Source organism: Gordonibacter sp. RACS_AR49, from assembly GCF_030418435.1.
Lineage (GTDB): Bacteria > Actinomycetota > Coriobacteriia > Coriobacteriales > Eggerthellaceae > Gordonibacter > Gordonibacter urolithinfaciens.
Genome location: NZ_JAIUDM010000009.1, coordinates 57,297 through 114,411 on the forward strand (window position 1 = coordinate 57,297; position 57,115 = coordinate 114,411).

The window sequence follows — 57,115 nt, forward strand, 5'->3', positions numbered from 1 at the left end:
CGCGTCGGCGTCGGCGGCTGCCGGGGAGCCGGGCCCTCGGGCGGGCGCTGCGGGCGCGTCGTCCGGGGTGGGCGCGGAGGCGGACCCGGAGAGCCTGCCGGGCGGAGGCACGGCGACCGCGCCCGGCGCCGACAGCATCGCGACGCTCATCGAGCGGCGCATGGATGCGCTTGATTTGGACGAGCCGTTCAGCCCCCGCGAGCGCGAGGTCGTGGCCCTCGTGCTGCGCGGCAACAACGTGCCCGCCATCGCCCGCAAGCTCTACATCTCCGAGAACACGGCCCGCGACCACATGAAGAGCATCTACCGCAAGGCCGACGTCCACTCCCGCCAGGAGCTCATCGACCTGTTCGATTGAGGTGCGACGGGAGACCGCCTCGCGAACCAAATACTCGATATCACCGCAATCATCTGCGGAAACGTTAAAACAACCCAAAGTATGGGATGGTGTGGGGCGCCCTTCGCGCGCTAAGCTGGCCCTGTTGGCGGGCGGGGGAAGCCGCCCGCGCAAGCGATGGAACGATCCAAGGAGGGAACATGAGCGAAGAGAACAAGGGCATCTCGCGCCGCAGCCTGCTCAAGGGGGCGGCCCTGAGCGCAGCGAGCGTGGCCGCGCTCGGCATGATCGGCTGCGCCCCGAAGGAGGCCGGCTCGGCCGACGACGCCAAGGCGGGGGCTGCGGGCGGTGCCGACGGCAAGCACACGTGGGAGGTCAAGCCCGAGCCTATCCCGGCCGACAAGATCAAGGAGACGGTGGACACCGAGGTGCTCGTCATCGGCGGCGGCTACTCGGGCACGTGCTGCGCGCTGGCCGCGGCGGAGGGCGGCGCCAAGGTGACGCTCGTGGAGAAGGATGCCATGCTCAACGGCCACGGCGTGGGCGGCACGGGCGCCATCGCCTCGCGCGAGCTGGACAAGCTGGGCATCAGCTTCGACAAGGCCGTGGAGATGGAGCGCTGGGTGTCCACGTGCGGCAACCGCTGCCGCGAGTCGCTCGTGGCCAAGTGGTTCCGCGAGTCCGAGCGCTGCATGAACTGGTTCCTCGACCTGGCCGAGAAGAACGGTGCGAAGTGCATGGTCACGGTGGGCTCGCGCTCGGTCGTGCACCCCGAGATCGACTGCTACCACATGATCTCCGGCGGCGAGATCTTCGAGCAGCACACCATGGCCGACTTCGTGGAGTACCTGTTCGAGAGCGAGGCCAAGCAGCACGGCGCCGAGTTCGTGTACGAGATGCCGGCCGTGCAGCTCGTGCAGGACGACGCCGGCAAGGTCACGGGCGCCATCTGCCAGAACAAGGACGGCGACTACGTGCAGTACAACGCGCCGAAGGGCGTGGTGCTGGCCACGGGCGACGTGAGCTACAACGACGAGTACCTCGACGAGTTCGCCCCCATTGCGAAGAAGGTCATGACCCGCCTGTGCTCCGACCAGGGCAACGTGGGCGACGGCCACAATATGGCCGCCTGGGCCGGCGGCGCGTTCCAGGACGGCCCGTGGCCCACGATGATGCATCCGCAGGCGGCCGCCACGTTCCACGGCCCCTTCATGTTCGTGAACCCGGCCGGCAAGCGCTTCATGAACGAGGCCACGTGGGTGCAGGGCAAGTGCGTGGGCGTCATGGTGAACGGCGGCTCGGACCACGCGTGGTCGGTGTTCGACGCGAACTGGCAGACGGACCTGCTGGACAGCCTGCAGTACGGCGGCGGCATGTTCTGGGACTCGTTCCGAGCCTACGGCACGGACTACCAGGTGGCGGTGGACTCGCATACGAAGACGGTCGAGGGCGGCCTGGAGAAGGTGCCCGACTACTACAAGCGCGCCGACACGCTGGAGGAGCTGGCGGAGATGCTCGACGTGGACAAGGACGAGTTCCTGAAGTCGGTCGAGCGCTACAATAAGATGTGCGAGCAGGGCGAGGATACCGACTTCTACAAGGAGAGCCACTTCCTCTATCCCATCAAGGAAGGCCCCTTCACGGCCTGCATGGTGGCGCCGGGCCTCTTGGGCGTGTGCGGCGGCATCCACATCTCGGACAACTTCGAGGTGCTGGACGCCGAGGACCAGCCGGTCGAGGGCCTGTACGCCATCGGCAACTGCGCCGGCGACATCTACGCCTACGACTATCCCATCAACGTGCAGGGTAACAGCCACGGCCGCTGCCTCATCGAGGGCAAGTGCCTGGGCGAGCAGCTGGCGGGCGTGTACCAGGAGATCTAGCAGGATGACGGCAGGCCGGGCGGCGGCGTGCCGGCGGCACCGGGCGCGGCGCCCGGTGGCCGGAGCCGGCCCCGCCGGCCCGGACTGCCGTTCCGGGCGAGCCATGGAAGGACTGAGGGCAGTGGACGAAGCGAAGGATGCACGGACGGGTGCCGGCGCGGCCGTAACGGGCGCCTGCGCGACGGAGGCCGAAGGAAGCGCGGAGGCCCCGGGCGCGGACGTCGCCGAGGAGGCGTTCGCCCTGCTGCAGCGGCTTTACGACCGGCTTCCCGCCATGGAGGAGCGCGGCGCGCTGCTGGCACGTGCGAAGGCTGCGGCTGCGGCGGTGCTTCTCGAGGACGAGCTGCGCACGGCCCGTATCCTCCTGGACGAGGCCGAGAAGCGCGAGGCTGCGGCCCGCGCCGCGTTCGAGCGGGCGGAGGAGGGAGGCGATGCGGCGCTCGCCGACGAGTGCCGCCGGGCCCTGCTGCATGCCGGCTCGCTGCGAGGGTTCCGCGTCGGTCCCGCGCGCAACGCCGAGGCTGCCCTGGCCCGCGCGCTCGAGGAAGGGTGCTTCGCCGATGCGGCGGAAGCGCATGCCGCCCTCTTGGAGCCGGCCGAGCTAGCGTCTGTCCAGTCGGAGGTCGAAGCCTACCGGAGCGCCTACGCCGAGGCCCTTGCCCGGTGCGAGGCGCTGGAGGCGTCTTGTCCCGAAGACTGATGGCGTGGCGCCGGCCGTATCTTACGAAACGGTAAAAAACGGGCTAAACCGAGAATCCCGAGCCTTTTTCTCTCCGGATAGCGTATAGTATTCTCGTGCTCTCGAGGTGAGGGCGAGTGCTGCCGCCATGCAGCATGCAGTGTTGCCTCCTTGAAGGGTCAAGGAGAGGAAAGAGGATTTAAAATGGCAGAAGGTACCGTGAAGTGGTTCAACCCCGAAAAAGGCTATGGGTTCATCTCTCAGAACGATGGCGAAGACCTCTTCGTCCACTTCTCTGAGATCAAGATGGACGGCTTCAAGACCCTCGATGAAGGCCAGGCTGTGCAGTTCGACGTGACGACCGGCCAGAATGGCAAGCTCCAGGCTAGCAACGTGACGAAGGCGTAAAGCAACCTCACATAAACAAGCCGAAATGGCCCCGCAGTGCGGGGCCATTTTTTATGCCGGAAGGTGCAGGCCGGCCGGGTTGGGGCGGCTGCGGCTAGCAGATGAACATGGCGTCGCCGAAGGAGAGCATGCGGTAGCGCTCGGCGATGGCATGCCGGTAGGCGGCCATGATGTGCTCGCGCGTGGAGAAGGCGCTCACCAGCATCATGAGGGTGGAGCGGGGCACGTGGAAGTTCGTGACCAGGGCGTCCACCACGTGGAACTCGCTGCCGGGCAGCAGGTAGAGCGACGTGGCCTCGCGTTCGCGGGGCGTCACAATGCCCGCTTCCGCGTCCCAGGCGCTCTCGAGGCTGCGCACGCTCGTGGTGCCCACGGCCACCACGCGGCCGCCGCGCTCGCGCGTCGCGGCGATGGCGTCCACGGTGCGGGCGGGCACGCTGTAGCGCTCGGTGTGGATGACGTGCTTCTCGGGGTCGTCCTCGTCCACGATGCGGAACGTGTCCAAGCCCACTTCCAGCTCCACGGTCTCCCAGCCCACGCCCTGCTTGTGCAGGCGCTCGATGAGCTCGGGCGTGAAGTGCAGGCCGGCCGTGGGCGCCGCCGCCGAGCTCTCGCGACGCGAGTACACCGTCTGGTACAGCTCTTCGTCGCCGGCGTAGTCCTTGATGTAGGGCGGCAGCGGCGTGTGGCCCACCGCGTGCAGCGCCTCGTCGAGGGAGGGGAGCGGCGTGATGAGGCGTGCCAGGCGCTCGCCCTTCTGCGCGTCAGCGATCCAATCCACGATCTCGGCGGAAAGCGCCACCTGGCCTGCGGCGTCCGTGAAGTCCACGATGGCGCCCGTGCCGGGCTTGAGGCGCTTGCCAGGGCGCACGAGCACCTCCCAGAGCGCGCTCTTGTTGTCGAGGGGCGTGCCGTGCTGGCGCAGCAGGAACACCTCGGCCGCCCCGCCGGTGCCGCGCTTTGCGCCCAAAAGGCGTGCCGGCATGACGCGCGTCTCGTTGGCCACCAGAAGATCGCCGGGGCGCAGGTACTCCGCGATGTCTCGGAATACGCGGTCCTCCAGCGCGCCGGTCGCGCGGTCCATGACCAGCAAGCGGCAGCCGTCGCGTTCCGCGGCGGGCTCCTGGGCGATGAGCTCTTCGGGCAGGTCGTAGTCGAAATCGGAGGTTTTCATGCGGGCGGGTCCTTCGTGCGGTTCGCGGTCGGTTCGTCGAAGAGCCTATTATAGGCGTTCCGGCTCCGCCAAGGGCCCCATTCCCAATTCCTCCCACGTCATCTCATACCACGACTCGATGGAAAGCCCCAGCACGCGCTTGAACTCGTCCACGTTGCCCGTGACGAGCACGGCGTTGTTCGCGAGCGCCGTGGCGGCTATGAGGAGGTCGTTAGGCCCGATGACCTTACCGGCCATTTCCAGCTCCCCCCTTATGCGCGCGTAGATATGCGCGCATTCGGAATCGAACGGAAGGACTTCGAAGGGAAGCATGAATTCATCGACGAGCCATCGCGTTTTTTTCGATTGCTTGCTTTTCACTATGCCGAGCCTCAGCTCTCCTTCCACGATAGCGGGGATCTTGAACAGGCGCGGATCGCTGTCGCGCATTAGATTGAAAGCGTAGGGAAGGTGCCCGTGCATGAAGTCGATGCAGATGTTGGCGTCAAGGAGGTACATGCGCACCGCCTGCTACAACGTCTTGCGGGGCGCATCAAGCTCCCAGGGGATCTCCGGCGGCACGACGAACGTGTCGTCGTCGCATGCGCCGTACAGGTTGAAGAACCCGGGGGGCCACCCGTTGCGCTCCTTGCGCTCGCGCAGCACACCCGCCGCGTACTTCGAGAGCGTCTTCCCCTCGCGCGCGGCATCGCGCCGCAGATCCTCCATCATGGAATCGTCCACGTACAACGAAAGCTGGGCCATGTCACCCTCCCTTCGGTAGCAAATATACTTGTGAGTATACTTGCTAAAACCTTGGAAAGCAAGCCCATGCTTTGGCGCGCGACGGCAGGGCTTGCGAGGCGCTTTGGCCGAAGGCCGGGCTACCGCTCGCCGCGCCCCTGCTCGCGCAGCGCGCGCAGGGCGGCGCGCTTGCGGGCCTGCTTCTCGGCGTAGGCCGCTCGTTCGGCTCGCTTGGCGGCGCGGGCGGCTTCCTGGGCGGCGCGCTCGTCGGCATGCGCGGCGGCCTCGGCCTCGCGCTCGGAAGCGCGCGCCCGTTTGCGCTCGGCGCGCTCGGCCGCCGCCTCGGCCTCGGAGAAGCGGCAGCCGCAGAAGTTCTGCCGGTACATGCCCGCCGCGCGGCTGCGGCGGGTGGCCTCGTCGTAGAAGGGGCGGTAGTCCTCGAAGAGCGCGCGCACGCCCGCGCCCGCGGCGGCGCGCTCCAGCTCCTCGCGGATGACATCGGTGAACTGGTAGGGGCTCACCGAGAGCGTGGTGCCCACGGCGTCGAAGCCCCGCTCGGCGGCGGCGCGCGCGGCCTCCTCGAAGCGCAGGCGGTAGCAGGCGCGGCAGCGGGCCTCGCGCAAAGCCGGTTCGGCCGCCACCTGCAGCACGTCGCCGCCTGCCGCCGCGAGCGCGGCCTCGCCGACGCGGCCGGCCGTCGCCTCCCAGGCGTCCGGCGCGTAGGGGCCCTCCACCACGGGCAGCCCCTCTCCACCGGCCCAGGCACGCAGCGTGTCCAGCCGGCGCGCGTACTCGCTCGCCGGCGCGATGTTGGAGTTCGCATAGTATATGGCCAGGTCGTGCCCGGCCGCGCGCAGGATGCGCGCCGGCTCGAGCGAGCACGGTCCGCAGCAGGCATGAAGTAGCAATTTCATCGGGTTTCGCACGCTCCTTCGCATCGTCGCCTATACTACCATGTCGGACGAAACGCACGCCGACGAACAGAAGGACGACGCAATGGGCGAATGCACCGCACCGGCCTACCGGGCCATCTTCTTCGACTTGGACGGGACCTTGCTCCCCATGGAGATCGACGAGTTCATGCGCACGTACTTCGAAGCGCTCGGCGCGTACGTCGCCCGCTTCGGCGTGGCGCCCGAGACGTTCATGGCCGGCATGAAGGCCGGCATCAAGAACATGGCCGCCCACGACGACGGCCGCCCGAACAGCGACGCGTTCTGGGAAGGCTGGTTCGCGCACGTCGATGCCGATGCGTGCGACTGGACGGCGGAGCTCGACCGTTTCTACGAAGTCGAGTTCGGCGCGATCGGCGCGGGTGTGGCGCCGAACCCGGCGGCGGCGCGTGCGGTGGACGCGCTCGCGTCCAAGGGCTACCCGCTCGTGCTGGCCACGATGCCCATGTTCCCCGAGCGTGCCGTGCGGTGGCGCCTCGAGTGGGCGGGCATCGACCCGGACAAGTTCTCGCGCCTCACGAACTTCGCGAACTCCACGAGCGTGAAGCCCAAGCCCTCCTACTACGCCGAGAACCTGGCTGCGGCCGGCCTGTGCGGCGCCGACGTGCTCATGGTGGGGAACAACACGGTGGAGGACCTGGGCATCCAGGCGCTCGGGGCCGACGCGTTCCTCGTGACCGACCACCTGCTCGACCCGACGGACGGGGGCTTCGATCTCGCAACCGTGAAGCACGGCACGATGGAGGAGTTCGCCGCGTGGGCCGAGGCGCTGCCTGCCTGCGCAGATCACGCAACCGGCATCGACGCCGGCCTGGTGGATGTCGCCGCGTGCGAGCGCGTGCTCGCGGAGAACCTCGCGGGCGACGCCCCCGCGGCTCCTGGCGCGGGCTTCACCATCAACGGGATCGAGGGCTAGCCGTGGCCCTTTTCGATTGCGCCTGCGAGGCGACGAGCGGCCACGCCCGCGCGCTTTCCTACGAAACGGCCCACGGGACGTTCCATACGCCCATGTTCATGCCCGTGGGCACGAGCGCCACAGTGAAGGGCGTCACCGCAGGCCAGCTGCGCGATCTGAACTCCCAGGTGGTGCTCGCGAACACCTACCACCTGTCGCTGCGCCCCGGCGCCGACGTGGTGGCCGAGGCCGGCGGGGTGCACCGCTTCATGAACTACGACGGTCCCATGCTCACCGACTCGGGCGGGTTCCAGGTGTTCAGCCTGGCCGACACGCTCAAGCTCGACGACGACGGCCTCACGTTCCGCTCCATCTACGACGGCTCGAAGATCCGCTGGACGCCCGAGTCCAACATGGCCATCCAGGAGCAGCTCGGCGCCGATATCGCCATGCAGCTCGACCAGTGCACGCCGTACCCGGCCGAGCGCGCGTTCGTGGCGAAGGCCGTGGACCTGTCGGCCAACTGGGCGCGCCGCTGCCTGGCCGCGCACGTCCGGCCCGACCAGACGCTCTTCGGCATCGTGCAGGGCGGCATGGAGCTGGACCTGCGGCTGGAATCCATCCGCCGCCTGCGCGAGATCGAGGACGAGAGCCTGGCGCGCGGCGGGCGGCGCTTCGGTGGCTTCGGCATCGGGGGCTACTCGGTGGGCGAGGACCACGAGGTGATGTTCGAGACGCTGGGCCACGTGGCGCGCGCGTGCCCGGAGGACCGCCCGCGCTACCTCATGGGGGTGGGCAACCCTACCACGCTCGTGCGCGCGGTGCGCGAGGGCGTGGACATGTTCGACTGCGTGCTGCCCACGCGCACGGCCCGCATGGGAACGGCGTTCTCGTCCACGGGCCGCATGAACATGCGCAACGCGAAGTTCACGCGCGACTTCGGCCCGCTCGACGCCGCCTGCACGTGCCCGACGTGCCAGAACCACAGCCGCGCCTACATCCGCCACCTCGTGAAGCAGAACGAGATGCTCGGCGGCATCCTCTTGTCCATCCACAACCTGTACTACCTCATTGACCTCATGCGCCGCGCCCGCGAGGCGGTGTTGGCCGATGCCTACGAGGAGTTCTACGCGGCGTGGATGGCGAGCCCGGCGGCGAAGGACTACTAGGCAGGGCCCTCGAGCTGCTCTTTTTCGGAAATCGTCGAATATTTCCGGACAAGCATAGTTTAACCGCAGGGGAGTGTTCCCGGCGGTCGATTTGTGGCACAATAGGACAGTTGACGTGGCGGAGCCGTTCCGCGCGCCTTTGAATGGAAAGAATCAACGAGGGAGAGCTCTCCATGGCGACAGCCCAGAAATCGAAGAAGAAGCCCGGCCGTTCGGTCGACCGGCGCAACGTCTGGCTCCTCATAGCCACCACCTTGCTGGTGGTGGGTTCGATCTTCATGTTCGTGCCCCCGCAGGAGAAGATCAACCAGGGCCTGGACATCCAGGGCGGCCTGTCGGTCGTGCTCACGGCGAAAGGCGAGAACGGCCAGGCCGTGTCGACCGAGGACATGGAGAAGAGCCGCGCCATCATCGAGAGTCGCGTGAACGCGCTCGGCGCCTCGGAGGCCGTGGTGCAGGTGCAGGGCACCGACCAGATCCTCGTGCAGATCCCCGGCCTCACGAACACCGAGGATGCGCTCGACACCATCGGCAAGACCGGCAAGCTGGAGTTCGCGCGCCTCGACTCGTTCACCGACCAGGACGTGAAGACCAAGATAGAGAACGGCCAGTACGGCAACGAGGCCACCATCACCGACGAGCTGGGCAACTCGCTGCCCTCGGGCAAGACCGAGCACCTCAAGGTGGAGGACGGCACCTACACGCCCCTCGTTTCCGGCGCAAACATCACGAACGTTTCCATCGGCAAGGAGAAAGAGGCCTCCGCCGACTATGCGGTGAACGTGAAGCTGGACGGCGAGGGCACGAAGGCGTTCGCCGAGGCTACGAAAGAGCTTGCGCCGACGAAAGGCAAGATAGTCATCATATTGGACAACGAGGTGCAGTCCGCGCCGGCAGTGCAGTCCGAGATCCCGAACGGCGACGTGTCCATCACGGGCGGTTACTCGCTCGACGAAGCCAAGTCGCTGCAGACCGTGCTGGAGAGCGGCTCGCTGCCCGTGAGCTTCGAGTACGCGCAGAGCCAGGTGGTGGGCCCGACGCTCGGCCAGGACGCGCTGGCGTCCGGCGTGCTGGTGGCGCTCATCGGCCTGGCCGTGGTCATGCTGTACCTGCTGTTCTTCTACCGCGGCCTCGGCCTCGTCACGGCGGCGGCCATGGGCATCTTCGCCGTGCTGTACCTGGGCATCCTGGCCACGCTCTCGGCGTTCGGCCTGTTCAGCCTCTCGCTCGCCGGCATCGCGGGCATCGTGCTGACCATCGGCATGGCGGCCGACTCGTCCATCCTCACCATGGAGCGCTTCCGCGAGGAGATCCGCATGGGCCGCAGCGTGCGCGCCGCGTCCATCACGGGCGTGCGGCACGCCATCGTCACGTCGGTGGACGCCGACCTGGTGACGCTCGTGTCGGCGCTGTCGCTGTTCTTCCTGGCCACGGCGTCCGTCAAGGGCTTCGGCCTGACGCTGGCGCTGGGCATTGTGTGCGACATCGTCATGATGCTGCTGTTCAAGGCCCCGCTCATCCGCCTGCTGGCGCCGAAGGTCATCGCGAGGCACCCCGGCTTCTGGGGCGTGAAGGACGCCGAGGCGGCCGCCAAGGACTACGAGGCGCTGGCCCTGGCCGAGGGCACGAGCACGGCTGCGGCCGAGGCGGGCGAGGCTTTGAACGCCGCCGAGAGCGAGCGCGTGGCCGAGAAGCGCGCGGGCGCCGCCGGCGAGGCTGCCGCGGAGGCGGCGCGCAAGCCGCGCGGGCGCTTCATCAAGCACGACATCAACTTCCTGGGCCATCGCCGCATCTTCCTCACGGTAGCGGCCGTGCTCGTGTGCGCGTCGTTCGCCGTCGTGGGCGTGAAGGGGCTGAACTTCGGCATCGAGTTCGTGGGCGGCACCTCGGTGGCGTTCCACAACACGGGCGACGTGACCACCGAGCAGCTGCGCACCTCGTTCGACCAGGCCGGCGAGCCCGACGCCGTCATCCAGACGACGAACGCGGACGGCCAGGAGGGCTTCCTCGTGCGCACCACCACCACGAGCGCCGAGGATGCCACGGCGCGCGCGAACCAGGTGGCCGGCGACCTGGGGCTGTCCACCGACAGCTTCGAGGTGACCACCATCGGGCCGGACTGGGGCGCGAGCGTCATCCAGTCGTCGCTCATCGCGTTCCTCGTGTCCATCGTGCTCATCATCATCTACATCGCCATCCGCTTCGACTATAAGATGGGCATCACCGCCATCGTGGCGCTCCTGCACGACCTGGTGCTGGTCATGGGCATCTACGCGCTGGTGGGACGCGAGGTGAACCCGAACACCATCGCCGCGCTGCTCACCATCCTGGGCTACTCGCTCTACGACACGGTGGTCGTGTTCCACCGTATCAACGACAACATGCGGGGAGACGACATCAAGTGCACGTTCATGACGATGGCGAACCACTCCATCAACCAGGTGCTCGTGCGCACCATCAACACCACGCTCACGTCGCTCATTCCGGTGCTGGCCATGCTGTTCTTCGGCGGCGAGACGCTGAAGGACTTCGCGTTCGCCATGGCCATCGGCCTGATCTGCGGTTCGTACTCGTCGGTGGCCGTGGCCACGCCGCTGTACGCCATGTGGAAGACGCGCGAGCCGAGGAACGCGAAGCTCGTGAAGAAGTACGGCGCGGAGGTGGGCCGCTTCGAGTTCGCGAACCCGGGCGCCATGGCGGTCACGTCAGCGAAGCCGGCGAAGGGAGCATCTGCCGCGAAGGCGACAGCAAAGGCGTCCGCCGCGAAGGCCGAATCGACCGAGAGCGCGCCGAAGGGCTCGGGCGAGGGCGCGGCTGCCGTGCAGCCGCACGGCGCGAACACCCCGAAGCCGGCAGCGAAACCGCCGAAGGCCAAGCGCAAGAAGCGTCCGGACAAGAAGTAGGAAGCAGGGGCGCAACACCGCTCCTGCGGAAGGAAGTCCCCGGTAGGGGGCTTCCTTGTTCTCGCGGAGAGGGGAGGGAGGAGAGTTGCTGCTTCACTCCCTCCCAATAAGGCAGCAGCCTCCGAACGTTCTCCATGCGGTTTCCCAGCAAGGCGGCGGCCCTCGTAAAAGCCCCGAGTCCCAAGGCTGCGGCCCCCCCGTAAAACCCCCGTGCACCCGCTGCGTGGCGGGTGCAGGTCCGTTCGCTTGCGGCCCAGTTCTTTGTCGAGGCTCAGCAGTCAATGCTGCCACCCGGCGATCTGCCGCATCGCGTGAAAGCCCGCTTGCGGCCTGAAATTTTGCGATGGAAGTTGCTTTGGCGGACCGTCTCCCGAGGGTTCCCGCGCCGCGCCGCTACCGAAGCTTCCTGCGCGCGGCGACCGCGCCCACGGCGCCCAGCGAGGCGAGGGCTGCGAGGACGCCCAACGTGGTGAGCGAGGTGGCGTCGCCGGTGCGCGGTGCGGTCTTCGACGCCGGGTAGAACGCCGTGCGCGCGCCGGTTGCCGGAGATGCGGGCTGGCCGGGGTTCGTAGGGCCTGTCGGGTTCGCAGGGTCGACGGGGTTGACCGACCGGGCCTTGACGGTGAAGTCGCGCGACAGTGTTTCGACGGAGCCTGTGCGCTGCCAGCCAGCGCCTGCCGTGTAGGTTTCCTGGGCGTACGTTGCCGTGAGCGTGTAGGAACCAGCTGCTTCGAGCGTCGCGGTGGAGCGGTACGGGGACGTGTCGGGGAAGTTGCCCTGCAGGTTGGGCGCGATGCTCCAGGCTACGGGGACGTAGCGCGTCTCGCCGTCGACCGAGCCGACCTCGTCCTGGCGGTGGCCGGTTGCCAGGAACGAGAGCGTATCACCCTCGTACAGGTTGTCGTTTTCCAACTCGAGCTCGTTCTCGTGTGCGTCGGCCCGCGGTATCCAGCGCGCAATGAGGCGCGTGCCGCCAGCGGGCATGGGGAACGTCTCGCCTGCGCGGTACACGGCACCGTCGGCCTCGTTCGTCCAGCCGCCGAATGCGTAGCCAGTCCTCGTGGGCTCGTCGGGAGCCACCGTCACCGCATCTCCCTCGGCGTACGCCTGGGGGTCGACGGGCACCGTGCCGCCGTCGGCTCCGTTGCCGTCGTACTCGATGGCGTACATGGCTGCCCAGATAGCGTACAGCGACGAGGGGCCGTACGGCATGGTGTAGTCCATGAAGCCCCAGCCGGCGGAGGCATCGGTGTTCCAACCCCTGAACTGGTAGCCCACGCGCGTCCAGTTGGCGCCCGAGGTGCCAACTGAGGTAATGTCGCTCAACGTTACGGATTGGAAGGGCCCGAACTCGCCGCCGTTCGCCGTAACGGCGTCGCTCGCCTCGTAATTGCGGTGGTAAGTGAGTGGGAAGAGCTGTGCGGGCGTTGTGGCATGGGCGGTGTTCGACCAGTCGCTCGTTTGTCCGCCTCCCGTTGCCATGAGGCGGTAGTAGTAGGTCGTGTCCGGCGAGAGGCCCGTGTCCAGATACTGTGTCTCCGAGCCCGGCACTATGCCCACGAGTACGTACCCGCCCGACTCGAAGGTGCTGCGGTACACCTGGCAGTTCTCGGCGCCGACGGACGCTTCCCAGTTCAAATGGATCTGGTCGGGCGAAATGGCGTCGGCAGTAAGCTGCTGTGGCGGGTCGATGGCGTCAACCGTGGGCGCGGGCTCGCCCAATGCGGGCGATGCGAATGCGGTCGGCATGAGGGCGGAAAGCGTGAGTAGCAGCGCAAGTGCGATCGATAGCGCGCAACGCGACGGCAGGGCGGAGGAACGGTGCATGGCAGGCTCCTTACGGAAGGGAAGAGGGTCGAAGCCATTATCCAGACCCTCTTAACCTCGCTCGAGAACCGTTGCCGCCGCGTCACGGCGCCATCTGAACTGCTGCCCGGGTGTTACCTTCATGTCGGAAAGGGGCGCGCTTGCACAAAGGAAGCGCGTGCTCGAATCTGCCGTAAGGAACCGCCTTCCGAAGGATTGCGAGTGGAAAACCCGTCTCCTGCCTTGCAATGAATTGCGAGGCAGGAGACCGCGTGCTTATTCGGTAAGCCGATGCGCTGTGCGCGCCGAGTGGGCGAAGTGGAGGTCGTGCAGCACGATAACCTAGCCGTCGAATGAGAAGATTACCGTGTAGGGAACGGAGCGGTACTCGAAGGTGAAGTGCCGCCGCGCCTTGCCCGTGCGTGGATATGCCTCGGGGAACAGCCGTACCGTGGCAAGAGCGGCTACTAAGCTCGTTTTTAGGCCCTCATCGGGGTCTTCGATGCCGTCGAAGTAGAGCCGCTGTGATATTCTGCGCACGTTGACAGAAAAGCGATCGGAGGCTACTACTGCGAACATGGCCGCCCCAAATCTTCGCGGGGGTACTCGCGCTTGAGACGCTCAATTTCCGCATGGGCCTGCTCGAACACCTCATCAAGCGTATACGTGACCCCCGTGCGCGCGATCTCCGCCTCGGATGCGTCCACGACCGCGTCGCAGTACGCGTCGTAGGCGCGTTGCTCGTCGACGGACAGGCGAGGGAGGTCAGGAACGGGTCCGGCTGAAACTCTGCCATGCTCTCACCTCCTTTGCTGGCGACGATGCGGGTGTGCTCGAACGCGATGTTGCCCATGCATCCTCCTACCATGCGGGCGCAGCCCAACGCGGACTACTCCACTGTTCCCTGGTTTCGAGGATCCTGCAAGCGTTGCGTCAGGCAGAAGGGGAACGCCTTCGTATCTTCGCACTGCGCATCAGCGCAGCGCATGCACTGGCTCGTTTCGATGGGACCATAGTAGTATAGGGAACATATGTTTGTGAAGAGGGAATGGCAAGTTTATGTCGCTTAAAGAGGAGTACGGGTGAATAGAGATTCTCCGCATGCAGAGGGGGCTGCCCCCGTACGCGGGCAGCCCCCTCTGTGATCAGGCAGGTTTCAACCCGCGCGAACCCTTACCGCTTGAAGCGCTCCTGCTCGGCCAGCTCGGCATACCACCGGGCGTAGACATCGGGGCGGAAGTCCGGGTCCTCGTCGGCCCACTGCTTAGCCAAGAAGGGCTTGTCCACGTAGGACAGATCGACGGTGCCCAGGTGCAGCTCCTGCTCGTCGGAGCCGGGGGCGCCGCAGGGGCCACCGGCGTAGTAATGCACGGCAGGCACGTTCTTGCCGGGGCCTATCACGCTGCTGCCGCCCACGAAGTCGTCGGTGAGGGCGCAGCCCGTGCAGTTCGCCGAGGCGATGTACACGTCGTTGTTCGCGGCCAGGTACTCCAGCGAGTCCTTGATGTTGCGGGCGGTCACGCCCGTGTTCACGGCGAACGGGTTTGCGATGATGCGGCAGCCGTTCGCGCGGTAGTAGCGCATGATCTCGGAGAACACGAACGTGTCGTAGCAGATGCTCACGCCCACCGGCCCCCAGGGGGTGCCGAACATGAACGGCTCGTCGCCCCGGCCGGCCCAGGTGGGCTCGTCGGCCGGCAGGTGCATCTTGCGGTAGCGGCCGAGCACCCCGTCGGGTCCGCACGCCGCGGCCGAGTTGTAGACGGTGCCGCTCTCGGCGCGCTCGGCCAGCCCGAACACGGCGTACACGCCCAGGCGATGCGTGACCTCGGCCACGGCCTCGGTGGACGGGCCGGGGATGGGCTCCGCCAGCCGATGGTGCATGCGCTCGTCGCCCTCGTGCGCAAGGTCGGCGTCGTAGCCGGTGAGTGCCGTCTCGGGCAGCACCACGAGGTTCGCCCCGCGCGCCGCCGCGCACTCGATATAGCCCGTTATGCGGTTCAGGTTCCGTTCCTTGTCGCCCCAGCGCGGCTCGTACGTGACTACGGCGACGTTCATGATGTCCTTCATGAAAAGCTCCTTTCCGGCAAGGCGCTGCGCCTTGCGCCATCTTCTCGTTTTGCGCCTTCCGCACTCCCGCATCCGCCTGCTCTGCAGGCGTCCTCGAGATGCGGTCGGGCCTGCCTGCGCAGCTCCGCCTCGGCCAGCCGTGCTGCCATGGCGGTCCCGGCCGCTGCAGGGCGCTCTCCTCGTCCGCTAACGCAGTTTCGGCGTGACGAACGTGCACACGGCACCCACCACGGTGAGCGGCACCATGAGGTAGAACGCCATGTCCCAGCCCACCGCCTCGATGAGCAGGCCCACCAGGCTGGAGCTCAGGAAGATGCCCACCCACTGGAACGTGTTCAGCAGCGCCACGGCCATGTCGCCCTGCGCGGGCGGCACCAGCTCGGCCACGGCCGAGAAGCACAGGCCCACGATGCCCATGACCGCGATGCCGAACAGCACCACCAGCACGATGAACACGCCGGTGGGCCAGGTGGGCATGAGCGCGTAGGTCACGGCGCTTGCCAGCATGAGCACGCCGAGCGGCTTCTTGCGCGATCCCATCTTGTCCGACACCATGCCGGCCACGATGCCCACGGGGATGCCCACGAGCGGCGCGATGCTCACGATGGAGCTGGCCGCCGCCGCGTCCATGCCGCGCACCTCGGCCAGGTACGTGGGCAGAAACGAGATCACGCCCTGCTCGGCAATCAGGTACACCATGAGCGTGATGCCGACGAGCCACACGCCCGGGTTCAGGAACACGTCCTTCGAGAACAGCCTCGTCGGCACGCTCGGCGCAGCCGGTGCGCCGTCAAGCGCCGTGTCCGGCGCCTCCTCGGCCGGCGCGGCCGCCGCCGCGAGCGACGCGTCCAGGTTGCGCAGCGCCACGATCCACGCCACGAGGAACACGCCGGCGTAGACGGCTGTGAACCACCACACGTTCTCCCACGCGCCGCCCTCGGCGACGCGCGGCGCCAGGTTGAACATGGCTATCTGGCCGAACGCCATGAAGCACATGAGCAGGCCCATGGCGCTGCCGCGGCGCCGGTCGTCGAACGAGCTGGCCACGGCCGCCGGCCCCAGCGTCATGAGCAAGATGAGCCCCACGCCCTCCACGATGCGGCTGCCCAGCATGACGGCGTAGCCCGCATCGAGCGCGCCCACGACCGAACCGGCCAAGATGGCCGCCAGGGCGATGATGCCCGTCTTGTAGTACCCCAGCTTCGCGATGATGACGCCGCTGGGAATGGCCAGGAATATGCCCGAGAACACGAACACCGAGATAAGCAGCCCGGCCTGCCCGGCCCCTGCAAGCCCCATGCTCTCCGTGAGAACCGGCACGATGGGCGCCACCTTGTTCAGGCACATGGCCCCCGCCGTCATGGACATGAGCATCATGAACAGCACGAGCCCGGGAGAGATCCTTTTCCGCTCCGTCATGTTTTCACCCCTTTCGCGGCCGCCTGGCCGCCTCCGTGCGCACCACGGGCCCGTCCTGCCCCGAAACCGCAGGTGGGTGGTGGTCGCGCTCATACCTCCCGTACTGCTCCCAGCTTACGCGCGGGGTTTCCTATGGCGGAACGAACGATATGGAGAGGGGTATCAATAGTCACGTGAGGCCGATTCAAAACGCGCGCCCCGCTGCGTAGAATGGAGGCGCGGAACCGAAGGCGGGCGCATGCGGGCCGGGCTGCGGAAGCGGGGCGCAGGCTTGGCCGCGAGGCCGGGGCGGGTACGTGAGACGGCGGGACGCCCCCTGTCCAAGCATGGCGCGCACGGCAACGGGGCACGGTGCGCGCCGGCGCGCCGGAAAACGCGACCGGCGTGCCGGCGGAGGAGGGGCGGCGCGCCGGGTGCAGACGAGGCGGGGAAGGGAGGCGGCCATGGACACACGCGACCTGAAGGTGTTCGTGGCCGTCTACGAGACGAAGAGCATCACCCGCGCAGCGAAGGACCAGTTCCTAAGCCCCCAGGGGTGCAGCAAGATCGTCCAGAAGATCGAGGCCGAGCTGGGCACGTCGCTCTTTGCCCGCAACCACTTCGGTGTGAAGCCCACGCCGCAGGGCGATGCGCTGTACCGTCGCGCGCAGATGGTCATCCGCCTGCTCGAAGGAGTGAAGGACGAGGTGGAGGCTGCCCGCGCGCTGAAGTACACGCTGACCATCGCCTCGACGCAGGGCGTGTCCGAGTACCTCTCGCTCGCGTTCATCCGCGACTTCGCCGAGAGCCATCCGCATATCAGCCCGCGCATCATGGAGAGCCCCGACGCCATCGCCAAGCAGCGCACGCTCGACAACGTCGCCGAAATCGGCGTGCTGGGAGGGCCGGTGGACCTGTCGGTGTTCCACGCCGTGCCGTTCACGAGCCATCGGCCATGCCTGGTCGTCAACGAGGCGAACCCACTCGCGCGCAAGGCCGCCATCGACTACGCCGACCTGGACTGCCAGCCGCTCGCCATGGTCAGCCGCGAGTTCGCCTCGCACCACCTGGTGGTGAACCGCCTGGCGAACGCGGGTGCGCACGTGGACATCGTCATGGAGGCCACGGAACTGGACCTATGCCACCGCCTGGCCGAGCAGGGCGACGCCATCGCCGTGTCGTTCGATTTCGCCGCCTGGGGCGGCAGGCGCGCGCATACGGTCATCCGGCCCTTCGCCGACCGCTCGTTCGTCTGGGAGACTTTCATCGTCCGCAAGGCCGGCGCCGACCTGTCGCCCCAGGCCCAGGAGTTCTGCGACTTCGCCCTCGCCTGGGTGGCCGATCACCGCGCCGACCTCTTCCAGTGGCCGGGCGCGTGAGGGCGCTTGGCGGCGAAGGAGGGGCTTTGCCCTGGAGGGGTTTTCCGGAAAAGGCCGGAGAATCCCGTTTTGGGCCGACGCGCCTCCTTGGAAGGGGCCTTCACGCGACAAGGGGTGTTCCGGCAGTTCCGCACGGGATCTTTCGACCCGCTCTGCTCGCCCGGGGTGGCAAAGCAGAGACTGACCTGCGGAATGTCATCGGCGGTAACCTAGAGTGATCGGATGGCTGCGGCGCTGCAAGCGTGCAGGTGCCGATGGCCGCGGGTCGCCGGCGGCGATTGCAGATGAAAGCCGATCTCGTGGAGGGGGAGGCGGCGGGCGGACGGGCACGGGCGCGGTATGCTATGCTGCTGGGATCAAACAGGGCCTTGCCGCGCAGGAGGGCGGGGCCGCGAGAGGTAAGGAGCTGTGCATGCGCCAAGGGAGCGCCCCGAATTTCTGTCCGCCGGTCGAGGAGGGCGTGACGCTCGAATTCGTCGACGAGAGAGGCGATGCCGTGACGTTGGAGTTCCTCGGGCTCGTGCTGCATGGCGCGCGCCGCTACGGGTTCTTCTTTCCCGTCTCGGAGGACGAGCCGGCCGGCTCGTCGGGGGAGGTCGTGCTGTTGGAGGTGACGGAGCTGGACGAGGATGGCCAGCCCTCCGCTTTCGAGCTGGTGGAGGACGAGGGGATTGCGTCCGAGGTGTATGCTGACTTCCGCCAGGCTACCAAGGACCTCTACGATTTCGCGGACTGACCGCGCGGCTGCTCGCGCGGGCTTACCGGCGCCCTTCCGGGCACGATGCGGCCTGCACGGCAATGGCACCCTCGAGTGCGGGGCCCAAGCGCTTCGGGGCCGGTTCGCGGCCCCGTTCGCCGGACGTCAGCGCCCGAACGGATCCCAACCGCCTTCAGGCTTCACCAGCTCGGACTGGGCGATGGCCGCAAGGTACATGACCTCGTGGTTTATGGCCTTCTCAAGGCGGCAGACCTCCTCCTCGGTTTCGGCCATGGCGAATATGCGGGCAGTTGCGGCCTTGATCGCCTCCATCTGCCGTTCGTACTCTGCGTGCTCCATCGTTGTCCCCGTATCTCGGCGTCCGGTCGCGACACTTACACCGGTGCTTATATATAAGCGTGTGACCAGTTGTTTTATCCGTGTGCTGTAAACTATAGTTTACGACATTTCTCCGGCCCGATACTAGCCTTTTCGAGCATGGGGAATATTACACTGAAAGCCCAACTCGGTGCCAATATTGCGGAACTGCGAACGAGGGCCGGACTGTCCAAGACTACGTTCGCGCTCATGATCGGGGTGAGCAGGCTCTACCTGGGCAACATAGAGAGCGGTGCCGCAAACCCCACGGTTGACGTGCTGGAGCGCATCGCCGACGGCCTGGGCACGAGCGTGAGCGCGCTGTTCGGCGACGAAAGCTGAAAGCGGGGCTCCGAGAAACGGGAGGCACGCGAGGGCCGACTGGTGCCGAGCGGGCCTCGCGGCCCGCCCTTCCCGCTCGTGCTGGGGGTTAGAAGGCCAGCGGCTTCCACTCGTCGTGGTTGCAGATCCAGGCTTGCGGGTCTTCCACCGAGAAGTACACGAGCGTGGGGTCGTGGGGGCCGTCATAGTGCTCGCCCAGGCCGGTGAGGTGGTCGTAGCCCGCCTGGCGGATGTCGTCGTTCACACGGTCGTCAAGCCCCGCGGTGCCGCGCAGGATGAGCCAGCCGTGGCCGGGCCACCACGACGTGGCCTCGAAGCGCTGGTTGGCCAGCAGCTCCTCCCATACATCCTTGGTGGTGGCCGTGCAGAACCACAGCTTGCCGTCCTGCTCGGCGGCGAAGCTGAACGGGCGCACGTGCGGCTGGTCGTCCACGCTCGTGGCGAGGTACCACGCGGGCACGCTGGTGAGGTACTGGAGGACGGTCTCGTTTCCGGTCATGGAGTGCTCCTTTTTCATGGTCGATGGTCGGTCTTTGCGTTACGGGCTCGGTCGCCCGGCACGGTCTTCGGTATCGTGGTTGTTCGGTCGGTTGCGGGGGGGGGTCTGGGGGCGATCAGGGAGGGGCCGAGCCGCGGAAGCGGCGGCGGTCAGAGCAGCATGTTCGCCAAGCCCACGCACACGGCCAGCGCCGCCAGTATCCCGGCGGCCACGCCGTCGCGGGCGGACAGCTTGAGCGGGTGCAGGCGGGTCCGCCCCTCGCCGCCGTGGTAGCACCGTGCGTCCATGGCGGCCGAGAGCGTTTCCGCATGGCGGAACGCGCTGGTGAACAGGGGTATCATGAGCGAAGAGAGCATGCGCATGCCGCGCACGGGGCTGCTGTCCAGTCCGGCTCCGCGGCTGATCTGGGCGTGGTAGACGGTCACGAGCTCGGTGGCGAACTGCGGCAGGAACCGCAGGGCGATGCCCATGATCATGCCCAGCTCGTGAGCAGGAAGCCCGAAGCGGGCGAAAGGCGACAGCAGCTTCTCCAGCGCCTCGGTCAGGTCGAGGGTGGGGGTGGTCATGGTGATGAGGCTCATGCCCAGCAGGATGAGCACGAGACGCGCGGCGATGAACAGGCACGCGCCCACGCCTCCTGCGGTGATGCGGACGAACGCCCACTCCACGAGCACAGCGCCCTCCTGGTTCACGAAGAGGTTCAGAAGCGACGCCACCACCACAATGAACAGCAGCGGCGCGAGCGATCGTGCCGCGTAGCCGAGCGGGATGCGCGAGGCCAGGTAGAGCGCCGCCACGAACACCGCCACCGCCCCGAGCGCGGCCACGTTGCGGGCGCAGAGCGCGATGACGATGAAGGCGCAGCCCAAAAGCAGCTTCGCGCGCGGGTCCAGGCGGTGCAGCGGGCTCTCGCCGGGGTAGTAGCTGCCGAAGGAGAACACGTTCATCGTGCGCCGCCTGCCCCGCGGGGGCGCGCCTGCGTCGTATCGCCCGCCAGCCCGGCGCCCTCGTCGGATCGCCCGCCTGCGTTCCCGTCGGCGGATCCGCCGGACCACACGTCGTCGGCAGCGCCCCCGCACGCGTCCTTGCCGGCGATCCCGGACAGCGCGGCGGCCAGCGAGGCGCTGTCGAACAGGATGCCCTCGGGTAGGGGCAGGCCCCGCTCGCGCAGGGCGTTGGCCACGCGCTGCGCAGCGGGGATGCCGAGCCCGATGTCGTTGAGCTCGCCGGCGCGCAGGAACACGTCGCCGGGGGTGCCCACCTCGAACGTGCGGCCCTCGTTCAGCACGAGTACCCGGTCGCACAGCGCGGCCAGGTCGTCCATGCTGTGCGAGATCATGACCACGGTGCGGCCCTGGGCGTGCAGGCCGGCGATGAGCGCCAGGAAGTCGCGCCGCGCTGCCGGGTCCAGGCCGGCCACGGGCTCGTCGAGCACGAGGATGCGCGGCCGCATGGCCAGCACGCCCGCGAACGCCACGCGGCGCTGCTGGCCGCCCGACAGCTCGAAGGGGCTCACGTCCCCGATCTCGTCGAAGTCCAGGTTCACGAGCGCGAGCGACTCGCGCACGCGGGCGTCCACCTCCTCGTCGGAGAGCTTCAGGTTGCGCGGCCCGAACGCCACGTCGTGGTAGACGGTGTCGGCGAACAGCTGGTGCTCGGGGTACTGGAACACCACGCCCACGTCGGCGCGCACGCTGGCGGCCTGCGCCTTGTCGGCCACGTCGCGGCCCTCCACCAGCACGCGCCCGCATGTGGGATGCAGGATGCCGTTCATGTGCTGGATGAGGGTGGACTTGCCGGAGCCCGTGTGCCCGGCGATGCCGAAGAACTCGCCCGGCGCGATGGCGAAGCTCACGTCGCGCAGCGCCCATACGGCGTCCGGGTCGTTGCCCCAGTCCGGATGCGGCCCCCGAGGGCCCTTCCCCTTGCCGGCGCGCTTGCGCTTGCCCTTGGCGGGGTTGTAGGTGAAAGAGACGTTCTCGAACGCTACGATGGCGCCCGCGCCCTTGCCGTTTCGGCCGGAGTGCTGCGGGCGCTCTTCTCCGTCGTCTTGGAGTGTGGCCCGGGGACGCGCTGCCCCGGGTTCTTCGGCGGCACCGAGGGCGTCGTCGTTCGGTGCCCCGTCCCCGCTCTCTGGGCCCGCCTCAGGGCCCGCGGGTCCTTTCGTTAGGCGGCCCTCGCGCAGTGCGGCGGCGACGGCATCTACGAGCGGTGCCTCCTCCACGCACACGGGCACGTCCACGCCCGCTTTCCGCAGCTTGAGCGACAGGTCGCAGGCGAAGGGGACCTCCAGGTTCAAACCGGCCAGCACGTCGGTGCGCACGAGCACGTCGTTTGGCGCGCCGTTGCACGCCACCTTGCCGCGGTCGAGCACCACCACGCGGTCGGCCGCGGCGGCCTCTTCCATGAAGTGGGTGATCATGACCACCGTCATGCCGCGCCCGTTCAGCTCGCGGCATACGCGCATGAGGCCCTTGCGGCCCCGCGGGTCGAGCATGGCCGACGCCTCGTCCAGTATGAGGATCTTCGGCTGCATGCCGAGCACCCCCGCGATGGCCACGCGCTGCTTCTGGCCTCCGGACAGGGCGTTCGTCTCGTGCTTCTCGAAGCCCACGAGGCCCACCTGCTTGAGCGCGTCGCGCACGCGCTGGGCCAGCTCGGCCGTTTCCACGCCCAGGTTCTCGGGGCCGAACGCCACGTCATCTTCCACGAGGGAGGCCACCAGCTGGTCGTCGGGGTTCTGGAACACCATGCCCGCCGTGGAGCGTATGCGGTAGACGTCGCGCGGCTCGGCCGTGTCGTAGCCATCGACGGTCACGGTGCCCCGGTCGGGCAGCAAAAGCGCGTTCAGGTGCTTCGCCAGGGTGCTCTTGCCGCTGCCGTTGCCGCCCAGGATGCAGACGAACTCGCCGGGCGCGACGTGCAGGTCGACCCCGGCCAGCGCCAAGCGCTCGCCGTCGTAGGTGAACTCGATGTCGGTGCAGTGAATCATATGCTTCCTTACTGCGACCCTACGGGCCGGTTGGGTGCCGTGGGGGGGCCGGGTTGACGGTGCGACCTAATGTCCTTTGACCTGCGACTTCTTCGGTGTTATCAGGTTGGAGACGGCCTTGTACACGATGAGCGTGAGCACGGCGTTCACCGTGCCCTTCACCAGGTTGAACGGGACGATGGCGGGCAGCAGCATGGGCAGGATGACGTCCACGCTGCCGTACCAGAACAGCACGCCGATGGTCAGGTTCGCCGCGATGGCGCCCACCGTGGCCACCAGCACGCTCGCAGCCAGGCCGATCGCGCCCCGCTTGAAGGTGCGCTTACGACGGTAGAGGGCGGCTGCCGGCCAAACGAAGCACAGCGTGGCCACGATGTTCATGAGCGAGCCCACCCATTCTCCCAGGATGAGCCCGTGGATGATGGCCGCCACGGCGCCCACGGCGATGCCCGCGCCGGGCCCGAAGGCGAAGCCGCACACCATGGCCGGCATGAGCGAGGGGTCGTAGGTGAGGAACGTGACGCCGGGGATGAGCGGGATCTGGATGAACGACAGCAACGCCGCGATAGCGCACATGAGGGCCATCGTCACCAGCTGGCGGGTATCCCACTTGTTCGTATTCGTGAATTCGAGGTTCTGCGCGCTGCGCGCCTTCTCGGCCATGATCGACCTTCTTTCCGCGGGGCGTCGGCTGTTCGGGTCCGCCTCCCGCCTCGCAGAGAAGAAGCAAGCCCGTATGAATTCCACTCCTGCCATACGGGCTTGTGATTCGCAAGGACGCGGCCGGCCTTTACGGCAAAACGGTCGCAGCCGACGCGATATCTGCCTCTTCCATCCGGACTTTAACCGTTGGTCCCGGAATCTCACCGGTGTCAGCCTGCCCGGGCGCGCTCGGCCGGGGCCGGCGTGCGCCGTCGCAGGGTCGCGGACTCTCGGCTTGGCGCGGCTTGCGCCGGCTGTCCGATTACCGCCAGTGAGGAATTTCACCTCGCCCTGAAACAGAATCCATCGCGGCCCATTGTAGCGGCCCCGACGGCCCCGCGCAACCAGCGCGCCTGAAAGACCGGACAGAAACGTCGAAGTGGTCGGCAACCGCGGGCACGCCGGCATGAGGCTTCCCATATGTGTGCGTCGGCTACAGTTTTGCGCTCGGTGCCCGCCGATCGGGTACAATACCGCCCCGTATGCTTGAAATACTGAACAGCATCGACGCGTTCGTCTGGGGGCCGGCCATGATCGTGCTCCTTCTGGGCACGCATGTCTTCCTCACGTTCAAGACGGGCTTCATCCAGCGCAAGCTGCCGCAGGCCATCCGCCTGTCGTTCCGCAAGGACCCCCAGGGCAAGGGCGACATCTCCAACTTCGGCGCGCTGGCCACGGCGCTGGCGGCCACCATCGGCACGGGCTCCATCGTGGGCGTGGCCACCGCCATCTTGGCGGGCGGGCCGGGCGCGGTGTTCTGGATGTGGATCACCGGCGTGTTCGGCATCGCCACGAAGTACGTGGAGGTGTACGCCTCGGTGAAGTACCGCGTGCGCGACCATGCCGGCAACATGCTCGGCGGCGCCATGTACGTGTGGGAACGCGCGTTCAAGAAGGAGGACGGCCGCACCCCCTGGTGGGCGAAGCTGGGCGCCGTGGCATTCGCCGCGTTCGCCACCGTGGCCACCATCGGCACGGGGTCGGCCGTGCAGGCGTCCGCCATGACGGGCATCATCGCGTCGAGCGTGCCGGTGCCCGCCTGGGCCATCGGCATCGGCATCGTCGTGCTGGTGTCGGTGGTGATCTTCGGCGGCGTGCGCACCATCTCGAACGTGTGCGAGAAGCTGGTGCCCGTCATGGCCGTGGCGTACGCGGGCGGCTGCCTGGTCATCTTGGCGCTCAACGCCCCGGTGGTGGGGGAGGCCGTGGTGCTCATCTTCCAGTGCGCGTTCACGGGCAAGGCGGCCTTCGGGGGCGCGGTGGGCAGCGGCATCATGATGGCGCTGCAGTTCGGCTGCGCGCGCGGCCTGTTCTCCAACGAGTCGGGCCTGGGCTCGGCGCCCATCATCGCGGCCGCCGCGAAGACGCGCAACCCGGCCGAGCAGGCGCTCATCGCCATGACCGGCACGTTCTGGTCCACCGTGGTCATCTGCGCGCTCACGGGCATCGTGCTCGTGTCCACCATGATAGCGAACCCCGGCATCCAGGCCGACGTCCTGGCGAACCCCACGCTGTTCTCGGGCGCCGAGCTGGCCAGCGCCGCGTTCTCGAAGATCCCCTACATCGGCACGCCCATCCTGGTGCTGGGCATGGTGGCGTTCTCGTACTCCACGATCCTGGGCTGGTCGTACTACGGCAACCGCTGCGTCACGTACCTGTTTGGCAAGCGCGCCATCAGGCCGTACCAGGTGCTGTACGTGGCCGTGGCGTTCTTGGGGGCCATCGGCGTGGGCGATGTCATGTGGACGGTCTCGGACATCGGCAACGCGCTCATGGCCATCCCGAACATCGTGGCCATCCTGCTGCTGTCAGGCCTCGTGGCCCGCGGCACCCGCCATTACGTCTACGACGGCTGCCTCGACGAGGTGGACGAGGACCCCATCCCCGTCGTGGAGAGCAAGTAGCGGCACCCGCCCCGCATGCCGGCGGTTATGCGCGCTTCGATGCCGGGGCGTCCTCCACGGCTGCCTCGGCAAGGGGGGCGGGGGCCGGGACGAAGCTGAACTTAAACTCCACGCCGAGCGCCAGCTCGAACTTCGCGATGGTCTCCAGCGTCATGTTCGGCTGGGTGTTCAGCAGGTTGGACAGGTGCGACTTCGATATGCCCATACGGCGCGCCAGCTCGGTCTTCGAGAGCCCCTGCTCCTGCATGAGCTCCCAGATCATGACGCTGATGTCGAGCGCATGGTCATAGGCGCGCGTGCCCGGCGTGTGGAAGTCCCGCATGAAGGCGCGATCGTCGCGTTCCTCAATCGCCATCGTATTCCTCCTGTTCAAGCAACTCGACGACAAGGCGCTGTTGCCGGGTTGCGCTTGCAATAAGAGTGGTCGGAACGCTCCCGGTTCCACTGTGCCCTTGAAACGGCCGGAGTATCACGATTGCCTCAACCGTGCGGATATGCGCCATAACCCTGGCCGCTCCGGAAAAGTTCTTGATCTCGTACAGCTCCGGCGAGATGCGGCGGATGCGCCTGGCGGCCGTTGCCCATTCGAGCCCGTTTGTCGTGATTTTCTGCACCGTCGAGAGGAGGCGCTTCGCCTTGCCCCTCGATCGTGGGTCGTTCAGCCAATCGTCAAGAAAGCTGCTCGTGCCGCTTCCGTCGGATAGGACATAATAGAATACGCCGTCATCCAGTCGACGCTTGATGAGCCTCCTTCCCGATCCATTCTTTAGTTCATTTTTAAGTGAACTCATACTATCACGCCCTTTTCCCCATGGCAAGCGCCAAAGTTGCACTATAATGCAAAAATGATACTAACACGTATTCGCACGATAGTGCAATGAAAGGGCGGAGAAGATGCCTCGGGAAGACGGCGTGATCGATTGGGAGGCGTACGGGGTGCTGCTGAAGGCGGCCCGGTTGGCGAACGGATACACGCGGGGGCGGGCGCTCTCCGACGCGGTGGAGGAGAAGACGGGGATGCGGATATCGGAGCGGGCCATCTACACGCTCGAGGATGCAAGCCGCGCGCCCTCGGCCGATGTGTTCTTCGCGTTGCAGCAGGTGCTGCCCGAGCTGCGCGACCCGGAATACATGAAGCCGCTGTTCAAGCGCAACGGCATCGAGGTCATGCTCGTGGCCTTCTGAACGCCGTGGTGCCGGGCGTGTCCGCGAGGGGCTTTGCCGCTCCCCGCACCTGCGCGTCGGCCGCGGCCGGGCGGCGGGGCTCCGCTCGCTGGGAATTTCGCCGTTTCCGGCGCGTTCTGCCGGATCCTGCACCTATAATCCAACCGTTTTAGTGCGCGAAAGCGCCCGTGCCGAAACGGCTTCATCGAATTGCCAGGGCTTCCCGGAGACGGAATCTGTTTCGGCAACGGCACTGCGCGAGGGGGATTCACCAGCAGAAAAGAGGTTGCCAATGGACATCGTCCAGCTCATCACCGACATCGACGCGTTCGTGTGGGGTCCGCCGATGATCGTGATCCTTCTGGGGTCGCACCTGTTCCTGACGTTCCGCACGGGCTTCATCCAGCGCAAGCTGCCCACGGCCATCAAGCTGTCGGTGACGAAGGACCCGGACGCCCCGGGCGACATCAGCCAGTTCGGCGCGCTGTGCACGGCGCTGTCGGCCACCATCGGCACGGGCAACATCGTGGGCGTGGCCACCGCCATCCTGGCGGGCGGGCCCGGCGCCGTGCTGTGGATGTGGCTCACCGGCGTGTTCGGCATGGCCACGAAGTACTCCGAGACGTTCGCCGCGGTGAAGTACCGCGTGAAGGACCACAACGGCAACATGCTCGGCGGCGCGATGTACGCGTGGCGCCGCGCCTTCGAGAAGGACGGCAAGACGCCGTGGTGGGGCCTGCTGGGCGCCGGCGCGTTCGCGCTGTTCGCCACCGTCGCGTCGTTCGGCATCGGCTCGGCTGTGCAGTCCAGCGCCATGACGGGCATCATCACGTCGAACTTCCCGGGCATCCCCGCATGGGGCATCGGCCTGGCCATCGTCATCATGGTGTCCATCGTCATCTTCGGCGGCGTGAAGGTCATCTCGAAGGTGTGCGAGAAGCTCGTGCCTTTCATGGCCATCGCCTACGCGTGGGGTTGCATCGTCATCATCGGCATGAACTGGGAGTACGTATGGCCCGCCATCTGCCTCATCTTCGAGTGCGCCTTCACGCCGAAGGCAGCGTTCGGGGGCGCGGTGGGCAGCGGCATCATGATGGCCCTGCAGTTCGGCTGCGCGCGCGGCCTGTTCTCCAACGAGTCGGGCCTGGGCTCGGCGCCCATCGTGGCCTCGGCGGCCTCCACGCGCAACCCGGCGCGCCAGGCGCTCGTGTCCATGACCGGCACGTTCTGGGACACCGTGGTCATCTGCGCGCTCACGGGCATCGTGCTGGTGTCCACGCTCATCGCGAATCCCGGCATCCTGGAGTCCGGGCAGATCAAAGCCGGCGCCGACCTGACGAGCGCCGCCTTCGCGTCCATTCCCTACGTGGGCACGCCCATCCTGGTGATCGGCATGATCCTGTTCGCGTACTCCACGATCCTCGGTTGGTCGTACTACGGCAACCGTTGCGCCGCGTACCTGTTCGGCAAGCATGCCGTGCGCCCCTACCAGGTGCTCTATGTCGTCGTGGCGTTCCTGGGCGCCATCGGCATCGGCGACTTGGTGTGGACCATCTCGGACATCACGAACGCGCTCATGGCAGTGCCTAACATCATCGTGGTGCTCATGCTGTCGGGCCTGATCGCCCGGGAGACGAAGCATTACGTGTGGGACAAGAACCTGGACGAGGTGGACGAGACGCCCATCCCCGTGCTGGAATCGAAGTAGCCTGCGGCGCAGGTCGCGGGCCGTCGGGCCGGCACGTTCAATGATATGCTGAATCACGGAGGGAGGGCGAGCGGTCGTCCTCCCTCATCTTATAATCGAAGCGCTTTGCAGCGCGCCGGCCGAGAGGGGACGTCGCGCGCCCTGCCCCCCGGCCGGCCGTCGTGCCATTCCGGGACAGGGAACCCTACTCGCGTTTCGGAAAGGAAGTCCAGCATGTCCGGTTCTCAGAAGGCCTTGAAGGTCGTTTCCGTCCTCCTTATCATCTATGCCGTGGCCATGGCGGCCTTCGGCGTCTTCATGATGGCGGGCGGCTCGTTTCTGGTCGGCGAGACCGTCGATGTGGACGGCACCGCGCAGGCGGCCAACGTCATGGCCGCGGCGCTGGGCGCCGGCACCATCGCCGGCGGCGTCATCGATCTGATCATCGGCTTGCTGGGCCTGCGCGGCGCCAAGAACCCGCGCAAGGTGGGGCCGTTCTTCGTGCTGTGCATCATAGGGCTCGTGCTGGGGCTCGTGAGCCTGGGCATGTCCATCGCGCAGGGCTCGTTCAACCCGTGGTCGCTCGCCAGCCTGGTGATCATCGCCGTCTGCCTGTACCTGTCTGCGCAGGTGAAGAAGCAGGCATAGGCGGCGCGCGACGCGGCGAGGGCTCGGGGTAGCTGCGCCTGCGGGGCGCGGGAGCCTGGTGCCCGAGAGCGTGGCAGCCGGCCAGCCTCGTCGGCGAGGGCGGTTGCCGGCCCACGGCGCAACGTGCGCCCCTGCCAGTCGGGCGCATCTGCGGGCGCCCCTGCTTCCGGCAGGCGCCGCAGGCGTTTGAGGGTTTCGCGTGAACGGCCTCCCTTCCCAGCGAAGCGGAGGCCGTTTCGCGTGGAGGTGCCGTAGAATGGGCGCAAGCAGGCGGGCGGCTTCCCGAACGGGCCGGCTGCTGGACGAGCAAGAAAGCAGGAGCAGAACATGGCCGACGAACCCTGGGGACTGACCGCCGCGGAGGTGGCCGAGCGCATGGCGCGCGGCGACGTGAACGCCGACGTGGACGTGAAGACGCGCTCCGTGGGCCAGATCGTGCGGGAGAACGTCTGCACGCTGTTCAACGCCATCAACGTGATCTTGGCGGCGTTCGTGCTGCTCACCGGTTCGTACAAGAACATGCTGTTCATGATCGTCATCGTGTGCAATGTCGTGATAGGCATCGTGCAGGAGATCCGCTCGAAGATCACCACCGACCGTTTGAGCATCGTGGCGGGCTCGCACGCCACGGTCATCCGCGACGGCGCGCGCACCCAGGTGGCGTTGCATGACATCGTGCGCGACGACGTGGTGGTGCTCGGCCGCGGTGACCAGGTGCCGGCCGACGCCGTGGTGGTATCCGGCGAGGCCGACGTGAACGAGAGCCTGCTCACCGGCGAGAGCAACCTCATAAAGAAAGCTTCCGGCGCCGAGCTCATGAGCGGCTCGTTCGTGAATGCCGGCACCGTGTGCGCCCGGGTGGTGCACGTGGGCCACGAGAACTACGCGGCGAAGATCAGCGCCGAGGCCAAGCAGCACAAGAAGGTCAACTCCGAGATCATGAACAGCTTGAACGGCATCATCAAGTTCGTGAGCTGCGTCATCTTCCCCGTGGGAGCGTTGCTGTTCGCGCGCATGTTCTTCAGCGGCGAGGAGGTGGCGCTGAACCAGGCCATCCTGTCAACGGTGGCGGCGCTCGTGGGCATGATCCCCGAGGGGCTCATCCTGCTCACGTCCACGGTGCTGGCGGTGGCCGTGGTGCGCCTGGCCAAGAGCAAGGTGCTGGTGCAGCAGCTCTACTGCATCGAGACGCTTGCGCGCGTGGACACGCTCTGCCTGGACAAGACGGGCACCATCACCACGGGGGCCATGGAGGTGGCGGCCGTGGTGCCGGTTGCAGGCGCGGGTGTGGCGGATGCTGGGGTGAAGAGGGCGGGCGCGGACGATGCTCCGGGCGATGGCGCGTCCGGGGGTGCCTCGGCGGGCATGGCGGCGTCGGGAGGCGGCGGCGTGGAGACGGTTCCCGCCTCACCGCGGAGTGCCGGATACGCGGCCGAACTCGACGTGGCGCTGGCCTCGCTCGCCGCGGCGGACGACGACCCGAACGAGACGGCGCAGGCCGTCGCCGCGTACTATGCTGCGCGCCCCGCCGTGCGCCCGCTCGCGCCCATGCGCACGGTGCCGTTCTCCTCCGATAAGAAGTGGTCGGGCGCGGCCTTCGAAGGCCGCGCCTACGTCATGGGTGCCGGCAGGTTCGTGATGGGAGACGCGTTCGACGCGTTCGAGGAGCGGGCGGGCGAGCTGGCCGCCACGGCGCGCGTGCTCGCCGTGGCGCGCGTGGAGGGCTTCGACGCCGACGGCGCCATCGTGGGCGCGCCGGCGCTGCTCGGGTTCGTGTGCATCCACGACCAGATACGTGCCACGGCTGCCCAGACGATCGGCTATTTCAAGGACCAGGGCGTTTCCGTGAACGTCATCTCCGGCGACGACCCGCGCACGGTGGCGGGCATTGCGGCCCAGGTGGGCGTCGAGGGCGCGGAAGAGTACGTGGACGCCACGACGCTCGAGACTCCCGAGCAGGTGGCCGACGCCTTGCGTCGCTACCACGTTTTCGGCCGCGTGAAGCCCGAGCAGAAGAAGCAGTTCGTCGTGGCGTTGCAGGAGCAGGGCCATGTGGTGGCCATGACCGGCGACGGCGTGAACGATACGCTGGCCCTCAAGCAGGCTGACTGCTCGGTCGCCATGGCGGCCGGCTCGGACGCGGCGCGCAACGTGGCCCAGCTCGTGCTCGTGGACAACGACTTCGCCAGCATGCCGAAGGTGGTGGCCGAGGGGCGGCGCTCCATCAACAACCTCCAGCGCTCGGCGTCGCTGTTCTTGGTGAAGACGCTTTTGTCCATGACGCTGGCGGTGCTGTTCGTGCTGCTGCCGTGGCAGTACCCGTTCCAGCCCATCCAGATGACGCTCATCAGCGCGTTCACTATCGGCATCCCGTCGTTCGTGCTGGCGCTCGAGCCCAACAAGGAGCGCATACGCGGCCGCTTTTTGGAGAACGTCATCGTGAAGTCCATCCCCGGCGCCGTGTGCGCGGTGCTGGGCGTGCTGGCCGTGAACGCGGTGGGCCGCCTGGCGCTGGGCCTGGACTACGGCCAGGTGTCAACGCTGTGCGTGCTGCTCACGGCCTGGGTGGGCGTCATGCTCATCATCCGGCTGTCTGTGCCGTTCACGCCCATCCGCACCGCGCTTCTGGTCGTGGTGGTGGGCGGCACCGTGCTGGGCGCCACGCTGCTGCACGGGCTGTTCGGCATCGAGCCGTTCACCGTGCCCATGGCCGTGCTGCTCGCCGTCTGCGCCGTTGCGGCGTCGGCGCTGTTTCACTGGCTGTACGGCGTGTTCGGCCGCTGGCACGAGGCCAGGCTCGCCCGCTGGGCGTAAACGGTGCCCTGCTGGGCGGAACGGCGCAGACCGGTGCCCCGACGGCCGGAAACGCCGAGGCCCTGCGCTGCTTCCTGCCGGCGCCTCATGTGGCGAGGGCGTGAGCGGCGTTCTTCCTGCTGCGGCGTTGCGGTATGATGGCGGGCGAAGGAAGCGAGGAAGGGAAGCGGTGGACTCATGGGCCGGTTGGCGATCATTGGCGGCGGGGCGGCTGGGCTGGCGGCGGCCGTGACGGCTGCCCGCGAGCTGCGCATGCTCGGCGTTCCCGGCGACGTGGCGGTGTACGAGGCCGACGAGCGGGTGGGGCGCTCCATCCTGGCCACGGGCAATGGGCGGTGCAACTTCTCGAACGCGCGCATCGATGCAGGAGCCTACCGCAACGCGGCGTTCGTGGGCTCGGCGCTCGGTGCGTTGACGGCCGGCTCGGACCCGGTGCATGCGTTCTTCGCCGACCTGGGGCTCGTGTGGCGCGAGGAGGGCGAAGGGCGGCTCTACCCGCTGGCCAACAAGGCGACGAGCGTGCTCGACGTGCTGCGGGCGGCTGCGGCGGACTTCGGCGTGCGGGAGGCGTGCGGGCGGCGCGCCGTGCGGCTTGACGTGCCCGATCATCCGGGCGGTCGCTTTCACATCCGCTTTGCCGACGGGACGGTGGGGCATGCCGACGCCGTGGTGCTTGCCACCGGCGGCCGGACGGCGCGCGAGCTGCTGCCGGAGGGCATCGGCTTTGCCGCCGCGCGCCCGGTGCTCGGGCCGCTTCGCACCGCCACCGACGTGGTGAGGCACCTGAACAACCTGCGCGTGCGCTGCGCCGTGACGCTTGCGGGGCCCGACGGCGCGCCTAAGGCGCGCGAGACGGGCGAGCTGCTGTTCCGCGACTACGGCGTGTCGGGCATCGCGGTGTTCAACCTGTCGCGCTTTGCCGAGCCGGGCGATCGGCTGCTCGTGGACCTGCTGCCGCAGATGCCCGAAGAAGACTGCGCGGGTTTCCTGCATGCGCGCCGCAGGCGCCTTTCGGCCGACGGCCGCCCGCTTTCGCGCGAGGCGTTCCTGCGCGGCATGCTGCTGCCGGCGGTGGCGCGCGCCGTGCTGGAGGAGGCGGGGCTTGCGCCCGGGGCGCCCCTCGCCAAGTGCGATGTGCCGGCGCTGGCCGCCGCGCTCAAGACGTTCCCGCTGGAGGTGCGCGGCATAGGCGACGAGCGCCAATGCCAGGTGCGGCGCGGCGGCGCGGACGTGGCCGCGTTCGACCCGCGCACGCTGGAGGCCCGCGCCGTGCCCGGGCTGCACGTGGTCGGCGAGGCGCTGGACGTCGATGCCCCCTGCGGCGGCTACAACCTGCATTGGGCCTGGGCGAGCGGCATCCTGGCAGGGCGCGCTGCCGCCACGCGGCTGATGGGCCCCGATGACGTGGCGCAGGGCGAGGGACGATAGGGGGTAGCGCATGCTCGAGGTGTCCAACATGAGGCTGCCGCTCGACGCAGGGCTGCCGGGTGCGGCGGGCGAACGGCTCGTGCGCGAGGCGGCGGCCCAGGCGCTGGGCGTGCCGGCGACCGAGGTGGCGGCGGTGCGCGTGCTCAAGCGCAGCGTGGACGCGCGCAAGAAGCGCGACGTGCACTTCGTGGCCGCCCTTGGCGTGGAGCTGGCGGACGCGGCGGCCGAGGACCGTGCGCTCGCGGCGGCGCAGGCCCGCGGTGGGGCGGGCGCCGCGAAGGGCACGCACGTCAAGCGCCGCGTCCCCTACGAGCCGCTCGCGGTGCCGCGCGCGGGGGCCGCCGCCGGGGCGGAGCCGCGCCCGGTGGTGGTGGGAGCGGGGCCGGCGGGGCTGTTCTGCGCGCTCTACCTGGCGCGGGCCGGGCTGCGACCGCTCGTGCTGGAGCGCGGCGGCGACGTGGACGAGCGCTTGGCCGCCGTGGCCGCGTTCGATGCGGGCGGCGACCTGGACCCGCACACGAACATCCAGTTCGGCGAGGGCGGGGCCGGCACGTTCTCGGACGGCAAGCTCACCACGAACATCAAGAACCCGCTCGCGCCGCACGTGCTACGGTGGTTCGTGGACGCAGGCGCGCCCGAGGAGATACTCTGGCAGGCAAAGCCCCACATCGGGACCGACCTGCTGGTTGACGTGGTGCGGCGGCTGCGCGGCCAGATAATCGCGGCGGGCGGCGAGGTGCGGTTCAACGCGCAGCTCGCGGGCCTGCGGTTCGAGGACGGCGCGCTTGTCGAGGCGGAGGCGCGGGACGTGCGCACGGGCCGCACAGAGCACATGCCGGCGCGGCGCGTCGTGCTGGCATGCGGGCACTCCGCGCGCGACACGTTCGAGCTCGTGCACGAGGCGGGCTTGGCGCTGGAGCAGAAGCCGTTCTCGGTGGGCGTGCGCATCGAGCACCTCCAGCGCTCCGTGGACGAGGCCCAGTACGGAGCGGCCGCCGCGCACCCGGCGCTCGGCGCGGCCGACTACAAGCTGGCGGTGCACCTGCCCGCGCGAGGGGGCGAGGACGCAGGGTCCGCCGGCGGCTTCGGCAGGAGCCGCGGCGGCGGCACAGGCGGCGAGGGCCGAGGCGTGTACACGTTCTGCATGTGCCCGGGCGGGCAGGTGGTGTGCGCGGCCAGCGAGGCGGGCGGCGTGGTGGTGAACGGCATGAGCCGCTTCGCGCGCGACGGCGAGAACGCGAACAGCGCGCTGCTGGTGGGCGTGGGGCCGGAGGACTTCGGGAGCGACCACCCGCTGGCGGGCGTGGAGCTGCAGCGCCGCATGGAGCGGGCGGCCTACGAGGCGGCCGTGGCGGCCGGCGGCGCGCCGTACCAGGCCCCCGCGCAGACGGTGGGCGACTTCCTGGCCGGCCGTGCGGGCGGTCCGAGCGCCGCGGTGCGCCCCACGTACGCGCGTGGCGTGGCGTGGTGCGACCTGCGGGACTGCCTGCCGCCGTTCGTGGCCGACGCGCTGGCCGAGGCGCTGCCGCTTCTCGACGCAAGGATGCACGGCTTCGCCGATGCCGACGCCGTCATGACCGGCGTGGAGACGCGCAGCTCCAGCCCCGTGCGCATCGTGCGCGACGAGGGTCTGCAGGCCGTGATGGCGGGCAGCGGGGCCGCGGCTGCGCAACGCGACGGCGGCGGGGCTGCAAGCGCCCGGCGCACGGCCGGCGATGCGGCCGCCGGCCCGCGCCCGGCCGCTGCCGGCGTGTCCTGCGGCAGCGGCCTCTATCCCTGCGGCGAGGGTGCCGGCTATGCCGGCGGCATCATGAGCGCCGCCTGCGATGGCTTGCGCGTGGCCCAGGCGGTGGCGGGCGACGTCGCCCGCTAGAACTCGATGCCGCGCCGCGCGGGAACGCCGTCGCGGTAATAATGCCTCACCTCGCGCATCTCGGTCACGAGGTCGGCTGCGGCCATGACCTCGTCGCTGGCGCCGCGGCCCGTGATGACGAGCTCGACCCCCTCGGGCTTCTCGCGGATGGCGTCCAGCAGGGCGCCCGGTTCGAAGTAGCCGAGCGAATCGGCCACGTTCGCCTCGTCGAGGACCACGACATCGTAGTTTCCGCTGTTCATGGCCTTGATTGCGCGGGCTAGGCCGTCGCAGGCCGCCTGCGCGTCGCGCAGCGGGTCGGGGGCGGACAGCTCGTCGCCCGTGCCGAACTGCTCGGTCGTCACCAGCGCGCCCGGCAGGGGCATCGCCCTGAACGCGCTGACCTCGCCGGTCTCGCCGTGCTTCATGAACTGCCCGAAGTACACGCGCAGGCCCTCGCCCGCCGCGCGCAGGGCCAGCCCGGCGGCGGCCGTGGTCTTGCCCTTGCCGTCGCCCGTGTACACCTGCACCTTGCCCTGCTCCATGCCGCTCCTTTCGCGGAGCGTCCGTTCCGGGCGCTCCCGTTCGCCTGCCGCGCTCGAGGGCGCGCGTCGCGCGTTCCCGCCCGCGTGCCGTCGACGCCCGCGCGTCACGCCGGCGGGCCCAATCGGCGCGGTGCCTGCTCCGTCAGTCGCCCAGCTCGCGTTCCCAGTCGAAGTCGGGAGGAGGCGCCAGGGGCACGCTCCCGTCGCCCTCGTCGGCGTCCAGCCGGCCGTCCCATTGGCAGGCGACCATGTCCACGTGCTCGTCGTCGGAGAACGTGACGCCCTCCTCTTCCAGCATCTCGCGCTGCACGTCGGGGCCGCCGAAGGCGTAGCCGCGGCACAGGCCCCCGTCCTTGAACACGATGCGATGGCAGGGGATGTGGTTCACCTCGGCGTCCGGGTCGGGGTTCGCGTGCAGCGCGTAGCCCACGTAGCGGGCCGACCGCGGAGCGCCTATCAGGCGCGCCACCTGCCCGTACGATGCCACTTTGCCGTGCGGCACCTGCCGCACCACCGCGAACACCCGCTCCGAGAAATCGCCCATGCCGCCGTCCTTCCGCCCGCGCCCCGCGCCTTTTCCTGCTAGGGTATCGCATTGCCCGCGGCCGCGCAAAGGGTCGCCCGCCCGCTCGCCTCAACCGCAGTTTGAGGAATATGTGGTTTCGACGGCTCGGTGCATACCCGCCCAATTCGGCTTCCCTTTTCCTCTTCCGCACCCTATGCTGGAACGGAGAGGCTTACGCTCGATGCCTTGGGGACTGATCGCTTCTTCACACGGGAGGTTCATGATGGCACTGCGACGCAACCGGCGGGGAGACGGCGCGGACGAGCGCGCATCCTGGAGCGACGGCGGGGCGACGGCGCCGGTGTCTGCGCATCCCATCGGTGCAGCGGCGGGCGAGGACGCCTCCGCGCGCATCGTTCCTGCGGCGCCCGCCGCCCCCGCGATGCCCGCCGCCGGGCCTGCGCCGCAGGCGGCCCCCGGCGCGACCGCCGCGCTCGCCGGCATCCCGCATGCCAACGTCCCCGGCTCAACCGATCCGTTGGGTCCCGCGGACCTGGTCGACGCCGAGGCGCTCGCCGACATGCGGGCGTTCAACGACCTCAAGGCGAAGCGCAAGAAGCAGCGCAAGCGCAAGATCATCATCGGCGTCGCATCGACCGTGGCGGTGCTCGCCGTCGCGGGCGGCGCGTTCGCGTGGTACACGGCCGACCAGGCGGCCAAGGCGTTGCAGAACATGGCCCCGCAGACCGGCTTCGTGGAGCAGGGCACCTTCGTCGAGACGGTGTCGGCCTCCGGCAACCTGCAACCCGTCGCGTCGGTGAGCGCCACGCCCGAGGTGGACGGCATCGTGGGCGAGGTGCTCGTGGCCGAAGGCGATGCGGTGGAAGAGGGCCAGACGCTGTTCACCGTGGTCAACGACGAATTGGACAAAGCGGTGAACCAGGCGGCCCAGGGGATCGAGGAGGCCAGGAACGGCGTGGCCCAAGCCCAGAACGCCGTGAACGACGCCTACCACGCCAAGTCCGCCGGCCAGCAGGCGGCCGCGAACGCGCAAGCCCAAGCGCAAGCAGCCGCGGAGGCCGCCAAGGAGGCCGGGGGAGCGGCGGCCGGGTCGTTCGCCGGCGAGCAGGCGTCCTTCGACGAGTCCAGCGCGGATTCCGCCATCAGGTCGGCCGAACTCGCCTTGAGCAACGCGAACCTCGCGCTGCAGAACGCGCAGAGCGCTTACGACGAGGCCGTCGCGCGCGCCGCCAAGCGCACGGTGACCGCCTCCATCGCCGGCAGCGTCGTCGCGGTGAACATCGAGCCCGGCAAGGCGCTCGGGGCCACGGCGAGCGCCGCGACCTCGCCCGTGCAGATCGCCGACCTGTCGCAGATGACCGTCTCCATCAACGTGAACGAGATCGACATCCTCAAGATCAGCGCCGACCAGACCGCCGAAGTCACGTTCACCGCCGCCCCCGACCTCACGCTGCCCGCCACCGTGGTGAGCATCGCCACCACGTCGGCCGGCTCCGGCGACCCGTCGGGCGGTGCCATGTACGGCGGCATGGGCGGCGCCGTCACGTACGCGGTGAAACTGCTCATCGCCGAGCCCGACCCGCGCCTCAAGCCCGGCATGACCGCCAAGGCCACCATCACCACGACCACCATCGACAACGCGCTCATGGTGCCCATCTCGGCCGTGCAGTCCGACGGCGCGGGCGGCAGCTTCGTGATGGTGCTCACCGACCCCGAGACGCAGGAGATGGACATGCGCGAGGTGGAGGTCGTCGCGTCGGACGGTCTCACGTCCGTCGTGAAGGGCCAGGTGAAGGCCGGCGACGAGGTGGTCGTGAGCGGAGGCGCGGGCGGCGCGCCGGGCGACATGGGCATGGAGGCCGGCGGCATGGCCGCGGCCGACTCCGCCGGCAGCGTCATGGTGGGGTAGCGCCATGGCCAACGTGGTTGAAGCCGTCGACCTGCACCGCATCTACGAGAGCGCTTCGGGCTACACGCACGCCCTGCGCGGCGTGTCGCTGACGGTGGCGCAGGGCGAGTTCCTCGCCATCATGGGCCCGTCGGGTTCGGGCAAGTCCACGCTCATGAACCTGCTGGGCTGTCTCGACACGCCCACGCGCGGGCGCTACCTGCTCGAGGGCGTCGACGTGGCCGACTACCGCGACGACGAGCTCGCCGAGATCCGCGCCACGCGCCTCGGCTTCGTGTTCCAGTCGTTCAACCTGCTGCCGCGCGCCACCGTGCTGCGCAATGTGGTGCTGCCGCTCATCTACACGGCCTGCCCGCGCAAGGAGCGCGAGCTGCGCGCCCATGCGGCGCTGCGCAGCGTGTCGCTCGACGAGCGGCTGTACGACCACCGCAGCAACGAGCTGTCGGGAGGCCAGATGCAGCGCGTCGCCATCGCGCGCGCCCTCGTGAACGATCCGGCGCTCATCCTGGCCGACGAGCCCACGGGCAACCTCGACACCGCCACGGGCGACATGGTGCTGAACACGTTCAAACGCCTCCGGGATGCGGGCAAGACCATCGTGCTCATCACGCACGAGCCCGACGTAGCCGCCCATGCCGACCGCGTGGTGCACATCCGCGACGGGCGGCTTTTCGACGGTGTACACAGCACCGGTGGCGTGTACCACGAGCCCGGCGCAGGCAGTGGGGAAGAGGTGCGGCCATGAAGCTCTCCGACCTGTTCTACGAAACATGGCACGCGCTGTCCGCGAACAAAGGCCGCTCGCTGCTCACCATCCTCGGCATCGTTATCGGTATTGCGGCTGTCATTGCCATGACCTCGCTCATCGCGGGAATCCAGAACACGCTCATGGGCGAGATGGGCTTCGAGCAGGCGCGTCAGGTGTCTATCAACGCCTATTCGCCGAACGGCATCACGTTCGACGATCTGGACAAGCTGGAACGCGGCATGCCGGAGTACGAGGCCATCACCGGCGCAGCGTATTCGTCGGCCGAGATCACCGGCGCCGACGGCCAGGCGAACTATGCAACCGTTATCGGCGCCCGCTCCGAGTATTTCAAGGTGATGGGTATGAAGCTCAAGGAGGGGCGTTTTTTCACCGACGCCGAGGACGACGGCGCGGCGAGGTTCGCCGTCATCGACGCGAATTCCATCATGCAGTTCTTCGGCAGCGCCGACGCGCAGGCAGTCGGCTCGTCCATCCACCTGGGCAACGACGACTACACGGTAATCGGCGTGCTGGAGTCGTCCACGTTCATGGGCGGCGCTCAGCTGTACGTGCCCTACACCACGGTGGAAACGCGAATGGGCAACTCGGGCGGCATCCAGCAAATCGTCGGCTTCGCGCACGAGGGTACCGACATGGACCGCCTCGTGGAGACGACGAAGGTGTACGTGGCGCAGTACTTCAACCTCGAGCCCGAAAACGTGTACGTGCAGTCGCTCGATGCTGTCATCAAGCAGATGGAAACCATGATGACGTCGTTTTCGCTGCTCATGGGCTCGGTGGCGTCTATCTCACTGTTCGTGGGCGGCATCGGCATCATGAACATGATGCTGACGAACGTCACCGAGCGCATACGCGAGATAGGCCTGCGCAAGTCGCTCGGCGCGCGTCGTCGCGACATCACGAAGCAGTTCTTGCTCGAGGCCATCATGCTGTGCGTGGCCGGCGGCGCGTTCGGCATCGTGTTCGGCTTCTTGGCCGCGTGGGGCTTGGGCCAGGTGATCGGGGCGGTGCAGGCGGGCATGACCGTCACGCCGGTGCTCGCGCCGGGCGTGGTGTTCGGCGCCGTGGCCGTGTGCGTGCTCATCGGCGTCGTGTTCGGCTACTACCCGGCCCGCCGTGCCGCCAAGCTCGACCCGGTGGAGTCGCTGCGCTACCAGTAGCGGAAGGAAAAGCTCGGCCCGTCGCGTTCGGCAACGCGCGCCGCACCCCGGTGCACCGCAAACGCAGGGCCGGAAGGCCTGGAAAGGGAGCATATGGAAAACGACGATCCGCGCAGCTGCGCCAACTGCGCCGTGCGGGCTTGCGACGACCGTAGCGCCGAGGGGGCCGCGCGGGCCTATCCCTCGTTCTGCCTGACGCAGCGCACGCCCGACGAGGAGTTCGAAGACGCGGCCGCCCTCTACCGGGACGATCCCGAGACGGCGCGCATCTTCCAAGCAGCCGCCGAGGTGGAGGGCCTCTTCTACAGCCAGCTCACGCGCGTGGAGGAGGTCATGGTGTTCGCCCGGCGCATCGGCGCGCGCAAGATCGGCATCGCCACGTGCATGGGGCTCATCGACGAGGCCCAGGCGTTCGCCCGCATCCTGCGCGCCAAGGGATTCGAAGACGTGTGCGCCGTGGCCTGCAAGGTAGGTGCCGTGGCGAAGGAGCGTGCGGGCATCGCTGACGACGTGAAGGTGCATCCCGGCTGCTTCGAACCCACGTGCAACCCTATCATGCAGGCGCGCATCTTGAACGAAGCCGGCTGCGACCTGAACGTGATCGTGGGCCTGTGCGTGGGCCACGACACGCTGTTCATGAAGCATGCGGAAGCTCCCGTGACCTACCTGGTGGTGAAGGACCGCGTGCTCGCGCACAACCCCGCAGCCGCGCTCTACACGAAGGGCTCGTACTACAAGCGCCTCCTGTCGCCCGACCTTCCCGAGCCGCGCCCGCGTGCAGGGAAGGAAGGCGGTACTCCGATGCTGGGGGACGCCGCCCAGGTCGAGTAGCCGGCGCGCGGGAAGCCGCCGGCCGCGAGGGGGCGCCTGCGCCGCTGCGCTCGCTGCCCGGGGCGTAACCCGCCAGACCTTATTTGTCCGCGAGTCTTTCCGCGCCGTCCCCGCGGCGTCGGTTTGGTGCTAGAATGCGTCAGCAATAGAAATTGGCTAGGATGGAGCGCGCCGGGCGCGGCGCCGGGCCGCCGACGAGGCTGCCCGAGGGGAATGCGGGTGAGAATCCCGCGCTATACCAGTAACCGTAAACGCCGATGAGCGGAACCCGCGATGCCCCCGCAGCATCGCCCGTCTCAGATGAGGCAAAGTCGGACTACCTGTCCATCACACCTCGAAGCCCTGGAAAGTGAGGTTCCGATGACCATCGGTTCTCAATCTGCGCGCTCCGGTTCGGACGGTGCGGAACTACCCAAGAAACTACTTTCCCTGCTCATGGCTATGGTGCTGGCGTTCTCGCTCGTGCCGAGCGCCGCCTGGGCGGCGGACGCGGCCTCCGAGCCCTCCGCACCTGCCGGAGTCGCCGGGCAGGACGAAGCGCTCGAAGAGGAGCCGGCCGCCGTTCCGACGGAGGAGCCGGCGGGCGCGGCTCTGCAGGACGCCACCACCCCTGCCGAGGGCGACGAGCCGAGTTTCGCTGATGGGCAGGTGCTCGAGGCGAAGCATCCCCCATTGACCTCGGCGGACGAGCTGAAGTCCGAAGACGGCGCCGCGTCCAGTCCGGCCCCGGTCTCGGCGCCTGTACCGGACGATGACTCATATGTATTCATCCAGGCTACTCAGGACCAGGACGGAACCGGTAAGGTGACCGGGCCCGTCGAAGTCGGGACGGTGCTTTGGGCCAACCTCCACGACTACGACTCCGACGACGCCATCCCCAGCGAGGACGGCTGGGCCTACCAGTGGATGGCGGGCCCGAGCGCCTCTTCGAGCGCGGCGGCCTACAAGCCCATCGCGGGACAGGCCGCGCAGAAGCTCGAGATCACCGAGGAGCTGGCCGAAGAGCTGGCGGGCTCGTACCTCGTCGTGAAGGTCACGGTCGACGGCCGCGACTACTACGGCCCCGGCTACTCCGGCATCTCGACGTACAACGTTCCCGGCCCGGTCATGAGGCCCGGCGCGGTGCAGCTTTCCGGTGTTGAGCTGGCGAAGCCCGCGTCGTTCGAGGTGGGTACGGTGCTCGAGGCGAAAGCGTACACGGGCTCCTCCTACGCGCCTACCTACGTGGACGAGGGCGTCGCGTACACGTGGAAGTACGCGGAGACGGCGAGCCCTTCCTACAACACGAAGTGGACGCCCATCGAGGGCGCGACCGGCAGCACGTTCACGGTCACGGACGAGTACCAGGGCGCGTGCATCTCGGTGTCCGCGAACGCGGGCGCGAACACGGTCGACTTCGGCTACCCCTACGGCTACGGGCCGTTCAAGCAGGCGGGGGCGGTGGACATCTACTCCGCCGTCCTCTTGAACGGCACGGCGACCACCAACGCGTTCGCCGTGGGCGACACCGTCGCCGTGCAGGCGAAGGAGAAGGGCGCTTCGGCCCCCATTGACCCCGACAAGCTCACGTACCAGTGGCTCGCGAGCGACGACGGCGCTTCGTTTGAGGAGATTCCCGGCGCGACGCAGGCGAGCCTCCAGCTGGATGCGGGCTACGAGGGCAAGCAGGTCAAGTGCCGCCTTGCCGCGAAGGTGGGCGGCAGCACGTACCTGACGCGCGCCACCGGCAAGATCGCCGCGGCCGGCTCCGTCAACGTCACCTCGGTCAGGCTCGACAAGTCCGGCAAGCTCGCCGTGGGCGACACGCTGAACGCGACGGCGAGCGCGGCCTCTGGCGACGTGACGGACGACCCGCGCGTCGCTTGGTCGTGGTATCGCGGCGGCAGCGCCTACGCCACCGACGAGAAGATCGAGGGCGCGACGGGCAGCTCCCTCGTCGTGACCGACGAGCTCGTCGGCAGCTATCTCGAGGCGCGAGCCGATGGCGGCTACGGCGAGAAGGACTCCTCCGCCGCCGGCCCTGTGGTGAAGGCAGGCTCCGTGGAGCTGTACAAGGTGGAGGCGACGGGTGACCCTCGCGTGGGATCCACGCTCTCGGCGAAGGCCTACGAGAGCGCTTACGCGCAAGTGCCCGGCAGCGCCATCGTCGACTACCAGTGGCAGTACGCCGAAACCAGCACCACGTCCGACAGCGCCTTCAAGAACATACCCGGCGCGACCGGATCGACCTACACCATCGGCGAGACCATCGACGGCGCGCCTGCGACCGGGCGCTACGTGCGGGTCAAAGCCACGTCCGACGGAACCGTCGTCTCCACGAAGCAGCCTTCGTACTACGGCTCGACCTATGTCGACCCTCTCGGCCCCATCATGCTGGAGGGCGCCTACGAGCTGTCGTCGGTCAAGCTGGCGTCGTCGGGGCAGGGCATGCAGGCGGGCAACACCATCACGCCGACGGCCCAGGTGAAGGACGGCTACTACGAGAGCGCCGCGCCCGCCGACGCGAAGGTGGCCTACGCGTGGGAGGTGCGCGACGGCGAGGGCGCTGCGTTCGAGCCGCTTGAGGAGGGCGTCGCGCCCGACGGCGCGCTCACGCTTTCGCCGGCGCTCGTGGGCAAGCAGGTGCGCGTGTCCGCCAACGCGCTTGTGGAGGGCAACAACCCGCGAAGCGCCGCCTGCACCGTGCTGGCGGCAGGCGAGTACGACCTGCTGCGCGTGACGCTCAGCCCCGCCTCGGGCGACCTGTTCACCGGCGACGAGATCACGGCCAGGGTCCAGGCCAGAAGCCTGGCGAGCGCTACCTACGGCGACGACGTGTCCGACGACGTAACGTACGCCTGGTCGGCGGGCGAGAGCCCGGAGGGCCCGTTCGTTCCGATAGAGGGCGCCGATTCCAAGAGCCTCTCCATCCCGGCGTCTGCTGCCGGCCGGTACCTCAAGGTTACCGCCACAAGCGGCACGTCGTCGGTCGAGGCCTTCACGTCGGGCGCGGTCGTGGCATCCGACTCGCTCGAAGGCGCGGCGAAGAAGCTGGAAAAGGCGGGCTTCAGGGCGAACCCGGTCTACGGCCAGGACGAGGACATGAACGACGTAGTGGAGTCCGCGCTTGCCGACCTCGGCTTCGCCGACGTGTCCGTCACCACGAAGTCCGCCGAACCGCGCCGAACGGACGAGCACGCGACGGTGGGCGTGTCCACGGTCGCAGGAGACGAGAACGGCCGTATCACCTATTTCTTCATGGATCCCGATTCCGCATCGAGCCCGTATCTGTCCTACACCCAGCTGCGCCAGTTCGATTTCACGTTCACGCTCTCGCGCAACGGCGAGACCTACGAGTATGCTCCAGGCTATCCAGGCGCCATCCCGTGGGACGACGGCAAGGTGGCGGAGCTGCTCGGCCAGAAAGCATCCATGCTTGCGGTGGGCTTCGCCTCGGGCGATAGCGCTGCCAGCGTGACGCGCAACCTGACGCTTCCCTGCAAACTGTCGGACGGCTCGGGTGCAAAGAAATCCTGGTCAGGCGTTTCCTGGGCTTCGTCCGACCCTCTGGTCGTTGCTGTTGCCGGCAACGCGTTGTCGGACCGCACGGGAAAGGTCACGCGCACGGCGGCCGACCGAACCGTGTTGCTGACGGCTGCCGTTTCCGCGGGGGGCATCTCGTCGTCCGGCGGCCCGGAGACGACTATCGAGAAGACGTTCGAGGTCACCGTGAAAGGCGACCCGGACAAGGTGGCGGCGGAGAGGGCGGCGCTCGAGCAGAAGGTGGGGGAGAACTTCACCTGCGACAGCATCACGCTGGCCGAGACGGGGGAACCTGTCGGCGCGAGCGCGCTGACGGGCGACGTGAGCCTGCCGAAGCCGGCTACGATCGGCGTGGACGGCAAGTACTACGAGGTGAAGTACGCGGCCTCGACCGACGCAGTGGTGCCGAACGGGTGGGCCGGCAAGGTGTACCGCCCGCTGCCCGGCGAGGCTCCGGCGCAGGTGGATATCACGCTTACCGTGACCGACAAAGCGAACGCCGAGATCAGCGCCTCCAAGACGCTCTCGTTCACGGTTTCCCCCATGGATCAGGCCGACCTCGACCGCGAGGCTGCGCTCATGGAGCAGGCCGTGGCCGGCTACGCCGCCGCGCTTGCGAACGGCCAGGACGCCGGCGCGGTCACGGGCGACCTGCACGCGTTCCAGAAAGCCTACCTCGACGAGGACGGCAATCTGGCCTGGGCGTACGACCATGAGGCGGCCGACGCCGCGGGTGACGGCATCGTGCCGGTGGACCTCGAGGGCTACGACCCCTTGGGCTCGGCCGGCTGGCGCCTGTTCAAGTCGAGCAACCCTTCCGTGGTGTCCCATGAGAACCTGCTGGTGACCCAGCCCGCATACAACGCGAAGGTGACGGTCGAGTCGCGGCTGTCCAGCGAGAAGTACGCGCGCTATGCGGAGCGCTATCCGGACGACCCCGTCTTCCAGAAGCTGGCCGGGCGCACCGTGGCCGCCGAGTTCACGGTCGAGGGCACGAGCGGGCAGGAGGACCCCTTCGTCACGGCCACGTGCTCGGTGATCGGCATGGACAAGGACGGCGCGGCGCAGACCTGGGCGGCGGCCGAGCCGTACACGCTCGACGCGGGGGCCACGGTGGCCGATCTGGCCGAGGCGCTGTTCGCGAGAACCGGGATGACGGCTGACTTCGGCATCGGCGCATGGGGATGGTCGCTCAACTCCATCACCTCGCCGTTCGACGCCGTGCTGACGCTTCGTTGGGGCACGTTCCAGGGCTTGGGCTGGATGTTCTACGTGAATGGCCAGGACCTTGGCAAGGGCGCGGGTGACTGCGTGCTCCAGCCGGGCGACCGCGTCATCTGGCGCTACGGCGCCTGGGATGACCCGGCTCCCTCCGACAAGCTGTCGGTGACGTGCGAGGTTATCGGCGCGGACGCCGACGGGGCTACGCAGACGTGGGCCTCCGCGACGTCGTTCGTCCTAGACGAGGGCGCGACGGCCGCCGACCTCTCCGAGGCGCTGTTCCAGCAGACGGGTCTGTCCGCCCAGACGGGCACGGGCCAATACGGCTGGTTCCTCGATTCCATCGCCTCACCGTACACCGGCGAGCAATTGGGGAGCGTCGAGACGTCCCCGGGCGTGTGGTCGTACTGGCAGCTGTTCGTGAACGGGGAGCTGGCGAAGGTAGGCGCCGGAGGCCACGTGCTCGAGGCGGGAGACGAGGTTGTCTGGTGTTATGGCTCTGACGGCACGCTGCCTGGCCAGGTGGCGGCTTCCTGCGAGATCGTCGGCCTCGACGCGAACGGCAACGCGCAGCGATGGGCTGCCCCCGCAACCTATACGATGGTGGAAGGCGCCACGGCGGCCGATCTCACGGAGCAGGTGTTTGCAGCGCAGCGTATCGAGGCGGACTACGATCCCGACGGAACGTACGGCTGGTTCCTCGACTCCGTCACCTCGCCTTTCGATCCGTCGCTTACGCTGGCGATGGAATCTGCACCTCCGTACCGTTACTGGCAGCTCTTCGTGAACGGCAAGCCCACGGACTTTGGCGCCGGCTCGATCGTGCTGCAACCGGGCGACGAGGTGTCGTGGTTCTACTCTGAATACGGTGCGAGCCTTCCCGACCTGGACGACGTCGTGATCGAGCCCGACGCCCCGCGCCCGAGCTACGATGCTGCCTGGCCCGGCTTCGGCGGGGACGGCGCGGTGGAGGCGCCCACGCCCACGCAATCGGCGGAGCAGGCGTGGTCCTACGATTTCCGCGAGGGTGCGAGCGGCGACGTGGGCGCGTCGGAGCCGCTTATCGTGAACGGCGACGTGTACCTCGTGGTGAACGGGGAGCTGCGGGTGATCGACGCGTCCACCGGGGCGGTCAAGAAGAACCGCGACGGGAGGGAGCTGCGCGCGAACGTCGGGGGAAGGAGCGCCTACTGCAACCGTCCGGTCTACACGGGGGGCGTGGTCATCGTGCCGTCCGACGACGGGAGCCTCGCCGCCTTCACGGCCGACGAGCTGGTGTGCGTGTGGAAGACGAAGCCGCTCGAGGCGGACGGCGCGCAGGGCTACCAGTCGCTCTCGTCGCTGACGGTGAATGGATCGTACGTGTTCGCCGCCTTCACGACGGTCGGCGCCGGCAGCGTGGGCACGGGCGGCGTGCGCCTGTGCGTGGACGTGCGTGACGGGTCGATGAGGTGGCTGCAGCGGGACGAACCGGCCGAGCAGGGCGGCGCGGCCGGCTACTACTGGGCCGGCGCCGCCGTGTCGGGGGCCGACCTCGTCGTGGGCAACGACGCGGGGCTCGTGCAGCTGGTGGACGGCGAGACGGGCGCGGTGAAGGCGACGGTCGACGTGGGCGCCCCGATCCGCGCGGGCGTCGTCGCTCTCCCCGAGACGGCGCGGGCCGGCGCGGGCGACCGGTTCGCCGTGGTGTCGGGCGACGGCGTGCTGCACCTCGTCGCCCGCGAGGGCGACCGGCTGGCCGAGGCGGGTTCCGTGAAGTTTGCCGGCAAGTCCACCTCCACACCGGCCGTGTCGGGTGGCAAGGCGTTCGTATGCGGTGCCGACGACCAGGGGTACGGCACGCTCTCGGTCATCGATCTAGCGTCGCTTTCCGTGGAGCGCACGGTGCGCGGCGGGAAGGGCGAGGCGCAGTCGTCCCCGCTCGTGTCGTTGCAGGGCGACGGCACGTACGCGTACTTCACCTGCAACGGGCTGCCCGGCGGGGTGTACGGCTACCGACTGGGCGACGAGGCGGCCTACACGCTGTTCACGCCTGCCGCCGGCGAGCAGAACTACTGCTTCGCTTCCGTCGTGGCCGACGGCGCTGGCAACCTGTACTATACGAACGACGCGGGCCGGCTGTTCGCCCTGAAGGGGCTGGACGGCGTGCGGGTGACGTTCGACGCGCAGGGCGGCTCGTTCGTGCCGTCGGTCTTCGTGGCGCTGGGCAAGCCGGTGCTGCGCCCGTCCGATCCGGTGCGCAGCGGTTACACGTTCGCGGGCTGGTTCTCCGACGAGGCGTGCACGGCGGCGTGGGACTTCGCGACGCCGGTCGGGTCGGCTCTCACGCTGTATGCCAAGTGGGAGAAGCAATCGGGCCAGCAGGAAGGTTCGACGGATGGCGAGACCTCGTCGGGCGTGGCACCCGGCCAACGCACGCCGCTCGGCGGTGCGCCGGCGGCCGCGCATGCCCCGCTTGTGCAGGAGGCCGCCGCCAAGGCGGAGGAGAAGGCGGACGCGGGAGCGGCGAAGGCGTCGACGCGCGCCGGGGCCTCGTCGGCTGCGGGAGGCTTCGCCGCCGACGACGGACCCTCGACGCCCGGCGTGCCCGGCGGCGTGAACCCGTGGGCCGTCGGGGGCATCGCCGTGGGCGCCGCCGGCTTGGCGGGCGCCGTCGCGTACGCTGTGCTGGGACGCCGGAGGGTGAGCGCTTCCGCGCCGCAGGGGAAGGGAAGGAGCTAGTCATGGCCGAAGACAGGAAGCCGGACGACCGCATTGCCCCGCGAGCCCCGCGCACGGCGGGCGAGGCGGCTGCGCCCCTTGAGGTGCGGGACGATAAGCCCCTCGCCCATGGCGGCGAGGTGGAGGAGGCGGCTCCTCCGCGCGAGGATGAGGCTGCGCGCCCCTGCCTCGATGGCGCTGGCGAGCACGCTGCCGAGGCCTCGCGGGCGAAGCGCGTCCCGCTGAGCGCTGCGCAGAAGGTGGGCGTTGGCATCGCCGCGGCGCTCTCTGTCGCTCTCATCGCCGTGTCGGCGTACTTTGTCGCCGCCCCGGCGGCCGAGGGGCCCCAGGCCGGCGACCTGCTTGCTACCACGCAGGAGGCGGGGCCTGCGGGCCAGGCGGACGAATCCGCCGCCGCGGACGACCCGCAGCAGGCGGAGGAGCAGGGCGGAGCGGACGGGGCAGCGGCCGGAAACCCCGCAGGTGCGGATGCGTCGGCACTCGCAGCCGAGGCAGGAGCCGACGTGTCCGACGGCGGCGCGTTGGGCGGCGGGGCGACGCCGGACGGCTCTGCATCCGCCTCGTTGAGCGCACCTGCGCGGCCGGCCACCGTCACCGTGAGCGTGACCGTGGACTCGTCGGCCGCCGACGGGCGCGTGTCGGGCGGCGCGAACCCCACGTTCGAGCAGGGTGCCACCGTCTACGACGCGCTTATGGCATGCGGCCTTTCCGTCAATGCGTCCAGCACGCCGCTCGGTATCTACGTCAACGCCATCGGAGGCCTGGCGGAAAAGGAGTACCCCGGTGAGAGCGGGTGGAAGTATTCCGTCAACGGCGAGGTTATCATGAGGTCCTGCGACAGCGTCGTTTTGCAGGACGGCGACGTCGTGCGCTGGTTCTACGCTCGATAGGAAGGGGGTGCGGCGATGCTCGGCAGCGGGGGCGCGAAGCCCACGGCGTTCGATCGGTATCATCCGGCAGTGGCGTTTAGCTACTTCGCCTGCGTGCTCGCGTTCGGCATGGCGGCGATGCAGCCGGTCTACCTCGCCCTCTCGCTCGCGGCGGCGCTCTCGTACAGCATCGTTTTGCGGGGCGTGCGCGCCACGCTGCGCACGGCGCTGTGGCAGATGCCGCTCATCCTGGTGATGGCGGTGGCGAACCCGCTGTTCTCGGCCATGGGCTCCACGGAGCTCTTCCGCATCGGCCTGCGGGCGTTCTACCTGGAGAGCCTGGTGTTCGGCGCCTGCATGGGCGCCATGCTGGCGTGCGTGCTGCTGTGGTTCTCGAACGCCTCGCGCGTGCTCTCGTCGGACAAGGTCATGGCGCTGTTCGGCAACGCGGCCCCCACGATCGGCCTCATGCTGTCCATGGCGATGCGCCTCGTGCCCCAGTTCATGCGTCGGGGCGCCACGGTGGGCGACGTGCAGCGGGCCTGCACGTCCGCACGTGCCACGGGGCTGCGCGAGGGTGCGCGCTCGCAGCTGCGCCTGACGTCCGTGCTGATGGGATGGGGAATGGAAGACTCGCTCGAAACGGCCGACGCCATGCGCGCGCGCGGGTGGGGCGCCCGCGCGCGCCGCACGACCTACCGTCGCTGCCGCTTCCGCGCCCGCGACGGCGCGGCGCTTGGCGTGTTGGCGGTGCTCGCAGCGCTGAACGCCGCGCTCGCGTACGTCGCCTGCACGCAGTTCCACTTCTACCCCACGCTGAGCGCGCTCGCGGTGTGGTGGGGCTATGTTCCCTTTGCCATGCTGGCGTTCGCGCCGCTCGCGCTCGAGCTAAAGGAGCGTGCGCGATGGACGCGGTGAGGGCGCAGGGCTTCGCGTTCACCTACCCCGATGCGCCGGCGCGCACGTTCGGCCCGCTCGACTGGCGGGTTGCGGAGGGGTCGTTCACGTTGCTCGTGGGTGCCACCGGCTGCGGCAAGACCACGCTTCTGCGCTGCCTCAAGCCCGCGCTCGCGCCGACGGGCGCCCAGGAGGGCCGCTTGGAGGTGCTGGGCCGCGAGCCGGCCGCGTTCGACGCCGCCGACGGCGCCGCGCAGGTGGGCTACGTCGCCCAGAACCCGGAGAACCAGCTGGTGTGCGACACGGTGTGGCACGAGCTGGCGTTCGCGCTGGAGAACATCGGCCTCGACCAGAACGCCATGCGCCGGCGCGTCGCCGAGGTCGCGCACTTCTTCGGCATCGAGCCGTGGTTCCGCGCGTCCGTGGCCGACCTGTCGGGCGGCCAGCAGCAGATGGTGAACCTGGCGGCCGTGCTGGCGTGCCAACCGCGGCTGCTCGTGCTCGACGAGCCCACGGCGCAGCTCGACCCGGTGGCCGAGAAGAACTTCCTGCACGCGCTCTTCCGCGTGAACCGCGAGCTGGGCATCACCGTCGTCATGGCAACCCACGCCCCCGAGGCCACCGCCCCCTACGCCACCGACCTCGTGGAGCTGGCGAACGGCCAGGTGCGCCCGGTTGCCGTTCCCTGCGCGACGGCAGCTGCACCCGCACCCGGCCCCGCGTCCGCCTTCGGCCCTGCATCCGCGATCCCCTCCCCACGCGTCGAGGGCGCGTCAGGTGGGTCCGAGAATCCTCTTCTCGACGTGGAGGCGGCGCCCCGCCCGATCCGCGAGGCGTCCTCCGCCACAACCCGCGAGGCGCCTCCCGTCCTCTCCTTCCGCGACGCGCACTTCCGCTACTCCCGCGAGGCCGGTTGGGTGCTGCGCGGTTTGGACCTGGACGTGCGCATGGGCGATGTCCACGCCGTCGTGGGAGGCAACGGCTGCGGCAAGTCAACGCTGCTGCGCCTTGCGGCCGGCGTTCTCCGCCCCGAGCGCGGGCGCGTGGCCAACCGCCTGGCCGCCCGTCAGGCGCTGCTGCCGCAGAACCCGAAGGCGCTGTTCGTGTGCGATACGGTGGCCGAGGAGCTGCGCGAGTGGCAGCGCGGCTGCGGCTACGGAGACGATGCGGTGGATGCGGCGCTCGGGCGCTTCTCGCTCGCGGCGCATGCCGCGCGGCATCCCTACGACCTGTCGGGCGGCCAGCAGCAGCTGCTCGCCTTCGCGAAGATCCTGCTCACCGACCCCGACCTGCTGCTGCTCGACGAGCCCACCAAGGGCCTCGACACGCCCACGAAGCGCGTGCTGGCCGATGCGGTGCGTTCCTGCGCCGGCTCCGGGGCCACCGTCGTGCTCGTGACCCACGACCTGGCGTTCGCCGCCCGCGTGGCCGACCGCGCCACCATGCTGTTCGACGGCGAGGCCGCCTGCACGGAACCTGCCGGGGAGTTCTTCGCGGGCAACCTGTTCTACCGCCCGGTGCCCGATGCGTTCTTCCGCACCTGGCGCGCCGGGGCGGGGGAGCCGCAGGCCGACGACGGCCCGGACGGCGGGAGCGGCGCTCCTACCCGCCCCGGCCCCCTTGCCTCTCCGGGCGGAGGCCTGCGCACCTCCTTGGAGGGCGGTCCTCTGCCCGCGTCGGGGGCAAGCGCATCGGGGGCTAACACGCTCGATCCCGATGACGGGACGGCCCGATGAGCGCCGCCCGCGTGCTGCGCGCGTTGGAGGTGCCCGCGCTCTTGGCGGTGCCGCTCGTTCTGGCCGCGTGCGCCTACCTCAACCTCGACCAGAGCGCGCTGCTCACCGTGGCCACGGCGCTTACGGCAGTGGGGGTGTTCTTCGCCGCCTTCGAGACCTCGCGTCCCTCCTTGCGGCAGGTCATGCCCACGGTGGTGCTCGCCGCCCTCGCGGCGGCCGGCCGCATGCTGTTCGCGCCCATCCCCGACTTCAAGCCGGTGTCGGCTATCTGCATCTTAGCGGGCGCAGTGTTCGGCCGGCGCAGCGGCTTCATGGTAGGCGCGCTTGCCGCGCTCGTGTCGAACTTCTTCTTCGGACAGGGCCCGTGGACGCCCTGGCAGATGTACGCCTGGGGGCTCGTCGGCTACCTGGCCGGCGTGCTGGCCGACCGCGGCTGGCTCGACCGCACGCCGGCGCTGCTCGCGTTCGGCTTCTCGTCGGGGCTTTTGTACGGCCTGCTGCTGAACGGCTGGAACGCCATCGGCTTCGTCCACCCGCTCACGCTGCCCGCCGTCCTCGTGTCCTTCGGCGCCGCGCTGCCGTTCGACCTCATGCACGGTGCGGCAACGGTGGCGTTCCTCGCCGCCCTGTACCTGCCTTGGAAGAAGAAGCTCGAGCGCATCAAGAAGAAGTACGCGCTGGTGCCCGACGGCGGCGCGCAGTGAGTTCCCGTCAGCCGGCCGGCTGTGCGGTGCTCGGCGACGCGTGTTGCGGTGCGCACGAGGCGGCGTGCTACAATGGCGGCTCCCCGCATGGTGCAGGGAGGGCGGCAGAAGGCGAGAACCTCATGCGAACCAGTACGATCGACCAGGCGGCCCGCGCCCTCAGGCAGGGCGAGGCGGTCATCTTCCCGACCGAGACGGTGTACGGCCTGGGGGTCTCCGTGCGCGCCGCGACAGGCCCCGACGTGCTCTACGACCTGAAGGAGCGCGACCGCGGCAAGCCCATCTCCTGGCTGGTGGGAGGCGCGGACGACCTCGACCGCTACGGCGCGCGCGTTCCCGCGCTCGTGCGCAAGCTGGCGGGCGCGTACTGGCCCGGTCCGCTCACCCTCGTCGTGCACGCTTCCGACGAGGTGCCCGAGGCGTTCCGCTCGGACGCGGGCACCATCGGCCTGCGCATGCCCGACAACGCCACGGCGCTCGCGCTCGTCCGCGCCGCCGGATGCCCTCTGGCCACCACGTCGGCGAACCTCTCGGGCCGTGCGGCCGCCGGCGCCCTCGATGCCCTCGACCCCGAGCTTGCCGCACGCGTCGGCACGATCGTGCCCGACGAGGCCGACGGCGCCTCGAGCGGCGTGGCCTCCACCGTGCTCGACTGCACGCAGGATCCCCCTGCAATCGTGCGCGAGGGCGCCGTGACCCTCGCAGATATCCTCGCCCTCGCCTAGGGCGCTGCTCCCCATTCTGCACAGTAATCACCGAATTTCGACGTTTTTGCGCGGGAAAGCTTCGCTTCCCCTGCCTCCCGGTGCGAACGGCTCCCGTTTCGCCTGGTCGCGTGGCTTCGAAGAAGCGCAAGCCCTGCCGAGGTGGATGCAGGGCGTACAAAATCGGTGATTACTGCGCTGGGAGCTCGACCAGCCGGACAGGGGGCCGTCCGCCCGGCCCGCCAGCATCTGGCCGCCAGTCCGCCGACATCCGCCCGTCCAGCCCGCCGACGGCCGGCCGCCCGGCTCGCCGGCATCCAGCCATCGCGCCCATCTACCCATCTGCCCGCCGCCCGCGGCTTCTCGGGTATAATGAAGCCTCCAAACAACTCCCGGGGAGGGCGCGCATGGCTGCTACGGTTTCCACTGCTCCGATCGGTTTCCTGTCCCACGACGGCACATCCCAGATCAGGGGCCTCATCTGGGCGCCCGAGCGCCCGGCGGGCACCCGTGCGCCCGCGCCGCGCGGCGTCGTGCAGATCGTGCACGGCATGTCCGAGCACCTGGGGCGTTACGACGAGTTCGCCCGCTTCCTCGTGGGCTGCGGCTTCGTGGTGTGCGCGAGCGACCACGTGGGCCACGGCAAGAGCGTACCCGACCCCGCCAAGCTGGGGTGCCTGCCCGCGCACGGCGGCAAGGACGTGCTCGTCGAGGACGTCCACGAGCTGCGCCGCACGGTGGCGGCCCGCTACTCCCGCCAGACGCCCTACATCCTGTTCGGCCATTCCATGGGCAGCTTCGTCGTGCGCGCCTACCTGGCCCGCCACGCCGAGGGCCTGGCCGCGGCCGTCATCTGCGGCACGGGCACCCAGCCGCTCGCGCTGTCGAAGGCTGGCAACTTCGTCGCGCGCCGCATAGCGGCGTCGAAGGGGGAGGACTACCGGAGCGCCTTCCTCGACGGTTTGGGTGCCGGCGCCTTCGCCAAGCAGATCGAGAACGCCCGCACGCCGTTCGACTGGCTGTCCACCGACCCGGCCGTCGTGGACGCCTACATTGCCGACGAGATGTGCGGCGCCATGTTCTCCGCGGGCGGCTACGCCACGCTCACCGACCTCACGGGCGAGGTGGTCACGCGTGCCTGCGCGGCGAAGGTGCCCCGCGGCCTGCCCGTGCTGTTCGTGGGCGGCGCCGAGGACCCGGTGGGCAGCTGCGGCAAGGGCGTGCACGCCGCCGCCGAGCTCCTGCGCGGCGCGGGGGTCGAGCGCGTGGACGAGGTCCTCTACTCGGGCATGCGCCACGAGATACTCAACGAGCCCGGCCGCGCCCAGGTCTATACTGACATCGCACAGTGGATAGAGGAGCACGCATGCGAAAAGCCTACGTCGTAGCGCTCGACCAGGGAACCACCTCGTCGCGCGCCATGCTCGTCGACGCGGACGGGCGCGTCGTCGACGCGGTGCAGAACCCGTTCCCGCAGCATTACCCCCGCCCGGGATGGGTGGAGCACGACCCGCTGGACATCCTGTCGTCCCAGCTGGGAGCCCTCGCCGAGCTCACGGTGTCGCACGGCCTGGGGCCCGCCGACCTGGACAGCATCGGCATCACGAACCAGCGCGAGACCACGGTCTTGTGGAACCGCGAGACGGGCCGGCCCGTGGGCAACGCCATCGTGTGGCAGTGCCGCCGCACGGCGCCCATCGTGGAGGAACTCTGCGGCGACCCCGACGTCGCCCGTCGCATCGCGGACACGACGGGGCTCGTGCCCGACGCCTACTTCTCGGCCAGCAAGATCAAGTGGCTGCTCGACAACGTGCCCGGCGCCCGCGCCGACGCCGAGGCCGGCAAGCTGGCGTTCGGCACCGTGGACAGCTGGCTCGTGTGGTCGCTCACGGACGGGCAGGTGCACGCCACCGACGTCACGAACGCCAGCCGCACCATGCTCTACGACATCCACGGGATGCGCTGGGACCCGTGGCTGCTCGACCTGTTCGGCATTCCCGCGTCCCTGCTGCCGGACGTGCGCCCCTCGTCGGCCGACTACGGCGTGACGGCGAACCCCGGCGTGGTGCGCGGCGTGCCCATCCGCGGCGTGGCGGGCGACCAGCAGGCCGCGCTCTTCGGCCAGTGCTGCTTCGAGGCGGGGCAGGCGAAGAACACGTACGGCACCGGTTGCTTCCTGCTCATGCACACGGGGCGCGAGGCGTGCCGTTCCACGAACCGCCTGGTCACGACGCTGGCCGCCTCCGCGCCGGGCACGCCCGGGCCCGAGTACGCGCTCGAGGGCAGCGTGTTCATGGCCGGCGCGCTGCTGCAGTGGCTTCGCGACGAGCTGGGCCTCATCGACGACGTGGCCGAGACGTGCGCCATCGCGCGCAGCGTGCCCGACACGGGCGGCGTGTACGTGGTGCCCGCCTTCACCGGGCTCGGTGCGCCGTACTGGGACGCCGAGGCGCGCGGTGCCATCTACGGCCTCACGCGCGGGACGAACCGCGCCCATATCGTGCGCGCCGCGCTGGAGTCGCTGGCCTACCAGGTGCACGACCTGGCCGTGGCCATGGAGGCGGACGCGGGCCTGCCGCTGAAGGTGCTCAAGGTGGACGGCGGCGCGTCGGCGAACGATTTTCTCATGCAGTTCCAAAGCGACCTCTTGCGCACGTCGCTGCACCGTCCCCAGAATACGGAGACGACGGCGCTCGGCGCGGCCTACCTGGCCGGTTTGGGAACCGGCTTCTGGAAGGACACCGCGCGCCTGTGCGATCTGCGCTTGTCGGACACGGTCTACGTACCGGGCATGGAGGACGCCCGCCACGCCAAGCTGCTGGAAGGCTGGGCCGAGGCCGTGAAGCGCACGATGGCAAGATAAACGCCCCGGTCGCCCCAAGGACGGCCTGCCGCCCGCCCGGCGTGGCGGGAACCGAGAGCAGCGAGAGACGAATGGAAAGGAACCGCCCATGAACATCAGCATCGCCAGCGACCACGCGGGCTTCGAGCAGAAGCAGGCGCTCGCGGCGTACCTGCGCGACCAAGGCCACGAGGTCATCGACCGCGGCCCCGGCAACGACGACCGCGTGGACTACCCGGACTTCGCCGAGCTCGTCGCGCGCGACGTGGCGGGCGGTGCGGCCGAGCGCGGCGTGCTCGTGTGCGGCACGGGCATCGGCATGGCCGTGGCCGCGAACAAGGTGGACGGCATCCGCGCCGTGAACGTCATTAACCCGCAGTTCGCCGAGCTGTCGCGCGAGCACAACGACGCGAACGTCGTCACGCTCTCCGGCCGCTTCGTGGACGAGGAGACGAACCGTGCCATCCTCGACGCATTCCTCGCCACCCCCTTCGGGGAGGGCCGCCACGCCGGCCGCGTGGCGAAGATCATGGCTCTCGAAGCCAAGTGAGGTCGAACCGACGGCCCGCGCCCGCTCAACCGGCGCGGGCCGTTGTGCTAGCATAAGTCGCGACATCAGCGACCCCGCTTTCGCGAACCGCACCCGTATCCGAAAGGAACCGCCATGCCCTTGACCTACCTGCCCGAGCAAGACCCCGCCGTCGCCGACGCCCTGCGCCAGGAGCTCGCCCGCGAGCGCGACTCCGTGGAGCTCATCGCCTCGGAGAACTTCACGTCTCCCGCCGTCCTCGAGGCCGTGGGCAGCGTGCTCACGAACAAGTACGCCGAGGGCTATCCCCGCAAGCGCTACTACGGCGGCTGCGAGAAGGTCGACATCGTGGAGGACCTCGCCCGCGACCGCGCCTGCGCGCTGTTCGGCGCGAGCTTCGCGAACGTCCAGCCCCACTGCGGCGCGAACGCGAACCTGGGCGCGTACGAGGCGCTCATCGAGCTGGGCGACACGGTGCTCGGCATGAGCCTGGCCGAGGGCGGCCACCTCACGCACGGCTCGCCCGTGAACTTCTCCGGCCGTCACTACAACTTCGCCAGCTACGGCGTGGACCCCGAGACGGAAACGATCGACTACGACGAGGTGGAGCGCATCGCCAAGGAGGTTCGCCCGAAGCTCATCGTGGGCGGCGCGAGCGCGTACCCGCGCATCATCGACTTCGAGCGCATGGCCGCCATCGCGCGCGAGGTGGGCGCGTACTTCATGGTGGACATGGCCCACATCGC

Annotated in this window: 48 protein-coding genes and 1 riboswitch (2 of these 49 only partly in view); of the genes, 31 read left to right on the forward strand and 17 right to left on the reverse strand. The window is 68.9% G+C overall.

The annotated features are described in order from the left end of the window. The 4 genes from LB310_RS12875 to LB310_RS12890 form a co-directional block, all read left to right on the forward strand. Positions 1–358, forward strand: partial view of a LuxR C-terminal-related transcriptional regulator gene (locus LB310_RS12875; protein ID WP_114568520.1) — the final stretch only. 1,283 nt of this gene lie to the left of the window's left edge; only the last 358 of its 1,641 coding nucleotides appear in the window; the start codon falls outside the window, past its left edge; the stop codon is at positions 356–358. A 179-nt stretch (positions 359–537) separates the two neighbouring features. Then, on the forward strand, positions 538–2,220 hold the full coding sequence (locus LB310_RS12880; RefSeq protein ID WP_278807269.1) for an FAD-dependent oxidoreductase: 1,683 nt from the start codon (positions 538–540) through the stop codon (positions 2,218–2,220). A 121-nt stretch (positions 2,221–2,341) separates the two neighbouring features. Beyond that, positions 2,342–2,920 (forward strand): hypothetical protein, encoded by a 579-nt coding sequence (locus LB310_RS12885; protein ID WP_278807270.1) that lies wholly within the window; start codon positions 2,342–2,344, stop codon positions 2,918–2,920. Positions 2,921–3,103: 183 nt separating this feature from the next. Beyond that, positions 3,104–3,307 (forward strand): cold-shock protein, encoded by a 204-nt coding sequence (locus LB310_RS12890; protein WP_015539962.1) that lies wholly within the window; start codon positions 3,104–3,106, stop codon positions 3,305–3,307. Between the two features lie 94 nt (positions 3,308–3,401). Here the strand turns inward: LB310_RS12890 and queA are convergent, their stop codons facing one another. The 4 genes from queA to LB310_RS12910 all read right to left on the reverse strand — a co-directional run bounded on the left by queA (position 3,402) and on the right by LB310_RS12910 (position 6,118). After that, entirely contained in the window at positions 3,402–4,481 is a 1,080-nt protein-coding gene (gene queA / locus LB310_RS12895; protein ID WP_278807271.1) for a tRNA preQ1(34) S-adenosylmethionine ribosyltransferase-isomerase QueA, read from the reverse strand. A 48-nt stretch (positions 4,482–4,529) separates the two neighbouring features. Beyond that, a complete protein-coding gene (locus LB310_RS12900) occupies positions 4,530–4,979 on the reverse strand; it encodes a type II toxin-antitoxin system VapC family toxin (RefSeq protein ID WP_278807272.1) in 450 nt (149 codons plus the stop codon). Between the two features lie 12 nt (positions 4,980–4,991). Beyond that, complete coding sequence (locus LB310_RS12905) at positions 4,992–5,225, reverse strand: antitoxin (RefSeq protein WP_278807273.1); 234 nt, start codon at positions 5,223–5,225, stop codon at positions 4,992–4,994. Positions 5,226–5,344: 119 nt separating this feature from the next. Next, positions 5,345–6,118, reverse strand: coding sequence for an epoxyqueuosine reductase QueH (locus LB310_RS12910; RefSeq protein WP_278807275.1), 774 nt, complete (start codon positions 6,116–6,118; stop codon positions 5,345–5,347). A gap of 82 nt (positions 6,119–6,200) precedes the next feature. On the opposite strand from LB310_RS12910, the gene LB310_RS12915 reads away from it, so the two are divergent. The 3 genes from LB310_RS12915 to secD all read left to right on the forward strand — a co-directional run bounded on the left by LB310_RS12915 (position 6,201) and on the right by secD (position 11,124). Next, positions 6,201–7,073: an HAD family hydrolase gene (locus LB310_RS12915; protein WP_278807276.1), complete on the forward strand. Its 873-nt coding sequence runs from the start codon at positions 6,201–6,203 to the stop codon at positions 7,071–7,073. A 2-nt stretch (positions 7,074–7,075) separates the two neighbouring features. Beyond that, a complete protein-coding gene (gene tgt, locus LB310_RS12920; RefSeq protein WP_278807277.1) occupies positions 7,076–8,221 on the forward strand; it encodes a tRNA guanosine(34) transglycosylase Tgt in 1,146 nt (381 codons plus the stop codon). Between the two features lie 173 nt (positions 8,222–8,394). Continuing rightward, the gene (gene secD, locus LB310_RS12925; RefSeq protein WP_278807279.1) at positions 8,395–11,124 is read left to right on the forward strand and encodes a protein translocase subunit SecD; all 2,730 of its coding nucleotides are present in this window, start codon (positions 8,395–8,397) and stop codon (positions 11,122–11,124) included. Positions 11,125–11,517: 393 nt separating this feature from the next. On the opposite strand, the gene LB310_RS12930 is transcribed toward secD, so the two are convergent. The 4 genes from LB310_RS12930 to LB310_RS12945 all read right to left on the reverse strand — a co-directional run bounded on the left by LB310_RS12930 (position 11,518) and on the right by LB310_RS12945 (position 16,419). Next, entirely contained in the window at positions 11,518–12,951 is a 1,434-nt protein-coding gene (locus LB310_RS12930; RefSeq protein ID WP_301155157.1) for an InlB B-repeat-containing protein, read from the reverse strand. 321 nt (positions 12,952–13,272) lie between these two features. Beyond that, the gene (locus LB310_RS12935) at positions 13,273–13,509 is read right to left on the reverse strand and encodes a DNA-directed RNA polymerase subunit beta (protein WP_278807283.1); all 237 of its coding nucleotides are present in this window, start codon (positions 13,507–13,509) and stop codon (positions 13,273–13,275) included. Between the two features lie 594 nt (positions 13,510–14,103). After that, the gene (locus LB310_RS12940; RefSeq protein ID WP_278807284.1) at positions 14,104–15,000 is read right to left on the reverse strand and encodes a carbon-nitrogen hydrolase family protein; all 897 of its coding nucleotides are present in this window, start codon (positions 14,998–15,000) and stop codon (positions 14,104–14,106) included. Between the two features lie 186 nt (positions 15,001–15,186). Next, the gene (locus tag LB310_RS12945) at positions 15,187–16,419 is read right to left on the reverse strand and encodes a CynX/NimT family MFS transporter (RefSeq protein WP_301155158.1); all 1,233 of its coding nucleotides are present in this window, start codon (positions 16,417–16,419) and stop codon (positions 15,187–15,189) included. A 443-nt stretch (positions 16,420–16,862) separates the two neighbouring features. Here LB310_RS12945 and LB310_RS12950 point away from each other — a divergent pair, with 443 nt between their 5' ends. Next, positions 16,863–17,777 carry a LysR family transcriptional regulator gene (locus tag LB310_RS12950; RefSeq protein WP_278807288.1) on the forward strand — a complete coding sequence of 305 codons (915 nt, stop codon included), beginning with the start codon at positions 16,863–16,865 and terminating at the stop codon, positions 17,775–17,777. A 412-nt stretch (positions 17,778–18,189) separates the two neighbouring features. Then, positions 18,190–18,513: a DUF1292 domain-containing protein gene (locus tag LB310_RS12955; protein ID WP_278807290.1), complete on the forward strand. Its 324-nt coding sequence runs from the start codon at positions 18,190–18,192 to the stop codon at positions 18,511–18,513. Positions 18,514–18,639: 126 nt separating this feature from the next. On the opposite strand, the gene LB310_RS12960 is transcribed toward LB310_RS12955, so the two are convergent. Further along, the gene (locus tag LB310_RS12960; protein WP_087191304.1) at positions 18,640–18,834 is read right to left on the reverse strand and encodes a hypothetical protein; all 195 of its coding nucleotides are present in this window, start codon (positions 18,832–18,834) and stop codon (positions 18,640–18,642) included. A gap of 138 nt (positions 18,835–18,972) precedes the next feature. Between LB310_RS12960 and LB310_RS12965 the strand changes: the two genes are divergently transcribed. Continuing rightward, entirely contained in the window at positions 18,973–19,194 is a 222-nt protein-coding gene (locus LB310_RS12965; RefSeq protein ID WP_087191303.1) for a helix-turn-helix domain-containing protein, read from the forward strand. Positions 19,195–19,282: 88 nt separating this feature from the next. Here LB310_RS12965 and LB310_RS12970 read toward each other — a convergent pair whose 3' ends face one another. From LB310_RS12970 to LB310_RS12985, 4 genes are all read right to left on the reverse strand, one after another. Then, positions 19,283–19,693 carry a pyridoxamine 5'-phosphate oxidase family protein gene (locus tag LB310_RS12970; RefSeq protein WP_087191302.1) on the reverse strand — a complete coding sequence of 137 codons (411 nt, stop codon included), beginning with the start codon at positions 19,691–19,693 and terminating at the stop codon, positions 19,283–19,285. Positions 19,694–19,842: 149 nt separating this feature from the next. Next, complete coding sequence (locus LB310_RS12975) at positions 19,843–20,640, reverse strand: energy-coupling factor transporter transmembrane protein EcfT (protein ID WP_301155159.1); 798 nt, start codon at positions 20,638–20,640, stop codon at positions 19,843–19,845. Then, positions 20,637–22,685, reverse strand: a complete 2,049-nt coding sequence (locus LB310_RS12980; protein WP_301155160.1) for an energy-coupling factor transporter ATPase — start codon at positions 22,683–22,685, stop codon at positions 20,637–20,639. Before LB310_RS12980 ends, LB310_RS12975 begins: the two co-directional genes overlap by 4 nt. Before the next feature lie 66 nt (positions 22,686–22,751). Then, a complete protein-coding gene (locus tag LB310_RS12985) occupies positions 22,752–23,348 on the reverse strand; it encodes an ECF transporter S component (protein WP_278807185.1) in 597 nt (198 codons plus the stop codon). Between the two features lie 156 nt (positions 23,349–23,504). Then, positions 23,505–23,690: riboswitch (FMN riboswitch) on the reverse strand. Positions 23,691–23,869: 179 nt separating this feature from the next. Here LB310_RS12985 and LB310_RS12990 point away from each other — a divergent pair. After that, on the forward strand, positions 23,870–25,291 hold the full coding sequence (locus LB310_RS12990) for a sodium:alanine symporter family protein (protein WP_278807186.1): 1,422 nt from the start codon (positions 23,870–23,872) through the stop codon (positions 25,289–25,291). A 25-nt stretch (positions 25,292–25,316) separates the two neighbouring features. On the opposite strand, the gene LB310_RS12995 is transcribed toward LB310_RS12990, so the two are convergent. Continuing rightward, positions 25,317–25,646, reverse strand: a complete 330-nt coding sequence (locus LB310_RS12995; RefSeq protein WP_087191297.1) for a helix-turn-helix transcriptional regulator — start codon at positions 25,644–25,646, stop codon at positions 25,317–25,319. Then, complete coding sequence (locus LB310_RS13000; protein ID WP_087191296.1) at positions 25,636–26,082, reverse strand: hypothetical protein; 447 nt, start codon at positions 26,080–26,082, stop codon at positions 25,636–25,638. Before LB310_RS13000 ends, LB310_RS12995 begins: the two co-directional genes overlap by 11 nt. 103 nt (positions 26,083–26,185) lie before the next feature. Here LB310_RS13000 and LB310_RS13005 point away from each other — a divergent pair, with 103 nt between their 5' ends. The 6 genes from LB310_RS13005 (at position 26,186) to LB310_RS13030 (ending at position 34,905) form a co-directional block, all read left to right on the forward strand. Further along, the gene (locus tag LB310_RS13005) at positions 26,186–26,476 is read left to right on the forward strand and encodes a hypothetical protein (RefSeq protein WP_087191295.1); all 291 of its coding nucleotides are present in this window, start codon (positions 26,186–26,188) and stop codon (positions 26,474–26,476) included. A gap of 271 nt (positions 26,477–26,747) precedes the next feature. Next, positions 26,748–28,163 carry a sodium:alanine symporter family protein gene (locus LB310_RS13010; protein ID WP_278807191.1) on the forward strand — a complete coding sequence of 472 codons (1,416 nt, stop codon included), beginning with the start codon at positions 26,748–26,750 and terminating at the stop codon, positions 28,161–28,163. Positions 28,164–28,376: 213 nt separating this feature from the next. Further along, complete coding sequence (locus LB310_RS13015) at positions 28,377–28,790, forward strand: hypothetical protein (RefSeq protein WP_301155161.1); 414 nt, start codon at positions 28,377–28,379, stop codon at positions 28,788–28,790. Positions 28,791–29,117: 327 nt separating this feature from the next. After that, entirely contained in the window at positions 29,118–31,604 is a 2,487-nt protein-coding gene (locus LB310_RS13020; protein ID WP_278807195.1) for an HAD-IC family P-type ATPase, read from the forward strand. 177 nt (positions 31,605–31,781) lie between these two features. After that, on the forward strand, positions 31,782–33,032 hold the full coding sequence (locus tag LB310_RS13025) for an aminoacetone oxidase family FAD-binding enzyme (RefSeq protein WP_278807197.1): 1,251 nt from the start codon (positions 31,782–31,784) through the stop codon (positions 33,030–33,032). A gap of 10 nt (positions 33,033–33,042) precedes the next feature. Then, on the forward strand, positions 33,043–34,905 hold the full coding sequence (locus LB310_RS13030) for an NAD(P)/FAD-dependent oxidoreductase (protein WP_278807198.1): 1,863 nt from the start codon (positions 33,043–33,045) through the stop codon (positions 34,903–34,905). Here the strand turns inward: LB310_RS13030 and LB310_RS13035 are convergent. Then, positions 34,902–35,429, reverse strand: a complete 528-nt coding sequence (locus LB310_RS13035; protein WP_278807200.1) for a cob(I)yrinic acid a,c-diamide adenosyltransferase — start codon at positions 35,427–35,429, stop codon at positions 34,902–34,904. The genes LB310_RS13030 and LB310_RS13035 overlap by 4 nt on opposite strands. Positions 35,430–35,571: 142 nt before the next feature. Then, a complete protein-coding gene (locus LB310_RS13040) occupies positions 35,572–35,973 on the reverse strand; it encodes an MGMT family protein (protein WP_278807202.1) in 402 nt (133 codons plus the stop codon). A gap of 241 nt (positions 35,974–36,214) precedes the next feature. Here LB310_RS13040 and LB310_RS13045 point away from each other — a divergent pair, with 241 nt between their 5' ends. The 14 genes from LB310_RS13045 to glyA all read left to right on the forward strand — a co-directional run. Then, a complete protein-coding gene (locus tag LB310_RS13045) occupies positions 36,215–37,864 on the forward strand; it encodes an efflux RND transporter periplasmic adaptor subunit (protein WP_278807203.1) in 1,650 nt (549 codons plus the stop codon). 4 nt (positions 37,865–37,868) lie between these two features. Beyond that, complete coding sequence (locus LB310_RS13050; RefSeq protein WP_278807204.1) at positions 37,869–38,609, forward strand: ABC transporter ATP-binding protein; 741 nt, start codon at positions 37,869–37,871, stop codon at positions 38,607–38,609. Continuing rightward, entirely contained in the window at positions 38,606–39,793 is a 1,188-nt protein-coding gene (locus tag LB310_RS13055; RefSeq protein ID WP_278807206.1) for an ABC transporter permease, read from the forward strand. Before LB310_RS13050 ends, LB310_RS13055 begins: the two co-directional genes overlap by 4 nt. 93 nt (positions 39,794–39,886) lie before the next feature. Then, entirely contained in the window at positions 39,887–40,624 is a 738-nt protein-coding gene (locus LB310_RS13060) for a DUF1847 domain-containing protein (protein ID WP_278807207.1), read from the forward strand. Positions 40,625–41,059: 435 nt separating this feature from the next. Continuing rightward, positions 41,060–48,088 carry a DUF4430 domain-containing protein gene (locus LB310_RS13065; protein ID WP_301155162.1) on the forward strand — a complete coding sequence of 2,343 codons (7,029 nt, stop codon included), beginning with the start codon at positions 41,060–41,062 and terminating at the stop codon, positions 48,086–48,088. A 2-nt stretch (positions 48,089–48,090) separates the two neighbouring features. Then, complete coding sequence (locus tag LB310_RS13070; RefSeq protein ID WP_278807209.1) at positions 48,091–48,978, forward strand: DUF4430 domain-containing protein; 888 nt, start codon at positions 48,091–48,093, stop codon at positions 48,976–48,978. Positions 48,979–48,993: 15 nt separating this feature from the next. Next, positions 48,994–49,875 (forward strand): energy-coupling factor transporter transmembrane component T, encoded by an 882-nt coding sequence (locus tag LB310_RS13075; RefSeq protein ID WP_278807210.1) that lies wholly within the window; start codon positions 48,994–48,996, stop codon positions 49,873–49,875. Then, complete coding sequence (locus LB310_RS13080; protein ID WP_278807213.1) at positions 49,863–51,590, forward strand: ABC transporter ATP-binding protein; 1,728 nt, start codon at positions 49,863–49,865, stop codon at positions 51,588–51,590. Before LB310_RS13075 ends, LB310_RS13080 begins: the two co-directional genes overlap by 13 nt. Then, positions 51,587–52,294, forward strand: coding sequence for an ECF transporter S component (locus LB310_RS13085; protein WP_301155163.1), 708 nt, complete (start codon positions 51,587–51,589; stop codon positions 52,292–52,294). The genes LB310_RS13080 and LB310_RS13085 overlap by 4 nt, the downstream gene beginning before the upstream one ends. Before the next feature lie 122 nt (positions 52,295–52,416). After that, positions 52,417–53,019 carry an L-threonylcarbamoyladenylate synthase gene (locus LB310_RS13090; RefSeq protein ID WP_278807217.1) on the forward strand — a complete coding sequence of 201 codons (603 nt, stop codon included), beginning with the start codon at positions 52,417–52,419 and terminating at the stop codon, positions 53,017–53,019. Positions 53,020–53,405: 386 nt separating this feature from the next. Beyond that, positions 53,406–54,386 (forward strand): alpha/beta fold hydrolase, encoded by a 981-nt coding sequence (locus tag LB310_RS13095; RefSeq protein WP_278807219.1) that lies wholly within the window; start codon positions 53,406–53,408, stop codon positions 54,384–54,386. Next, entirely contained in the window at positions 54,365–55,861 is a 1,497-nt protein-coding gene (glpK, locus tag LB310_RS13100) for a glycerol kinase GlpK (protein WP_278807220.1), read from the forward strand. Before LB310_RS13095 ends, glpK begins: the two co-directional genes overlap by 22 nt. An 88-nt stretch (positions 55,862–55,949) precedes the next feature. Further along, entirely contained in the window at positions 55,950–56,390 is a 441-nt protein-coding gene (rpiB, locus tag LB310_RS13105; RefSeq protein ID WP_278807222.1) for a ribose 5-phosphate isomerase B, read from the forward strand. A 114-nt stretch (positions 56,391–56,504) separates the two neighbouring features. Further along, positions 56,505–57,115, forward strand: partial view of a serine hydroxymethyltransferase gene (glyA, locus tag LB310_RS13110; RefSeq protein WP_301155164.1) — the beginning only. 646 nt of this gene lie beyond the right edge of the window; 611 of the gene's 1,257 nt are visible here — the first part of the coding sequence; the start codon lies at positions 56,505–56,507; the stop codon falls past the right edge of the window.

What these genes read in the sequence shown, in the direction of transcription:
- LB310_RS12880 (WP_278807269.1), top strand. Translation starts at nt 538, where the DNA reads ATGAGCGAAGAGAACAAGGGCATCTCGCGCCGCAGCCTGCTCAAGGGG.
- LB310_RS12890 (WP_015539962.1), top strand. Translation starts at nt 3,104, where the DNA reads ATGGCAGAAGGTACCGTGAAGTGGTTCAACCCCGAAAAAGGCTATGGG.
- queA (WP_278807271.1), bottom strand. Translation starts at nt 4,481, where the DNA reads ATGAAAACCTCCGATTTCGACTACGACCTGCCCGAAGAGCTCATCGCC.
- LB310_RS12900 (WP_278807272.1), bottom strand. Translation starts at nt 4,979, where the DNA reads ATGTACCTCCTTGACGCCAACATCTGCATCGACTTCATGCACGGGCAC.
- LB310_RS12905 (WP_278807273.1), bottom strand. Translation starts at nt 5,225, where the DNA reads ATGGCCCAGCTTTCGTTGTACGTGGACGATTCCATGATGGAGGATCTG.
- LB310_RS12910 (WP_278807275.1), bottom strand. Translation starts at nt 6,118, where the DNA reads ATGAAATTGCTACTTCATGCCTGCTGCGGACCGTGCTCGCTCGAGCCG.
- LB310_RS12915 (WP_278807276.1), top strand. Translation starts at nt 6,201, where the DNA reads ATGGGCGAATGCACCGCACCGGCCTACCGGGCCATCTTCTTCGACTTG.
- secD (WP_278807279.1), top strand. Translation starts at nt 8,395, where the DNA reads ATGGCGACAGCCCAGAAATCGAAGAAGAAGCCCGGCCGTTCGGTCGAC.
- LB310_RS12930 (WP_301155157.1), bottom strand. Translation starts at nt 12,951, where the DNA reads ATGCACCGTTCCTCCGCCCTGCCGTCGCGTTGCGCGCTATCGATCGCA.
- LB310_RS12935 (WP_278807283.1), bottom strand. Translation starts at nt 13,509, where the DNA reads ATGTTCGCAGTAGTAGCCTCCGATCGCTTTTCTGTCAACGTGCGCAGA.
- LB310_RS12940 (WP_278807284.1), bottom strand. Translation starts at nt 15,000, where the DNA reads ATGAAGGACATCATGAACGTCGCCGTAGTCACGTACGAGCCGCGCTGG.
- LB310_RS12945 (WP_301155158.1), bottom strand. Translation starts at nt 16,419, where the DNA reads ATGACGGAGCGGAAAAGGATCTCTCCCGGGCTCGTGCTGTTCATGATG.
- LB310_RS12950 (WP_278807288.1), top strand. Translation starts at nt 16,863, where the DNA reads ATGGACACACGCGACCTGAAGGTGTTCGTGGCCGTCTACGAGACGAAG.
- LB310_RS12955 (WP_278807290.1), top strand. Translation starts at nt 18,190, where the DNA reads ATGCGCCAAGGGAGCGCCCCGAATTTCTGTCCGCCGGTCGAGGAGGGC.
- LB310_RS12960 (WP_087191304.1), bottom strand. Translation starts at nt 18,834, where the DNA reads ATGGAGCACGCAGAGTACGAACGGCAGATGGAGGCGATCAAGGCCGCA.
- LB310_RS12965 (WP_087191303.1), top strand. Translation starts at nt 18,973, where the DNA reads ATGGGGAATATTACACTGAAAGCCCAACTCGGTGCCAATATTGCGGAA.
- LB310_RS12970 (WP_087191302.1), bottom strand. Translation starts at nt 19,693, where the DNA reads ATGACCGGAAACGAGACCGTCCTCCAGTACCTCACCAGCGTGCCCGCG.
- LB310_RS12975 (WP_301155159.1), bottom strand. Translation starts at nt 20,640, where the DNA reads ATGAACGTGTTCTCCTTCGGCAGCTACTACCCCGGCGAGAGCCCGCTG.
- LB310_RS12980 (WP_301155160.1), bottom strand. Translation starts at nt 22,685, where the DNA reads ATGATTCACTGCACCGACATCGAGTTCACCTACGACGGCGAGCGCTTG.
- LB310_RS12985 (WP_278807185.1), bottom strand. Translation starts at nt 23,348, where the DNA reads ATGGCCGAGAAGGCGCGCAGCGCGCAGAACCTCGAATTCACGAATACG.
- LB310_RS12990 (WP_278807186.1), top strand. Translation starts at nt 23,870, where the DNA reads ATGCTTGAAATACTGAACAGCATCGACGCGTTCGTCTGGGGGCCGGCC.
- LB310_RS12995 (WP_087191297.1), bottom strand. Translation starts at nt 25,646, where the DNA reads ATGGCGATTGAGGAACGCGACGATCGCGCCTTCATGCGGGACTTCCAC.
- LB310_RS13000 (WP_087191296.1), bottom strand. Translation starts at nt 26,082, where the DNA reads ATGAGTTCACTTAAAAATGAACTAAAGAATGGATCGGGAAGGAGGCTC.
- LB310_RS13005 (WP_087191295.1), top strand. Translation starts at nt 26,186, where the DNA reads ATGCCTCGGGAAGACGGCGTGATCGATTGGGAGGCGTACGGGGTGCTG.
- LB310_RS13010 (WP_278807191.1), top strand. Translation starts at nt 26,748, where the DNA reads ATGGACATCGTCCAGCTCATCACCGACATCGACGCGTTCGTGTGGGGT.
- LB310_RS13015 (WP_301155161.1), top strand. Translation starts at nt 28,377, where the DNA reads ATGTCCGGTTCTCAGAAGGCCTTGAAGGTCGTTTCCGTCCTCCTTATC.
- LB310_RS13020 (WP_278807195.1), top strand. Translation starts at nt 29,118, where the DNA reads ATGGCCGACGAACCCTGGGGACTGACCGCCGCGGAGGTGGCCGAGCGC.
- LB310_RS13025 (WP_278807197.1), top strand. Translation starts at nt 31,782, where the DNA reads ATGGGCCGGTTGGCGATCATTGGCGGCGGGGCGGCTGGGCTGGCGGCG.
- LB310_RS13030 (WP_278807198.1), top strand. Translation starts at nt 33,043, where the DNA reads ATGCTCGAGGTGTCCAACATGAGGCTGCCGCTCGACGCAGGGCTGCCG.
- LB310_RS13035 (WP_278807200.1), bottom strand. Translation starts at nt 35,429, where the DNA reads ATGGAGCAGGGCAAGGTGCAGGTGTACACGGGCGACGGCAAGGGCAAG.
- LB310_RS13040 (WP_278807202.1), bottom strand. Translation starts at nt 35,973, where the DNA reads ATGGGCGATTTCTCGGAGCGGGTGTTCGCGGTGGTGCGGCAGGTGCCG.
- LB310_RS13045 (WP_278807203.1), top strand. Translation starts at nt 36,215, where the DNA reads ATGATGGCACTGCGACGCAACCGGCGGGGAGACGGCGCGGACGAGCGC.
- LB310_RS13050 (WP_278807204.1), top strand. Translation starts at nt 37,869, where the DNA reads ATGGCCAACGTGGTTGAAGCCGTCGACCTGCACCGCATCTACGAGAGC.
- LB310_RS13055 (WP_278807206.1), top strand. Translation starts at nt 38,606, where the DNA reads ATGAAGCTCTCCGACCTGTTCTACGAAACATGGCACGCGCTGTCCGCG.
- LB310_RS13060 (WP_278807207.1), top strand. Translation starts at nt 39,887, where the DNA reads ATGGAAAACGACGATCCGCGCAGCTGCGCCAACTGCGCCGTGCGGGCT.
- LB310_RS13065 (WP_301155162.1), top strand. Translation starts at nt 41,060, where the DNA reads ATGGCTATGGTGCTGGCGTTCTCGCTCGTGCCGAGCGCCGCCTGGGCG.
- LB310_RS13070 (WP_278807209.1), top strand. Translation starts at nt 48,091, where the DNA reads ATGGCCGAAGACAGGAAGCCGGACGACCGCATTGCCCCGCGAGCCCCG.
- LB310_RS13075 (WP_278807210.1), top strand. Translation starts at nt 48,994, where the DNA reads ATGCTCGGCAGCGGGGGCGCGAAGCCCACGGCGTTCGATCGGTATCAT.
- LB310_RS13080 (WP_278807213.1), top strand. Translation starts at nt 49,863, where the DNA reads ATGGACGCGGTGAGGGCGCAGGGCTTCGCGTTCACCTACCCCGATGCG.
- LB310_RS13085 (WP_301155163.1), top strand. Translation starts at nt 51,587, where the DNA reads ATGAGCGCCGCCCGCGTGCTGCGCGCGTTGGAGGTGCCCGCGCTCTTG.
- LB310_RS13090 (WP_278807217.1), top strand. Translation starts at nt 52,417, where the DNA reads ATGCGAACCAGTACGATCGACCAGGCGGCCCGCGCCCTCAGGCAGGGC.
- LB310_RS13095 (WP_278807219.1), top strand. Translation starts at nt 53,406, where the DNA reads ATGGCTGCTACGGTTTCCACTGCTCCGATCGGTTTCCTGTCCCACGAC.
- glpK (WP_278807220.1), top strand. Translation starts at nt 54,365, where the DNA reads ATGCGAAAAGCCTACGTCGTAGCGCTCGACCAGGGAACCACCTCGTCG.
- rpiB (WP_278807222.1), top strand. Translation starts at nt 55,950, where the DNA reads ATGAACATCAGCATCGCCAGCGACCACGCGGGCTTCGAGCAGAAGCAG.